This is a genomic window from Buttiauxella sp. AC142 (assembly GCF_979253435.1).
Genome location: NZ_CEEDCH010000001.1, coordinates 4,197,237 through 4,254,907 on the forward strand (window position 1 = coordinate 4,197,237; position 57,671 = coordinate 4,254,907).

Here is a 57,671-nt window from a genome sequence, read left to right on the forward strand (position 1 = left end):
CGCCACGCCGCGAGAATTGCTTCCACGCCATGCGAAGTGCGGCCATTTTCAGCACGGTAACGGTGGCATAATCCACCCACTGTGCGTCGCGGACTTCGCTCAGCATTTGTTGCGTGACCGGCATTTTCCACCAGTCTTGCGCTTCATCACTAAGTAAGAAGTCATCAACCGCGTTCACGTCGATATAAATCACGTTCAACCAACGGCGTGACGACGGGCTATACGGACTGGCACTTTCCGGGTTCGCCGGATACAGCGCGTGGATTGGGTTCAGGCCGATAAACGAACCGCCCCGTTTTGCCACATCCACCAGCATGCGCTGCAAATCACCGAAATCACCGATTCCCCAGTTATGTGCCGAACGCAGTGTGTAAAGCTGTACACACGCGCCCCATAGCTTTTCATCACGCAGAAGTGCCGCGGATTCGTAACAACGTTTCGGCGCCACAATAACGCGGCATTGCCAGTGGTGTTCATTCTGGCTGACCGTGAGGTCGTGATAGCCTTCCGGCAGCGCGGCGGGCAGCGTCAGTTTTTTACCCGCCAGCGCATGCCCTTTATGTTGCTTACCGTCTTCGGTGGTTAACTGCCAGTTGTAATCGCCGTTGCCTTCCAGCATTGTCGCCATGCGGGTGCCCGAAGTGAACACCAGTACATTTGCCACTGGCGTCACCGCCACCTTTTTCACGGCGGTGGGACGGCTCATGGCTTCCAGCAAACGCTGCTTGGTATCCGCAGGAATGGCCTGCGGTTTGCCGTGGGCGTTAATGTAGTTGGGGCTAATTCCCGCCTCGAGGGCGGCGTTATCAAGACGTTTGCTGTCCATCGCGTTCCCTTAGCGTTTTGCCTGCCAGATGCGTTGCTGATAATCACGGATAGAGCGATCGGAGCTAAACATGCCGCAACGCGCCGTGTTCAGAATCGCAGCGCGAGTCCATGCTTCCTGGTCGAGATACAGTGCATCCGCCAATTTTTGCGCTTGCGCATAAGCGGTAAAATCTGCCATCACCAAATACGGGTCGCCGCCTTGTTTGCCGATGCTGTGCAGCATCTGGTCGAACGCGTGTTTATCGCCGTCGGCGTAAATACCTTTCTCAAGCTCTTTGAGCACGTCATCCAGCGCTTTATCTTTCTTGCGCCATTTCACCGGGTCGTAGCCTTTGGCTTTCAGCGCTTTTACTTCTTCCACGGTGTGGCCGAAGATAAAGATGTTTTCCTCGCCCACTTTCTCGGCGATTTCGACGTTCGCACCATCCAGCGTGCCGACCGTCAACGCGCCGTTAAGTGCCAGTTTCATGTTGCCGGTGCCGGATGCTTCTTTACCTGCGGTAGAGATTTGCTCGGAAATATCAGCCGCCGGGATCATCACTTCCGCCGCAGAAACGCAGTAGTCCGGCAGGAACACCACTTTCAACTTGTCGCCAACCACCGGATCGTTATTGATTGCGTGCGCCACTTTGTTGATCGCAAAGATAATGTTTTTCGCAAGGTAGTAGCCCGGTGCGGCTTTAGCACCGAACAGATACACGCGTGGCACGCGGTCAGCCGTCGGATTTTCGCGGATTTCTTTATACTGCGCGAGAATATGCAGCAGGTTCAGGTGCTGGCGTTTGTATTCGTGCAGGCGTTTGATTTGCACGTCGAACAGCGCATCCGGGCTGATGATAATGCCGGTGCGAGCTTTGACGAACGCCGCCAGTTTCACTTTGTTCTGGTATTTGATGTCGCGGTATTCTTTGCGGAATTTTGCGTCGTCGGCATATTTTTCCAGCCCTTCGAGCACATCCAGATCGTTAGCCCACTCTTTCTTCAATTTCTTATCAAGCAGAGCAGCCAATGTCGGGTTGCATTGTTTAATCCAGCGGCGCGGCGTGATGCCGTTGGTAACGTTATGGAATTTGTTCGGCCACAGTTGGTGATATTCCGGGAACAAATCTTTCACCACTAAATCGGAGTGCAGCGCTGCCACACCGTTTACCGCGAAGCCACTCACCACGCACATGTTCGCCATGCGAACTTGTTTGTCGTGAACCACCGCCAGTTTTGCCCACACGGCTTCATCGCCCGGCCAGGTTTTGTCCACCAGCTTTTTAAAGCGAGCGTTGATCTCATTGATAATCTGCATGTGTCGCGGCAACAGCGCCTTCACCAGCTTCTCGTCCCAGCACTCCAGCGCTTCAGGCATCAACGTGTGGTTGGTGTAGGCGAAGGTTTTGCTGGTGATGGCCCATGCATCGTCCCAGCTCATCTGGTGCTCGTCGATCAGCACGCGCAGCAGTTCTGGAATGGCAATAGTCGGGTGCGTGTCGTTAAGCTGAATAACTTCGTAATCGGCCAGCTCAGAAATCTTACGACCCGCCAGATGGTGGCGGCGTAAAATATCGCCCACCGAGCATGCACACTGGAAGTACTGCTGCATCAAACGCAACTTCTTACCGTTCAGATGGTTATCGTTCGGGTAGAGCACTTTCGTCAGTTTTTCGGCGTCGATACCCTGTTGTTCTGCTTTCAGGAAATCGCCGTCGTTGAATTTAGTTAAATCAAACGGATGTGCGTGCTTTGCCTGCCACAAACGCAGCGGTTGCGCCACGCCGTTACGGTAGCCAAGCACCGGTAAATCCCAGGCTTCACCGTGGAAAATAAACGCCGGTTCCCAGCGCACGGTTTTGCCGTCTTTAATCACTTTACCACCGACGCCAACCTGCACGTCGAGTGCCGAGTTATGCTGGAACCACGGATAGCTTCCGCGCTTCCAGTCATCAGGCGCTTCCATTTGATGACCATCCTGGAAGGACTGGCGGAACAGGCCGTACTGGTAATTCAGGCCGTAACCAATCGCCGATTGCCCAACCGTAGCCATGGAATCCAGGAAGCACGCCGCAAGACGCCCTAACCCGCCGTTCCCCAATGCCGGGTCAGTTTCTTCTTCCAGCAGGTCAGTAAGATTGATATCAAACGCTTTGAGTTCGTCAGCCACGTCCTGATACCAGCCGAGGTTCAGCAAGTTATTGCCCGTCAGGCGGCCAATCAGGAATTCCATTGAGATGTAGTTTACGTGGCGCTGTTTCTTCTCTGGTTTCGCAACAGGCTGAGCAGCCAGCAGTTCTGCCAGCGCACCGCTGACGGCGTGCCACCATTGTTGCTGAGTCATTTCGGAGGCGGAATGCAGCCCATAACGCTGCCACTGACGTGTCAGTGCAGCCTGAAATTGTGCTTTATTGAAGGTCGTCTGTGACATAGTGACTCGGGTCCTGTGAGGTTCTAATTTCATTACCCGCTAGTGTGCCGGGTGCCCTGGGCTAATTCCTCCTCCTGAGGGGGATTACGGAGGGAGGAGTAGCGGGGAGTAGCTGAAAATGTGATCGCCGCCACTTAAAGTTAGGTGCTCTTGCCAGGAATGCCCACCAGTCCTGACTTCTCCATGTCCGACAGTAACTATTACAGATGGATTCAACTAATGAATAGATTTGTGAGCAGGAGCAACTTACAACGTCTGAAACCCTGAACAATCTTGCAATCACCCTCAATCTGAACGACTTTGTAGTAAGTATTAATTACGAAGCGTAAAAAAAATCACATTCGTACATATCTCATACACAGTGAAGTGATTGACCATGCTGATCCCCTCCAAATTAAGTCGTCCAGTTCGTCTGGAAAATACAGTGGTCCGCGACCGTCTGTTGTTGAAATTATCAACAGCCAATAACTATCGACTGGCACTGATAACCAGCCCGGCGGGCTATGGAAAAACAACGCTAGTTTCGCAGTGGGCGGCAGGGAAGAATGAACTCGGTTGGTACTCCCTTGATGAAGGCGATAACCAACAAGAACGTTTTGCCAGCTATTTGATAGCGGCAATTCAGCAAGCAACGGCTGGTCACTGTGTTACCAGCGAAGTGATGGTACAAAAACGCCAGTATTCGAGCCTGACGGCGTTATTCGCCCAGCTATTTATTGAAATGGTGGAATGGCATCGTCCGCTATTTTTAGTCATTGATGATTACCATCTAATAACTAACCCTGTCATTCATGAAGCGATGCGCTTTTTCATCCGCCACCAGCCAGAAAACCTGACTCTGGTGGTGCTGTCACGCAATTTGCCGCAGTTGGGTATCGCTAACTTACGCGTGCGCGATCAGTTGCTGGAAATCGGTAGCCAACAGCTTGCGTTTACTCACCACGAAGCGAAGCTGTTTTTCGACCATCGTCTGAACTCCCCCCTCGAACACGTCGACAGCAACAGTCTGTGTGACGACGTCGCAGGATGGGCGACTGCGCTGCAACTCATCGCGCTTTCCGCCAGGCAGAACAGTAACTCTTCGGCACATCATTCCGCGCGCCGTCTTTCGGGTATTAACGCCAGCCACTTGTCTGACTATCTGGCCGATGAAGTGCTGGATAATGTCGATGCGCAAACCCGTAATTTCCTGCTGCGCAGCTCGATTCTGCGTTCCATGAACGATGCGCTGATTGTGCGCGTCACCGGCGAAGAAAATGGCCAGATGCGACTGGAAGAAACCGAGCGCCAGGGTTTGTTTATTCAGCGTATGGACGACAGCGGTGAGTGGTTCCGTTTCCACCCGCTGTTTGGCAATTTCTTGCGCCAGCGTTGCCAGTGGGAACTGGCGACTGAATTGCCGGATATCCATCGCGCCGCAGCCGAAAGCTGGATGGCGCAAGGCTTCCCGAGCGAAGCTATTCACCACGCGCTGGCCGCAGGCGATGCAACTTTGCTGCGCGATATCCTCCTCAATCATGCCTGGGCGTTGTTTAACCACAGCGAACTCACGCTGCTGGAAGAATCGTTAAAAGCGCTGCCGTGGGAAAGTTTGCTGGAAAATCCAAAACTTGTCCTCCTGCAAGCATGGTTGATGCAAAGCCAGCACCGCTACAGCGAAGTGAACACGCTGCTGGCCCGTGCCGAGCAAGAAATGAATGTCGTGATGGACGACACCATGCACGGTGAATTCAATGCGTTACGCGCTCAGGTTGCCATTAACGATGGTAATCCTGATGAAGCCGAACGCCTGGCGATGATTGCCCTCGACACGCTGCCGCTTGCCAGTTTTTATAGCCGCATTGTTGCCACCTCCGTCCACGGCGAAGTGCTGCATTGCAAAGGTGAGCTGACCAAATCGTTGTCCGTGATGCAGCAAACGGAACAAATGGCCCGCCGTCATGACATGTGGCACTACGCGTTATGGGGTTTATGCCAGCAAAGTGAAATTCTGCTGGCACAGGGGTTCCTGCAATCGGCCTGGGAATCCCAGGAAAAAGCCTTTGCGCTTATCGAAGAGCAACACCTTGAGCAACTTCCGCTGCATGAGTTTTTACTGCGTATTCGTGCGCAGCTACTGTGGGCGTGGTCGCGGCTGGATGAAGCCGAAGCGACAACGCGCAGGGGTCTGGAAGTGCTTTCCGGCTACCAGCCGCAACAGCAATTACAGTGCCTGGCGCTATTAGTGCAATGTTCGCTGGCGCGAGGCGATTTAGATAACGCACGTAATCACCTGAACCGACTAGAAAACTTACTCGGTAACGGTGCATTCCATAGCGACTGGGTTTCTAACGCTGACAAAGTCCGGGTGATTTACTGGCAAATGACGGGAGATAAAAAATCTGCTGCCAACTGGCTGCGTCTGACGCCGAAGCCAGAATTTGCCAACAACCATTTCCTGCAAAGCCAGTGGCGTAATATTGCCCGCGCACAAATTTTGCTGAGTGATTTCGAACCGGCTGAAATGGTGCTCGAAGAGTTAAACGAAAACGCCCGCAGCCTGCGTTTAATGAGCGACCTCAACCGCAACTTGCTACTGCTGAACCAGCTTTACTGGCAAGCCGGGCGTAAAAGCGATGCCCAGCGCGTGCTGCTGGAAGCGTTGGCGCTGGCGAACCGCACCGGGTTTATCAGTCACTTTGTGATTGAAGGGGAAGCGATGGCGCAGCAGTTGCGCCAGTTAATTCAGCTCAACACTCTACCTGAATTAGATCAGCATCGCGCGCAGCGTATTTTGCGTGAGATTAACCAGCACCATCGCCATAAGTTCGCCCACTTCGACGAAAACTTTGTTAACCGTTTATTGAATCACCCTGAAGTGCCGGAATTAATCCGCACCAGCCCTTTGACTCAGCGCGAATGGCAAGTTTTAGGCCTGATTTATTCAGGTTACAGCAATGAGCAAATCGCGGGTGAACTGGATGTCGCAGCCACCACGATTAAAACGCATATTCGTAATTTGTATCAGAAGTTGGGCGTCGCGCACCGCCAGGATGCGGTGCAGCATGCGCAGAAATTACTGAAGATGATGGGCTACGGGGTTTAAATTACCCTCACCCTAGCCCTCTCCCTGAAGGAGAGGGTATAGAACGGTTTTCTCCCTCTCCTGGGGAGAGGGTCGGGGTGAGGGCTACCGACTCACGACGCTAATGACAAATGCGCCTTACCGTTACGCTTTCCCAGCCATTGCGCGACTCGCTCCTGCTGCTCTTTCGTAAGCCACATCCCTAATTTGGTACGACGCCAGATGGCATCATCAACGCTACGCACCCACTCGTGTTCCACCAGGTAACGCAATTCTGCTTCAAAAAACTCGTGTCCGAAATCTTCGCCTAAATCGCCAATGCTGGTCTTTCCTGCCAGAATCAAATCGCTATTGCTACCGTAAGTGCGTGAGAAACGGCGGGCCAGGCTTTCGGTCAGGAAGGTATAACGGCGGCGCAGCTGTGCCGCGTAATCATCGCGATCGCCCTGAATATCACCACCGGGTAAGGTGCTGCCTTTTGTCCAGGCTGGCCCCATTTTTGGGTAATAACCTTTCAGTTTTTCCAGCGCATGTTCAGCCAGTTTACGGTAGGTTGTCAGCTTGCCGCCAAATACCGACAACAGCGGCGCTTTGCCCTGCTCGTCATGGATATCGAGCGTGTAATCACGCGTAATTGCCTGCGGTGAATCAGATTCATCATCGCAAAGTGGGCGCACGCCGGAGTATGTCCAGACGATATCTTCGCGGCTCAGCGTCTTTTTAAAATGCGCGTTATAGGCATTCAGCAGGTAGTTGATTTCGTTATCATCAATGTGAACATCTTTCGGATCGCCCTTATATTCCACATCGGTAGTGCCAATAATAGAGAACTCATCCATCCACGGAATGACGAACACAATTCGCTTATCTTCGTTTTGCAGAATGTATGCCTGCTTCTGGTTGTGCACGCGCGGCACCACGATATGGCTGCCTTTGATCAGGCGGATGCCATATGGCGAAGGCAATTGCAGGCCATCGTCAAAGAAGTTTTTCACCCACGGGCCGGTAGCATTCACCAGGCCACGAGCACGCCAGGTAAAGGTTTCACCGGTATCAATATCCTGCGCTTCCACAACCCACAGGCCGTTTTCGCGACGCGCACGAGTGGCGCGGGTACGCGTTTTCACCTCGCCGCCTTCGCGCGTCACCATCTGCGCGTTCGCCAGAACCAGGCGAGCATCGTCTACCCAGCAGTCAGAATATTCGAAACCGCGCACGATATTCGGTTTTAGCACTGAATCTGCGCCAAAACGCAAACCGGTAGACGCCGGTAAACTGGTGCGTTTACCCAAATGATCGTACATAAACAAACCGATACGAATCATCCACGCCGGGCGTAAATGCGGGCGGTGCGGCAAACGAAAGCGCATCGGGAAGGCAATGTGCGGAGCCATGTTCAGCAGCACTTCGCGCTCGGCAAGTGCTTCACTCACCAGGCGGAACTCGTAATGCTCAAGGTAGCGTAGGCCGCCGTGGATAAGCTTCGAGCTTTGCGACGAGGTGGCGCTGGCTAAGTCCTGAGCTTCAAGCATCAACACGGATAAACCACGGCCTGCAGCGTCAGCGGCGATACCTGCCCCGTTAATTCCTCCGCCAATCACAATCAGATCTTTAGTTTCCATGTTGCCCTCACACGCTTTCGTTAAAGTTCAAATATGTTCGTTATCGCTCATACTAGCAAGACTACGCGCGGTTTGTAACGAAAAAAAAACATTACTGCGTGATATGGATAACATAATGGCGTTAATATCAGCGGCCAGAGGGCAGATTCCCTTAATATGGCGTAAGCCAATTTAATAAAATTACGAGCAAATCCATGGAAACGTTTGAGTGTATTGGTGTGGAAGAAGCGCACCAGAAGTTGCAGCACAACCTGGCTGTATTAGTTGATATCCGCGATCCGCAGAGCTTTGCGATGGGCCACACGCCGGGCGCGTTTCATCTGACTAACGATCGTTTGGTTGCCTTTATGCAGCAAACCGATTTTGAAACGCCAGTGATGGTGATGTGCTATCACGGCAATAGCAGCAAAGGTGCGGCGCAATATCTGCTGCAACAAGGTTACGATCAGGTGTATAGCGTCGACGGTGGTTTTGACGCATGGCATCGCCATTTCCCGGCAGAAGTCGAACACGGCGCGTCTTAAGTCGTCAGGAAATGGTGGCGTTGCAGGTATAATCATTTTTTTTATACGGATTTAGTTGAAACCTTATGATCATGATTACCTCGTTTGCCAACCCGCGAGTCGCGCAGGCATTTGTCGACTATATGGCGACGCAGGGGATTATCCTCACGATTCAACGGCATGAGCAAAGTGATATCTGGCTGGCGAACGACAGCCAGGAATCCCATGTCCGTGCCGAGCTTGAACAGTTCCTCGCGAATCCCGGTGATGCACGTTATCTGGCGGCAAGCTGGAACACGGGCCACACCGGCAGCGGCTTGCAGTACCAGCGCTACCCTTTCCTCGCCACCATTACTCAGAAAGCCGGGCCATTCACTATGGTGATTATGGCTGCCTGCGTGCTGGTTTACCTGATGATGCAGGTGATGGGCGATCGTGCCGTCATGACCTGGTTAGCCTGGCCGTATAAAGAGAGTTTGCACTACGAGCTGTGGCGCTACTTCAGCCACGCGTTGATGCACTTTTCTATTATGCATATCGCGTTTAACTTGCTGTGGTGGTGGTATCTCGGCGGCCCGGTAGAAAAGCGCCTCGGCAGCGGTAAACTCATTACGTTGACGCTCGTTTCAGCGCTTCTGAGCGGTTTCGTGCAGGCGAAATTCGGCGGCCCGCTGTTTGGTGGCTTATCCGGTGTGGTATACGCATTAATGGGTTATGTCTGGCTGCGTGGCGAACGTGACCCCGACAGCGGCATCTACATGCAGCGCGGCCTGTTAGCCTTTGCGGTATTGTGGATTGTGATAGGATTTTTCGATGTTTTAGGAATGTCTATCGCCAACGCTGCACACATCACCGGCCTGGTTGTTGGCCTGGCGATGGCGCTGGTTGATACAATGCATGCGCGAAAACGAACATAGCATTTCAGGAGAATAAAACAGCGTGAAGCAAACACAACGTCATGATGCGATTGTCGAACTGGTTAAAAAACAGGGTTATGTCAGCACAGAAGAGCTGGTTGAGCAGTTTGCGGTTAGCCCGCAAACCATTCGCCGCGATCTCAACGATCTGGCTGACCAGAACCTGATCATGCGTCACCACGGAGGCGCGGCACTGCCTTCAAGTTCTGTGAACACACCGTGGCATGACCGCAAAGCGACTCAAACGGCGGAAAAAGAGCGCATCGCGCAAAAAGTTGCCAGCCAAATCCCAAATGGCGCGACGCTGTTTATTGATATCGGCACCACACCAGAAGCGGTCGCTCATGCGTTGCTAAACCACAGCAATTTGCGCGTCGTGACCAACAACCTGAACGTGGCGAATACACTCAAAGTTAAAGAAGATTTCCGCATTATTCTGGCAGGCGGCGAGTTACGCAGCCGCGACGGCGGAATTATCGGCGAAGCGACGCTCGATTTTATCTCTCAGTTCAGGTTGGATTTCGGCATTCTGGGGATCAGCGGCATCGACGGCGACGGCTCGCTGCTGGAATTTGATTACCACGAAGTTCGCACCAAACGCGCGATTATTGAAAACTCGCGCTGCGTCATGCTGGTGGTGGATCACTCTAAATTTGGCCGTAATGCAATGGTGAATCTTGGCAGTATTAGCCTTGTCGACCAGGTTTATACCGATATGATGCCGCCCGCAGGCGTGATGCAGGTGATTGCCGAGAATAACGTGCAACTGGAGTTGTGCTGATATTTGCTTGAAAACAACCCTGACCCCGGCCCTCTCCCTGAGGGAGAGGGGGAATACAGGGCTAGTCCCCTCGCCCCTTTGGGGAGAGGGTTAGGGTGAGGGGAGTAATTACAATCTCACCGGCTTAATATGCCAAATCTCATCGGCGTATTCCTGAATCGTCCTGTCAGACGAGAAATAACCCATGTTGGCGATATTGTGCATAGTGCGAATCGTCCACTCTTCCGGTTGGCGATACAACTCATCTACCCTGTCCTGGCAATCCACATAGCTGCGGTAATCTGCCAGCACCTGATAGTGGTCACCAAAGTTAATCAGTGAATCCAGTAGGTCACGGTAGCGCGTCGGCTCATCCGGGCTGAATGCCCCGGTACCGATTTGCGTCAGCACCTGATGCAGCTCTTCATCTTGCTCGTAATATTCACGCGGCTTATAGCCTTTACGCCGCAGCGTTTCGACCTCTTCCGCCGTATTCCCGAAGATAAAGATATTATCCGCGCCAACGTGCTCCAGCATTTCGACGTTTGCACCATCGAGCGTGCCGATAGTCAGCGCACCGTTCAAACCAAACTTCATGTTACTAGTGCCGGAAGCCTCCGTTCCCGCCAGCGAAATCTGCTCGGAGAGATCCGCCGCCGGAATAATGATCTGCGCCAGGCTAACGCTGTAGTTCGGGATGAATACGACTTTTAAACGATCTTTCACTACCGGATCGTTATTGATCACCGTCGCCACATCATTGATGAGATGAATGATGTGCTTCGCCATGTAATACGCTGACGCCGCTTTACCGGCGAAGATATTCACGCGCGGCACCCAATCTGCTGTCGGATCGGCCTTGATGCGGTTGTAGCGCGTAATCACGTGCAGCACGTTCATCAGCTGGCGTTTGTACTCGTGAATACGTTTGATTTGCACATCAAATAACGCGTTCGGGTTCACCACCACATTGAGCTGCTGGCCGATGTAACTTGCCAGGCGCTTCTTGTTGGCCAGCTTCGCCTTGCGAACATCCTGATGCACCGTCGGGTAATCAATATGCTGCTTCAGATCGTTCAGTTGGCTGAGATCGGTACGCCAGGTGCGGCCGATATTTTCATCCAGCACTTCTGAAAGCGGCGGGTTCGCCAGTGCCAGCCAGCGGCGCGGCGTAACACCATTGGTTTTATTGCAAAAACGCATCGGGAAGATCGCAGCGAAATCAGCAAACAGCGACTGCACCATCAGGTTGGAGTGCAGCTCAGAAACGCCGTTCACTTTATGGCTGGCGACCACCGCAAGCCACGCCATACGGACTTTACGCCCGTTCGATTCATCAATAATCGAGGTGCGCCCCAGCAGGCCGGTATCGTTCGGATACTGCTCCTGCAAGGTTTTCAGGAAGTAGTCGTTAATCTCAAAGATTATCTGCAAGTGGCGCGGCAGAATTTTACCTAACATGTCTACCGGCCAGGTTTCCAGCGCCTCGCTCATCAGCGTGTGGTTGGTGTACGAGAACACCTGGCAGGTGACTTCAAACGCATCTTCCCAGGTGAATTTATGCTCGTCGATGAGCAAACGCATCAGTTCAGGGATCGCCAACACCGGGTGCGTGTCGTTAAGGTGAATGGCGATTTTATCCGCCAGATTGTCGTAGGTTTTATGCAACTGGTAATGGCGGCTGAGAATATCCTGCACGGTGGAGGAGACGAGGAAATATTCCTGACGCAAACGCAGTTCCCGGCCTGAATAGGTTGAGTCATCCGGGTAAAGTACGCGGGAGACGTTTTCCGAATGGTTCTTATCTTCTACCGCAGCGAAATAATCGCCCTGGTTAAATTTACCCAGGTTGATTTCGCTACTCGCCTGCGCATTCCACAGGCGCAGCGTGTTAGTCGCATCAGTGTCGTAGCCAGGGATTATCTGGTCATACGCCACCGCCAAAATCTCTTCGGTTTCTACCCAGCGGAATTTCTTCGCTTCCATTTGCACACGCCCGCCAAAACGCACTTTGTAGCGCGTATTGTGGCGTTTAAATTCCCAAGGATTACCGTATTCGAGCCAATAATCCGGGGACTCTTTCTGGCGGCCATCAACGATATTTTGTTTAAACATGCCGTAGTCGTAGCGAATACCGTAACCGCGGCCAGGCAAACCAAGCGTTGCCATTGAATCGAGGAAACAGGCGGCGAGACGACCTAACCCGCCATTGCCGAGGCCGGGGTCGTTCTCTTCGTCAATCAACTCTTCGAGATCAAGCCCCATCTCTTCCAGCGCATTTTTGACATCTTCATAAATGCCTAATGAAAGCAGTGCGTTAGAAAGAGTGCGGCCAATCAAAAACTCCATCGACAGATAGTAAACCTGGCGAACTTCCTGGGAAAGCTGAGCACGGTTTGAACGCAGCCAGCGTTCTACCAACCGGTCACGAACGGCAAATAATGTGGCGTTGAGCCACTCATGCTTGTTCGCAATGGCAGGGTCTTTCCCAACCGTAAACATCAGTTTATAAGCTATTGAGTGCTTTAACGCCTCAATACTGAGCGTCGGTGAAGCATAGGAAAAGGGTGCGTTCATATCAGTGATTCCTGGTGGATGTCTACAGCAAACGTTGGTACAAGTCGCGGTAGGAATGCGCCGCTACCTGCCAGCTAAAATCCATGCCCATAGCCTGACGCTGAACAAACCGCCACAGCGAAGGGCGAGACCACAACACGAAGGCACGCCGAATCGCTCTTAGCAGCGACCAGGCATTACTGTCTTCAAACACGAATCCACTGGCGATACCGTCAGCCAGGTTTTCTAGCGAGCTGTCAGATACGGTGTCTGCAAGCCCACCCGTACGCCGCACCAGCGGCAAAGTGCCGTACTTCAAACCATACAATTGCGTTAAACCACAAGGCTCAAAACGGCTCGGCACCAGAATCACATCTGCGCCCCCCATAATGCGGTGCGAGAACGCTTCGTGATAACCGATTTGAACCCCAACTTGCCCAGGGTGCTCAGCTGCCGCCGCCAGGAAACCTTCCTGCATGACGGTATCACCCGCGCCCAGCAATGCCAGTTGCCCGCCTTGCTCGAGCAATCCCGGCAACGCTTCAAGCACCAAATCCAAACCTTTCTGGCTGGTCAAACGGCTCACTACCGCAAACAGCGGCGCTTTGTCGTTAACCTTCAGTCCCATCGCCACCTGCAACTGACGCTTGTTCTCGGCTTTTTCTTCCAGCGTGTCGCGGGTGTAACGCGAAGCCAGAAGCAAGTCATGTGCCGGGTCCCAAATTTTTTCGTCCACGCCGTTAAGAATGCCGGACAGCCGTCCCTCGCGGTGGCGCTGGCGCAACAGCCCTTCCATGCCGTAGGCAAATTGTGGCTCGGTTATCTCACGGGCATACGTCGGGCTGACCGCCGTAATATGATCAGCATAGTAAAGGCCAGCTTTCAAGTACGAAATTTGACCGTTAAACTCCAGGCCGTTCATGTTGTAGAACGACCATGGCAGGTCAATTTCATTCATATGATGGGCGTAAAACAGCCCCTGGTAAGCCAGGTTGTGAACGGTAAATACCGACTTTGCCGGGCGACCACGAGCCTCGAGATACGCTGGTACCAGGCCCGCATGCCAGTCATGTGCATGCACAATATCCGGGTGCCAGAAGGGATCCAGACCACATGCCATCTCAGCGCCGACCCATCCGAGCAATGCAAAACGGTGCACGTTATCGGTGTAAGCGAACTGGTTAGTATCGTGATACGGGCTGCCTGGGCGTTCGTATAAATGTGGAGCGTCAATCAGGTAAATCCCCACGCCGTTGAAGTGGCCATATAACAAAGTCATATGACCCGCGAAGGTGTCACGATGTGCGACAACCTGCGCATCAACAATGCCACGACGGATATCCGGGAATGCAGGCAGCAGGACTCTCGTCTCAACACCTCCTGCAATTTGTGCCGCCGGTAGAGCGCCAAGCACATCTGCCAGACCACCCGTTTTTAGCAGTGGAAACATTTCAGAACATACATGTAAGACCTGCATTATCGCTCCCGTATGGAAAGTCGTGGCGTAAAAAATCAAACGCCAAACGATAAAATTACAACGCGCAGCCCCTGCTGCGCGTAGGTCAATCCTAACCTGGCAATTTGGCCAGCATTTCCCGTGTCACCAGCACAATACCTTCTTCGGAACGGTAGAAACGGCGTGCATCTTCCTCAGCGTTTTCCCCCACTACCATGCCTTCAGGAATGACGCAGGCGCGGTCGATAATGCAACGGCGTAAACGGCAGGAGCGCCCGACAATGACATCCGGCAGCAATACTGAAGAATCAATGTTGCAAAACGAATTAACGCGCACTCTCGGGAACAACACCGACTGAACCACCACCGAACCGGAAATAATGCAGCCGCCAGAAACCAACGAGTTCAGCGTCATGCCGTGACTGCCCGAACGGTCTTGCACAAATTTCGCCGGAGGCAACGGTTCCATATGAGTACGGATCGGCCATTCCTGGTCGTACATATCCAGTTCCGGCGTTACCGAAGCGAGGTCGAGGTTGGCTTTCCAGTAGGCTTCCAGCGTCCCGACATCGCGCCAGTATGGCTCGGCATCAGGGTCAGACTGCACGCAAGAAAGCGGGAATGGATGGGCGAAGGCCGAGCCGGATTTCATGACGTACGGAATAATATCTTTCCCGAAGTCATGGCTTGAGTTTTCGTCTTTGTCGTCGGCTTCCAGCAGTTCGTAGAGATAATCTGCATCGAAAACGTAGATCCCCATGCTGGCGAGCGCTTTGCTGTCGTCGCCTGGCATCGACGGCGGGTTGGCCGGTTTTTCCACGAACTCGATAATTTTCTCTTCGCTATCCACCGCCATCACGCCAAAGGCCGAAGCTTCGTGCAGCGGCACTGGCATACATGCCACCGTACAACGCGCCCCTTTCTCCACGTGGTCAATCAACATGCGTGAATAATCTTGCTTGTAGATGTGATCGCCCGCGAGGATAACCACATACTCCGCCTTGTAGCGGCGAATAATGTCGAGGTTTTGCGTCACCGCATCCGCCGTACCGCGATACCAGTTTTCACCGTGTACCCGCTGCTGCGCCGGGAGCAAATCGACAAATTCGTTCATCTCCTCGCTGAAAAACGACCAGCCGCGCTGAATATGCTGCACCAGCGTATGTGACTGATATTGGGTGATAACGCCGATGCGGCGAATACCCGAGTTAATGCAATTCGACAGCGCGAAATCAATGATTCGGAACTTGCCACCAAAGTGAACGGCAGGCTTGGCGCGTGTAGAGGTTAAATCTTTCAATCGGGTACCGCGCCCACCAGCCAGAATCAGGGCGACAGATTTATTTGGCAGTTGTCTTGCCAACATCAGAGGATCGTTCTTATCAAGCCTAACCATGACTGACTCCTTTTTTATGACTTCTGGAATACGCAGACTCCGTGCGCCGGACCATGCCATACAGCCATCACCACCGGGTTGTCTTCGCCGGCAAACGGAGGAATGGCGCGCCATTCCCCTTCGGGTAATACGATGTCGGCCACTTCTTCGGTAGCGTTAATCGTAATAAGCCAACGTTCTGAAAGCTGGATTTGCAGGCGATGAACGCCGTTTTCCCACTCGTCAGCACTCAGAGGCTGAGCCTCTTTATTCCACCAGCGAACATTGCCATCACCGTCCTCCCACCAGACATTCTGGGTTAGCGCCGGAATCGTCTTGCGTAGATGAATCAATGCCGCGGTAAATGTGGTTAAGCCATCGTTACAATGCTCCCAGTCAAGCCATGTCAGTTGGTTATCCTGGCAATAAGCGTTGTTATTACCGTGCTGGCTGTGACCATGTTCGTCACCGGCCAAAAGCATCGGCGTACCCTGGGAAAGCAGTAACAATGTCAGCAAGGCGTGAACACTGTCGCGCCGCCGTTCTTTGATATATAACGAGGCTTCCAGCCCTTCGAAGCCGTAATTGTTACTGTAGTTATTGTTGGTGCCATCACGGTTATCTTCGCCGTTTGCTTCATTGTGTTTTTGATTGAAGCTGACACAGTCACGCAGCGTGAAACCATCATGCGCCGTGATTAAATTGATGCTGGTTGAAGGTTTACGCTCGCCTCGACGATACACATCGCTCGAACCGGCAAAGCGGCACGCGAATCCTCCTAACGATAGATCTTGTCGCAGCCAGAAACGCCGCATGCCATCACGAAAATGGTCATTCCATTCCGCAAATAACGGCGGATAATTGCCGACCTGATAACCGCCCGGGCCAATATCCCAGGGTTCAGCAATCAGTTTTATTTGCGACAACACCGGATCGTTTTTGATGGCTTCAAATAGCGGTGCATCCTGGCGAAACTCCGGCGTGCGCCCCATGATCGACGCCAAATCAAAACGGAAGCCGTCAACATGCAGGCTATCAACCCAGTAGCGCAGGCAATCCACAACCTGGGCGACCACGCCTGGCGTACTCAAATTCAACGTATTACCGCAACCCGTCCAGTTCTGGTAATCGCCATTCTCCATTAACCAATAATAGCTACGGTTATCGATTCCGCTTAGTGAGAGGGTCGGGCCATCGCGATCCAGTTCCGCGCTGTGGTTGAGCACAATGTCGAGAATCACCTCGATACCCGCGCTGTGTAACGCTTTAATCGCGCCACGTAACTCATTGGCGGCACTGAGCGGATCGTGATTCACCGCGTAATAACCTTCGACGGCATAGATAGAGCGTGGGTTGTAGCCCCAGTAGTTGCTCAGTCCGAGGTGTGAAACGCGCGGCTCGCTAACAAAATGCGCCACCGGCAACAGCTCCAGCGCCGTAATCCCCAGTCGTTTGAAGTAGTTAATCATCACCGGATGGCCAAGTGCAGCGTAAGTTCCGCGCAGTTCTTCGGGAATACCTGGGTGAAGCAGCGTCAGGCCGCGCACGTGAGCTTCGTAAATAACGGTATCGCCCCACGCAGTGCGCGGATGTTCATCGTCTTCCCAGTCAAACTTATCCTGCACCACCACGCATTTCGCCATATGCGGGGCGCTGTCTTCCAGATTCGGTTCGTCATAACCGCCATGCAAATGGGGATGATGCTCAACCCCACCCACCACCACGCGGGCGCAAGGGTCGAGTAACAATTTTGCCGGGTTAAAACGATGGCCGTTATGCGGTTCCCACGGCCCATGCACGCGGTAGCCGTACTTCAAACCGGGTTTGGCATTAGGCAAATAACCGTGCCAGATATCTCCGGTTCGCACCGGCAAATCGTAACGTTGCTCGTGACCGTGTTCGTCGAACACGCATAGTTCGACTTTATGAGCATTTGCGGAAAACAGGGTGAAGTTCACCCCTTTTCCATCATAAAACGAGCCGTAAGGCGCGGAGTTTCCGGCAGTGAGTTGTGTCATTCAGCCTCCCTTACCAACCAAATAGTGGAAAGTGGCGGCAGGGTCAGACTCAGGGAGTGCTCGCGACCGTGGCTTGGGATCTCATCGCTGTGCACCGCGCCACTGTTCCCGGCGTTACTGCCGTGATAGTGCATCGAGTCCGTGTTCAGCTCTTCGCGCCAGCGGCCTGGCTGGTTAATGCCAAAGCGATAGTTGTAACGCGGCACCGGGGTAAAGTTACTGGCAACAATAATTTCATTGCCCTTCGAGTCGCGGCGCACAAAGATAAACACCGAATTCACGTTGTCTTCGACCACCAGCCATTCGAAACCGTAGCTGTCGAAATCCAGCTCATGCATTGCAGCGTGATGGCGATAAGTGTGGTTTAAATCGCGGACCAGGCGTTTCACGCCGTGGTGCCAGTTATCGCCGCCTTCCAGTAAATGCCAGTCGAGACTGCTGTCGTGGTTCCACTCGCGGCCCTGGGCGAATTCATTGCCCATGAACAACAATTTCTTGCCGGGGAATGCCCACATCCAGCCGTAGTAAGCTCGCAGGTTGGCAAACTTCTGCCACGCGTCCCCCGGCATACGGTCAAGAATAGATTTTTTGCCGTGGACCACTTCGTCATGCGACAACGGCAGCACGAAGTTTTCGGTGCTGTTGTACAGCATGCCGAAGGTCATTTTGTTGTGATGATACTGGCGATGCACCGGGTCGAGTTTCATATAGTCGAGGGTGTCGTGCATCCAGCCGAGGTTCCATTTAAACCAGAAACCTAAGCCGCCCATTGAAGCCGGGCGCGACACGCCTGCAAAGTCGGTGGACTCTTCCGCCATCGTCACCGCACCCGGCGTTTGCTCGCCGATAATACGGTTGGTATTACGCAGGAATTCGATAGCTTCGAGGTTTTCGCGCCCGCCTTTATCGTTCGGTATCCACTCTCCAGGCTGGCGGCTGTAGTCGCGATAAATCATTGATGCCACCGCATCAACGCGCAGACCGTCAATACCGAAGCGCTCAATCCAGTACAGCCCGTTACCGACCAGATAGTTGCTGACTTCACGCCGTCCATAGTTATAAATCAGCGTGTTCCAGTCCTGGTGATAACCCTCACGCGGGTCGCCGTGTTCATAAAGCGAGGTGCCATCGAATTTCGCAAGGCCAGCGTCGTCCGTCGGGAAATGCCCGGGAACCCAGTCCAGCAGCACATTCAGGCCCGCAGCATGTGCGGCATTAATGAAATAGCGGAAGTCGTCGCGCGTACCGAAGCGGCGCGTCGGCGCATACATCCCTTGTGGCTGGTAGCCCCAACTGCCGTCGAACGGATGTTCGTTAATCGGCAGCAGTTCGAGGTGCGTAAAGCCCATCTCTTTCACGTACGGCACCAGTTGGTCTGCCAGTTCGCGATAGCTGAGCCAGAAATTATTGTCGGTATGACGACGCCAGGAACCGAGATGCACTTCGTAAATTGAGATCGGCTGGTCAAAGCCGTTGGCGCGTTGACGCGCTGGGCTCAGCGTGGTTTTTTCTGGCAGGCCACAAATCAGCGACGCCGTTTCCGGGCGCATTTGCGACTCAAACGCATACGGGTCAGCCTTCAGGCGCAGATGCCCTTCGGTGTCGATAAGCTCGAATTTATATAACTGCCCAGGGTGAGCACCTGGAATAAAGAGTTCCCAGATCCCGCTTTCACGGCGCAAACGCATCGGGTGGCGACGGCCATCCCAATAGTTGAATTGCCCGACAACCGAGACGCGGCGGGCGTTAGGTGCCCAAACGGAGAAGCGCGTTCCGGTCACGCCGTCCATGGTGTCGGCGTGTGCGCCGAGCGTTTCGTAAGGGCGTAAATGGGTACCTTCGGACAACAGCCAGCTATCCATTTCCTGAATTAGCGGCCCAAAGCGATAGGGATCATCAATCAGATTTTCATGGCCATGCCAGACGACAGCCAGTTGGTAACGAAAAGGATTTTTACGTCGGGGAATAACCCCGCAAAAGAAACCGCGAGAATCAATACACTCTAATTTACCGACCTTCCCACCGGTTTTAGGGTCGATAATCCAGACTTCTGTGGCGTTGGGTAACAGGGCGCGTACTTCCAGCCCGGCTTCTGTTTTATGCATTCCCAGCAGAGAAAACGGATCGGCAAAATGACCCGCAATTAGCGCATTTATCACGTCTTTTTCTGGATGAACAGACATGGCATTCGTCCTGTTTTTTGTCATTCATTGACCCTAACGGACGGCAATAACATTGTTTTCCTGCAAGCCGTTCCGCCCAACTAATTTTCATGGCGGTTTATCGCCCTGAATAAAGCATAGCCAACGCTCTGTTTTGCTCCCGAAAATTAATGAACTAAAGTCATACGCTTCATGTATACCCAAATAATTCACGTTATGGGAAGGCGGTAAACTCAGGAATCCCCAGGAGCTTACTTAAGTAAGTGGCTGGGGTGACGGAGTGCAACCAACACATCCATAACGTGAAGTATGAAGGGTATATGACGTGATAAAAAAAGGGGCTGCAATGCCCCTTTGGTGAGTAAGTGTAATTATGCGAGCAAGCGCAACATTCTACGTAACGGTTCCGCCGCACCCCACAAAAGCTGGTCGCCAACGGTGAAGGCAGAAAGATACTCCGGCCCCATGTTCAGCTTACGCAAACGCCCGACAGGTGTGGTCAATGTGCCGGTGACTGCCGCAGGCGTCAGTTCACGCAGTGTGATATCGCGGTCGTTTGGCACCACTTTCACCCAATCGTTATGGGCGGCCAGCATCGCTTCGATAGTTGGCAGAGAGACATCTTTTTTCATTTTGAGGGTGAACGCCTGGCTGTGGCAACGCAGTGCGCCAACACGGACACACAAGCCATCAACAGGAATGACGGTGCCGGTATTCAGAATCTTGTTGGTTTCAGCCTGGCCTTTCCACTCTTCGCGCGTCTGGCCGTTATCAAGCTGCTTGTCGATCCATGGGATCAGGCTGCCAGCCAATGGCACGCCAAAGTTATCCGTTGGCAGGCTGCCGCTACGGGCCAGATCCGTCACTTTACGTTCGATGTTCAGGATGGCAGAAGCCGGGTCCGCCAGCTCGCTGGCAACATGGCTATGCAGTTGGCCCATTTGAGTCAGCAGTTCACGCATATGACGCGCACCGCCGCCAGATGCCGCCTGGTAAGTCGCAACGGAAACCCAGTCAACCAGGTCGTTCGCGAACAGGCCGCCGAGAGACATCAGCATCAGGCTGACGGTGCAGTTACCGCCCACAAAGGTTTTCACGCCATTGTTCAGACCTTCCTGAATAACGTGCTGGTTTACCGGGTCGAGGATGATAATCGCATCATCTTTCATACGCAGAGAAGAAGCCGCATCAATCCAGTAACCTTGCCAGCCGCTTTCACGAAGCTTTGGATAGATTTCGTTGGTATAATCGCCGCCCTGGCAGGTAATGATGATGTCCAGTGCCTTCAGCGCTTCCAGGTCATACGCGTCCTGCAACGTGCCGTTGTTCTGGCCGGCAAAAGACGGAGCCGCGAGGCCGAGCTGAGAAGTGGAGAAGAAAACCGGACGAATGGCGTCAAAATCGCGTTCTTCAACCATGCGTTGCATGAGAACGGAACCGACCATACCGCGCCAACCGATAAAACCAACATTTTTCATAGCGACTAATCCTGCAGAGGTGTTTGCGTTGTGCACATTAATTGAGATTACTGCCCACATTACAAAATGCTGCCAAAGTCGCAAGTGAAATTAATCAATGATATGCGCGCTATTAGAAATACAACTTATCAATGAACACGTTATTTATTAGAGAACACTATTCATGACCGAAATCATTTCTGCGGCAGTACTGTTAATCCTGATTATGGACCCGTTGGGAAACCTGCCGATTTTTATGTCAGTGCTCAAGCATACCGAGCCGAAGCGCCGCCGGGCCATCATGATCCGCGAGCTGCTTATTGCGCTGATCATCATGCTGATTTTCTTGTTTGCCGGGGAAAAAATTCTCGCGTTTCTTAACCTGCGCACAGAAAGCGTGTCGATTTCCGGCGGGATAATTTTGTTCCTGATTGCGATTAAAATGATCTTCCCAAGCCACGAAGGGAACGCCTCTGGCCTGCCTGCGGGCGAAGAACCCTTTATTGTGCCGCTGGCTATTCCGCTGGTTGCCGGGCCGACGCTGCTGGCAACGTTAATGCTGTTATCGCACCAGTATCCGAATCAAATGAGTCATTTAGTGATAGCGCTATTACTGGCCTGGGGCGGCACCGTGGCAATTTTGCTGCAATCGTCGCTGTTCTTGCGCCTGCTGGGCGAGAAAGGCGTGAACGCACTGGAACGCCTGATGGGACTGGTGCTGGTCATGCTGGCGACGCAGATGTTCCTGGATGGGCTGCGGGTGTGGATGAAGGGTTAAATAAAAAAACGGTGGATGTCGCTAACGCTAATCCACCCTACAACTGCTCTTCGTAGGTCGGATTAGCATTAGCGACATCCGACACATTCACTAAAGCTCGATAACCAAACCTGACTCAGCCGAATCCGGCGTAACAACCACACCCTGCTCGCCCGCAGCACTCTTACCTTGTTTCACGCCTTTCACGTTACCGATATTGCGCAGACACAGCGTCCAGTCTTTTGCCTGACCCTCGCACTGCACCGCCAGCGTATTGCCTTCACGACGCACTTTCAGCGTGAAGATAACCGAACCGTCTGCTGCCGGGACTTCGCAAAGCGCCTCGCGCCCATCGTCGAGATTAAACAGCTGGAAGGCGGTGCCTTCATGCCACGCGTAATCCGGTTTCTGGTCGTTATTGCCCAGCGCTAACAGCGTATTGTCACGCACGTACACCGGCAGGCTCTGGAAATCATGCTTCTCTTTATGCCAGCGGCTACCTTGCGCTTGCTGGTTGCTGAGTAGATGCGTCCAGCGCCCTTCTGGCAGATAGAACTGCACGTCGCCCGCCTCCGAGAACACCGGCGCAACCATCACGGAATCGCCCAGCATGTACTGGCGGTCGAGATAATCGCAGCCCGGATCGTCCGGGAACTCCAGCATCATGGCGCGCATCATCGGCGTACCGAACTCTGCGGCCTGCGCCGCCTGACGGTACAGATACGGCATCATGCGTGATTTCAGCTGCGTGAAGTGGCGCACCACGTCGCAGGCTTCATCGTCATACGCCCATGGCACACGATAGGATTTGCTACCGTGCAGGCGGCTGTGGCTGGAAAGCAGCCCGAACGCGCACCAGCGTTTATACACATGCGCCGGAGCGGTATTTTCGAAGCCGCCAATATCGTGGCTCCAGAACCCAAAGCCGGACATGCCGAGTGACAGGCCGCCGCGCAGGCTTTCTGCCATTGATTCGTAGTTGGCGTAGCAGTCGCCACCCCAGTGAACCGGGAATTGTTGTGCGCCAACGGAGGCTGAACGGGCAAACAGCACCGCTTCTTCGTCGCCCAGCTCTTGCTTGAGCACGTTCCACACCAGCTCGTTATAGATGAACGCGTAATGGTTGTGCATTTTCTGCGGGTCGGAACCATCGTGCCACACCACATCCGTTGGAATGCGCTCGCCAAAGTCAGTTTTGAAGCAATCCACACCCATGCGCACCAGGCGTTTCAGATGCCCTGCATACCATTCGCACGCCGCCGGATTAGTAAAATCGACAATCGCCTGGCCTGGCTGCCATTTATCCCACTGCCACACCGCGCCGTTCGGGCGTTTGAGCAGATAACCTTTTTCCATTCCTTCGCGGAACAGCGGGGATTTCTGGCCGATATACGGGTTAATCCACACGCAGATTTTCAGGCCACGCGCTTTCAAGCGTTTCAACATGCCTTCCGGATCGGGGAACGTCACCGGGTCCCACTCAAAATCGCACCACTGGAAGGCTTTCATCCAGAAGCAGTCGAAATGGAACACGTGCAGCGGCAAATTGCGTTCGGCCATGCCGTCGATAAAGCTGTTAACCGTCGCTTCGTCGTAGTTGGTGGTAAAGGAAGTGGTGAGCCACAGGCCAAACGACCACGCTGGCGGCAACGCCGGGCGGCCAGTGAAGCGGGTGTAACGGCCGAGAACCGCTTTCGGCGTTGGGCCGTCAATCACGAAATATTCGAGATATTCGCCTTCGACACTGAACTGCACTTTGGAGACTTTCTCGGAACCGACTTCAAAGGAGACACATTCCGGGTGGTTCACCAGCACGCCATAACCGCGATTGGTGAGATAGAACGGAATATTTTTGTAGGATTGCTCGGTGCTGGTGCCGCCATCGCGGTTCCAGGTCTCCACCGTCTGACCATTTTTCACCAGTGCGGTAAAACGCTCGCCCAGGCCGTAAACCGTTTCACCGACGCCCAAATCCAGGCGCTCGAACATGTGCGTATTACCGCTGTTCGCATCCTGCACATAACCGTTGTTTTTCACTGCACTGCCGGTGATACGCACGCCATCGCGCAGGAAATCCAGCGCCCATTCAGTGCCTTTGGTTACGCGCACCGCCAGGTTGCCGCTTTTCAGCTCGGCAAATTCAGCGGTGTTTTGCATGGTCACTTTCACATCGTGCAATACGTTGAGCGGATAATGCGGGCCGTTATTCACCGCGCCCTGGAAATGCTCGATGCGCACACCAACAATCCCTTCCTGCGGGGAGAAAAAGCGCAGCGTAAACAGTGGAGTATCAAGCTGATTCCCCCGCTCCCGCACATCCTTCATGCCCGCGTACACCACCATTTCGTTGCCCTGTTGTTCAACTTCAAACACTTGCACCGGGTGGATAAGCGCTAAACCGGGCTGAATCAGCCAGTTGCCGTCACTAATTTTCATTATGCCGTCCTTTTGAATACTGAATTTTTGGAAACGGTGTGCCAGTGGGTCTGGTGATCACCTTTAAAAGCGAGTGTAAAAAATTCGATAGTTCAGGTTTTAAAGCATCGGGAGGCGGGCCGGAATTCCAATTTCTGGTTATCAGATTACGTTTCTTGATAAGTGTGAGCAGAGTCGCTCAATAGAGGGGTTCAAAAGTGCTAAACGCGTGGATTTCGTACGGTTTAATTGATCCGGCTAATAGTTTTCAGGAAATCATTGTGGAAAGGGCAAAGCATTGTTTGGTAAGCGGGAGAAACCAGGTATACTGCGCACCGCCTCCATGTAGCAATCGAGGCTAGGAAGATCGTCGTCTCCGGTGAGGCGGCTGGACTTCAAATCCAGTTGGTGCCGCCAGCGGTGCCGGGCAGGTTCAACTCCTGTGATCTTCCGCCATTTTTTGATTCAATCATGTAGATATGCGGAATTACACATTTTACGATCCTGATCCATTAATCACTTCCACTCCTAGCATAATTATCTATACTAGCGTGAGTTTATAAATCTCGCTAATTATATGCACTTTTAGTCATTTAATAATATTTTGCGCTGGAGATCTTTATGGAAACTAGTACAAATTTATTTGGAATGTTGTTTAATAGTAATACTCTTGTTGTTTTAGCAACATTGTTTGCACCATTGCTAGCAATTCAAGCTACACGTTATTTAGATAGAAAAAGAGAAGTGGGTCAAAATCAACAATTTTTATTTAGAACTCTTATGGCAACCAGAGCGACGTCAACTGATATTAGACATGTAGAAGCATTGAATTCTATTGATGTTATATTTTCAAATCAAAAAAATAAAGATGAAAAAAATATACGCCTTGCGTGGAAAGAATATTTAGACTTTTTAGCAACCAGAAAATACACAGCTGAAAATGCTGATAACTGGGAATCAGAAAGAAAGAATCACCAGATTGAATTGCTTAGTAGGATGGCAAAATATTTAGGTTATGATTTCGATAAAACACACATTAAGAATCAAGTATATTATCCGGAGCGTTTCAACACGGATGAGAATTATGCAACCATAGGGAAAGAGTCATTATTAAAGGTATTGCAAGGGAAATCTCCCATTTCAATTAATATTACTGGAATGGATCTTCCCACACAAAAAGAGAAGACAGAGAAATCAGATATTGTCGAAAAAATATTCAATTCACAGTGAGTAATTATACATACCTAATTTTTCGCCGTCATATTTAAAATCTGATGGCGAAAAAATATAGAAACATAAATTCTATATTTCTTTGTGATCCAGCCTCTCCAATTCTTTCCTACCCAACTCCTTCAACCAATTCCCCAAACTCATACCAGCATCTTTCGCTGCAACTTCAAATTGGGATTTCAGTTCCGGTGTGATGCGGATCTGAAATGTCGGAGATAGTCCTTTTCCCTTAGGGCTTTTATCACGTTTGATAGTTGACATGTACGTACGCGTTCCTCATTATGTTCTAGTCGCGTACGTACATTATAACGGTACGAGATAAAGAGCAACGCCCCGGAGTGCGTCAACACTACCGAGGCGTTTAACCACTATCGTTAAGGACATAACGCAATGGCTAACACCAATAGTACCACAACCGCTTGCACTGAAAGCGTGTGCCTGCCGTCAGTTAATGAAACCGCTATTACCGCACTGCTAAAAACCCCACTTGGTGCGCATCTGGATTTATTTCAGATCCTCGATAACTGCCAGCACCATGTCGATGCGCTGATTGAAAACGACGACAACACCGAATGTATGGCGCTCTGCGGGCGCTTACTTGCCGCTCTCGAAGTATTGAAAGGTGTGCTTAAAGCGCCGTTACCGGCTCATTTAATCGAGCGCCTGACGGTGGATGTGGCAGAACCCGATAATTACCGCGCTCCGCTTTCTACTGATTCCGAAACTCTGCGCGAGTATTGTTCCGCACTCACCATCTTATTGCTGCAACATCAGCAATCGCCCGAGCAGAAAGAACACATCACAGGGCTATTATTCGAGTTGGTTAACGTTCTGGTCGAGGATTTAAAAGCACCACGCTTTGTTAGCACAGATGGCGGGCTTGTGATGATTAGCGGCGAGGCAGTGCCTGGGATTCACTAGTTTTTGTAGGGTGGATAAGCTTGCGCCATCCACCATTTTTGGTGGATGGCACTCTTGTTAAAGTTCTCATATATTATCTCGAACGCATGTCGTTAATGACGTACAAAACCAGCCATTCGAGCAGCGCTACCAGCAAAACAGCGAGGATGACGGAAAGAGTGAAATATATGACTATCCCGTTTGTTTCCAGCCGTTGGCTATAATCCGGTAATCGCCCCATTCCCAGCGACGTAAGCAGATTGGTATATGGCCCAGTTAGCGCATAAGAAAGTGAACGAAACACACCGCCGATCACCAGCAACCAGCCAAAAAATAAAAACAAGCCAGTCCTTAATATCCATCTAAGACTCTTCAATATCGCATGCCCTATCCAACACATTACAGTCACCAACAATTAGTGCACCGGCTGCATCATAAAGCCATAAATATGCGAGAACAGCCATATTCTATTTCTCCATTATTAGCTGATGTGTTATTAACGTGAAAATCAAATATCACGTTAAAGTTACAGAAACAAAAGACATATTTTCATGATCTATTTCGCAGTTAAAATAATAAAAGTGTCAGACATGAAGATAATTGTGATGAGTTATATCAAAAATATATATCCCAGAATATTATATTCATTATTTCGATGTATAATTCCCTCAATTTTCGTAGCTCGGGTAAGCGCAGCGTCACCCTTGATCCCCCTGCTGCACAACCTGTACGGTCTTCTTTGTCGATGAAGCATGTGACATACTGTGCCGATATTGTTCCCGCCACAAAAATTTATCTGGCGTAAACAAACGAAAACAAGGGGTTACGTGACGCGTAGCCCTTTTTTAATGCCTGACGAAACAGGTAGCAGCAATTTAAGAGGTTTGTATGAACTGGGATGTGTTGAAGTGGTTGATTGGCATCTACTTTGGCTGTTTTTTTGGGCTTCTCAAAGTCGCCTACTCAGACCCAAAGTTTTATCTTGAGTACATAGATAAAAAACTCACCTGGTTCTGTTACACGTGTCTGGTCGGCTTCAGCGCCTTCTGGTACGGGCTTTATGCGTGCAGAAATTACACCGTAGAAAACATTGATCTGATATCGGAACAACTGTCCCATCTGGACAAAGAATATAGCTATGTCACGTCCTATCTTCTTGTTTTGATTATTGCGTCCTGTTTGTCTTTTGGCGCCAGCATTTTGTTTATTGATATCGCGCGCAGAAAGCAGGCGCATCTGAGCTCTTAAGCCTGAACAAATTGAAAACCCGTATGGTTTAGCCATGCGGGTTTTTGTTTTGTGGCAACGCTGAACCCTCCCCCTAAAACCCTTCGTAATACACCTTAACAATCTGTCTTGAGCGCAGCAGGTAGAATCCCCTTCTTATTTAAAAGGGATGTTTCAGCATGAAAAAATTGATGGCAGTTCTGCTGTTAAGCGGTGTAGCGCTTTCGGTCACGGCGTGTTCGAGCGATTACGTTATGTCGACCAAAGCAGGCGATATGATTGTGACGCAGGGGAAACCGCAAGTTGATTCAGATACTGGCCTGATTAGTTACACCGACCAGCAAGGCAACGAGCGCCAGATTAATAACGACCAAATCGTGCAGATGATTAAGAAAGACTGATTTTCTGCGCCAATATCAGCCAGCTTAGGTTGGCTGGTATTTTCATCCCCCCGCTTATTCCCTGGGTTAAATCACTGTCTGTGCTGCACAAATACGTGCCGGAGAGGGTGTACTTTCATTCTAGCCGCAAAAAAATTTCATTTTCCTGGCAATATTTCTACTTCTCATTCGTCTACCTCATCAGAAGCAATAATTAACTAATCTGATGAGGAGTAAAAATGATGAGAGATTTTGATATGCGTGGATATGGCCGGGAGCACGGTCGCGGATTCGGCGGCCACCCGATGGCTAAACCACTGCTGATTGGCATTGTGTTTATTGCCGTGTTAAGCCTGCTGGTGATGTCGCTGTGGAATGCATTGTTGCCTGCGATTATCGGCGTGAAAAGCATTGGCTTCTGGCAGGCGCTTGGGTTGCTGGTGCTGTGTCGGATTCTGTTCGGCGGTTTGGGTCTACGTCCTGGGATGTTCGGTATGGGCCGCGATCGCCGCCGTATGCATGAACGCTGGATGCAAATGACACCAGAGCAGCGCGAACAGTTTGTACAGCAGCGCCGCGGTGGATTCTGGCGTCATGGTCGCGGGCATTGCCATCATCGCGATGAGCGGCATGGTGAAAATGAGCATTGCCGTCAGAAGCCGGAAGATAACGCCCAGAAACCGACGCAAGCTGAGTGACGATAATGAAAGCCGGGACGGCAGGACATTCTCGAGTCATGTTGGCGCTCAATGCGTGTCGCTCGAAGCTGAAAGCGTTTATCGTTGGCCGCACGCCAATACGTGATGACGCAGACGATATCCTGCAAGAAGTGACATGGCAGTTGATGAAGGTGGAGCAACCGGTGGAGAACGTCGCCGCCTGGTTGTTTCGCGCCGCACGTAATGAAATGACCGACAGAGCACGTAAAAAGCGCGAGCTTCCGCTTTCTGACTACTATTCTGACGACGATGATGGTTTTCTTCCTGAAGACGAACTGGCGGAAACGTTGTTTGGCGTGCCACAGTCACCGGAAGACGAATATCTGAGTCAGCTGCTCTGGGATGAGCTGGAAGATGCGATGTCGGAGCTTTCTGTGGCGCAGCGTGAGGCGTTCGAAAAAACCGAACTCCACGGCTACAGCTTTAAAGAGTTAGCGGAAGAAACAGGCACTAGCGTCCAGGCCCTGTTATCCCGCAAACACAAGGCCGTGCTTTATCTACGAACCCGTCTTCGCAATCTTTATGATGAGCTAACCGAAGACTGAGTTAATTGCGCTTATTGACCGACCCGCCACGCAACATCACGCATGGCATCGCGGGCTGCCTGGCTGATACCACCAAGCTGGAAAAAGCCCTGGATCACCCCGAGATAGCGTTGGCAGGTGGACTCAACGCCTTGATCCATCAGGCACTCATGCAGAACCTCGCCTTCATTACGCAGTGGGTCATATTCAGCGGTAATGATATGTACTGGCGGCAGGCCTGCAAAATCCTCACGAAATAACGGGCTGGCCTCTTCATTCATTGAGTCAAGATCGGGCATATAGGCTTCGTAACCTGAAAGCAGCGTATCGCGGGTAATGATGTAGTCGTAGCCATTTTCCTGATAGCTGACAGATTCCGCCGTCGCGTCCAGCATCGGGTAAATCAGCATGAGGCGCGCAGGCAACCAGTTTCCGGCACTTTTCAGCCGCAGTGCGGTGACCAGGGCAATATGCCCACCGGCGCTGTCGCCCGCGAGCGTAATTCGTTCACGATTCACTTCCAGTTGTTCAGCCGCTTGCCAGATAGCGTCCGCTGCACGCTCAGCATCATCATGTGCAGCCGGATAAGTGTGCTCTGGTGCCACGCGATACTGAACGGCAATCACCCGGCAACCACTGTGATAGCAAAGCTGGCGTAACTGATTGTCATGGGTTTCAAACCCACCGCTAACAAAGCAACCGCCGTGGTAGTAGATCACGGCGGGGAGTGATCCGGTTGAATTTAGTGGGGAAAATATACGTAACGTGCATCCATTAAGACTGATGTCTTTCACGTCGACTCGGGTTTCGGTTTCGCCCGCTAAAACAGTGCTGGCGATATACCCAGCCCGGCGTTCGGCAAAAGTTTGTTGGCGTGAAGAAGGGCGGCCAGAGTTAATAAATTCATCAACCAGCCCGGCAATTGCGGGTTCGAGGGACATACTGTGATCCTGCGTGATGACCAGGGCGGATAAGCCAAAGCTCTCCGCCCTGGGAACTTGTTACTCCCCTTCCCCCGGGAACAGGAAAGGATTGATACTGCTGCGGGCAAAACCTTCTTGCTCCATGCGTGCATCCAGCACCAGCGTGGCTAAATCGTCGGCAACGGCTTCCACTTTGGCATCTTTTTCCTGATAGAGAATCTTCAGGTAGGTGCCGCAGTCGCCACAGCTTTCCGCTTTAATCGCTGACTGTTCGCTTTCCAGCGACCAGTAGTTCAAATCGCGGGTTTGCTCGCAGTTGCTACATTTCACACGCACCACGTGCCACTCGGTTTCACACAAGTTGCAGTGCAAGTAACGCAAGCCACTGGTGCCGCCAATCTGCACGATGCTGGAAACCGGCATCGAACCGCAAACCGGGCAGAACTGGCGTTGCTCGCCGTATTCCGCTTTCGCACGCCCTGGAATCAGGCTCGCCATTTGCGCCCAGTAAAGCGACAACGCAGCCCAGATGAACGGGGCTTTGTCGCTGGAAACCAGCGCAAAATCAGCGTTAAACAACGCAGTAGCCATCTCTTCCAGCTCTTGCGTTGAAGCCTTTTCCAGATTTTCGATAACCGCCAGCGCCTGGCCGCTCATCTCTGGTTTTAGCTCAGCAATCAATGAGTTGAGCAAACGCTGCCAGTGCGGGTCACGCGGCAGAACATGGATATCCAGCGGCGGCTTGCCCGTTTCAGAAGATTTCTGAATCAGCGCCGTTAAATCCATTTCCAGCGGGTGGTCGTACAGCACCACTTCCTGCGCGTGGGCAATAAGCGCCGCAAAGCGCAGGAAATCACCCAGCGGGTTGTCGGTCGCCAGTTCGCGCAGGCGTTCTGCACGGCGGTTGTAGAGATTTTTCAGCCGGGGGAACAGTAACGGCGGGATAGTCTCCGCCGTACGTTTCGCGCTCTTATCCAGCTGGTCTTGCGGGATTATGCGAATGCTCATTCCTGTCGTTTTTCCTGTTTCTGGCGAACTTCACGATACCATTTCGGATGGTGTTTCTTCGCCCAGGACGTTGTGACCCAGCCTTCCACCATCGCGGTAATCGTGCCTTTCACCCAAAGGGCGGCGTAGATGTGGACCATAATAACCACAATCAGTGCCACTGCGGCAAATGAATGCACCATCAGGGCTACGCGAATCACCGGGATTGAGAAAGCAGGAGCGAAGTAAGGACGCCAGATAATCACGCCGCTCACCAGCAGTAGCACCAGGAAAATAATCGCCGCCCAGAACACGCATTTCTGGCCGAAGTTATAACGCCCGGTGTCACCCACTTCCTCGTTGACGACGATCTTACGAATATTCTTCGCCCAAAAGATATCATCCCGATTGATTAGATTGTGGTGCCAGTAACGGAAAAACATGATGATAAACGAGGCAAACATCACCACACCGACGAACGGATGGAGGATGCGCGCCAGCTGCGGCGTACCCAGAATGTGCATCAGCCAGTTAAAGGATGGGAAGAAGAACCCCAGCCCGCTCACCGCCGCCAGTATGAAGCAGAAGGCGGTTACCCAGTGGTTGATGCGCTCTGGTGCGCTGTAACGTTGAATGGTCACTTGTTTTTTCATGGTTTGCGCACCTCGTCATCGTCATGGTGCAAGTTTTCGTCTTCATCATCGGCACGGTTCGGGCCGACTCCCACATAGTGGAACACGCTGGCGGCGAAGGTCGCAGCAAAGCCAATAGCGGCGAGCGGCTTCCAGACACCTTTCCAGAATTTCACGGTTGGGCTGATGGACGGATTCTCCGGCAGGCCGTGATACAGCGTCGGCTTGTCCGCATGATGCAGCACGTACATAACGTGAGTGCCGCCAACGCCTTCCGGGTCGTACAATCCGGCGTTGTCATAACCGCGTGTTTTCAACTCTGCCACGCGCTCGCCCGCCAGGTTTTTCATCGACTCTTTCGAGCCAAAATGAATCGCACCGGTTGGGCAGGTTTTCACGCAGGCAGGCTCCTGGCCGACGGTCACACGGTCTACGCACAGGGTGCATTTGTAGACACGGTTGTCCTCCGGGTTCAGGCGCGGCACATCAAACGGGCAACCGGCGATGCAGTAACCGCAGCCGATGCACTGTTCAGACTGGAAATCGACAATACCATTGGCGTACTGAATGATTGCGCCTTCAGCCGGGCAGGCTTTCAGGCAGCCTGGGTCCGCGCAGTGCATACAACCATCTTTGCGGATCAACCATTCCAGTTTGTCGTTTTGCTCCACTTCCGAGAAGCGCATGACCGTCCATGATTTGGCGGTTAAATCAGCCGGATTATCATAAACACCGACGTTGCTGCCGATTTCATCACGCAGATCGTTCCACTCCGAACAGGCCACCTGGCAGGCTTTGCAGCCGATACAGGTGGTGACGTCGATAAGTTTCGCAACCTCTTGCTGACTTCCCCGCGCTTGTGGCGCGGGCGTGAGGCCGTTGGTGGCGGAACGACGGATAATGTCCTGAGATTGATAAGCCATAATTCGTCTCCGTTACACCTTTTCCACATTGACCAGGAACGCCTTAAATTCAGGCGTTTGCGTGTTGGCATCACCGACAAATGGCGTCAGGGTGTTGGCGATAAAGCCTTTCTTCGCCACACCTTCATAACCCCAGTGAATCGGAATACCGATGGTGTCCACTTTCTGGCCGTTCACATCGAGCTGGCGAATACGCTTGGTCACCACCGCTTTGGCTTTGATAAAGCCACGGTTGGAGGAGACTTTCACCGTGTCGCCGTGAGCAATGCCGAGTGAATTCGCGAGCTTTTCGCCAATCTCGATAAACTGCTCTGGCTGCGCGATGGCGTTAAGTACCGCGTGTTTAGTCCAGTAGTGGAAATGCTCGGTCAAACGATAAGTGGTGCCGACATACGGGAATTTGTCATGCTTGCCCATCGCTTCCAGGTCACCTTTGAACACGCGCGCCGCCGGGTTAGAAACCACGTTCGGGTGCAGCGGGTTGGTGCCAAGCGGCGTTTCAAACGGCTCGTAATGTTCCGGGAACGGCCCTTCTGCCATCTTGTCGATAGCAAACAAGCGCCCTAAACCTTCCGGCTGCATGATGAACGGCCCAACGTCAGTGCCAGGTGCGGCAGTGCTGTAGTCGGCAATATCCGCGCCGCTCCACTTCGCGCCATCCCAGGAGATCAGGCGGCGTTTTTCATCCCACGGTTTACCCGCTGGATCAGCAGAAGCACGGTTATACAGAATGCGGCGGTTGAGCGGCCACGCCCAGGCCCAGCCTACTGTGTTACCCAGACCAGACGGATCAGCGTTATCGCGGCGTGCCATCTGGTTGCCGTCTGGCGTCCAGGAACCAGCGAAAATCCAGCAGCCACTGGAAGTAGTGCCGTCATCGCGCAGTTGTGCGAACGAGCTAAGCTGCTGACCTTTTTTCACCAGAACCGTACCGGTTACCGGATCGACCACGTCCTGCAACGCTTTACCGTTGCTTTCCATCGCCACTTCTTCCGGAGCCGGGTTGTCTGGCGTCTGGTAATTCCAGGTCATGTTCAGCACTTGCTCAGGCAGCGCACCGCCTTCGCTTTGGTACATATGGCGCATACGGCTAAAGATACCCGCAAGGATTTCGCCGTCATTCAGCGCTTCCCCTGGGGCGTCCGCACCTTTCCAGTGCCACTGCAACCAGCGGCCGGAGTTAACGATAGAACCGTTTTCTTCAGCAAAGCAGGTGGATGGCAGGCGGAACACTTCGGTCTGGATTTTCGACGGGTCGACATCGTTAATCTCGCCGTGGTTTTGCCAGAAGTTCGAGGTTTCGGTGTTCAGCGGGTCGATGGTCACGAGGAATTTCAGCTTCGACAGTGACGCAATGACCTTGTTTTTGTTCGGGAACGAGGCGACAGGGTTAAAGCCCTGGCACAAATAACCGTTCACCTTGCCCTGGTTCATCATCTCGAAATATTGCAGGACGTCGTAGCCCTTGTCCCACTTCGGCAACCAGTCATAACCCCAGCTATTTTCCGCTGTGGCTTTGTCGCCGAAGAAGGCTTTCATCATCGAAACGAAGAATTTCGGATAGTTGCCCCAGTAGTTGACCTGGCCTTCCAGCAGCGGTTTCGGCGTGTTGGCAGCAAGGTAAGTCTGGAGGTCAGGCTGTTTTTCATTCGGCAGCGTCATGTAGCCTGGCAGGCTTTGTGACAGCAGGCCGAGGTCGGTCAGACCCTGAATGTTGGAGTGACCGCGCAGGGCGTTGACGCCGCCGCCTGCCATCCCCATGTTGCCGAGCAGCAACTGAATCATCGCCATGGTGCGAATGTTCTGCGCGCCCACGGAGTGTTGCGTCCAGCCCAGCGCGTACAAGAACGACGCGGTTTTATCTTTTACGCTGGTCGCTGCGATGTATTCACAGACCTGGATGAAGTCATCTTTCGGGGTGCCGCAAATATTGGAAACCACTTCTGGCGTATAACGGGAAACGTGCTCTTTGAGCAGGTTCCACACGCAACGTGGATGAGTCAGCGTCAGGTCGCGTTTGGCGAAGCCTTTTTCGTCCAGCTCATAATTCCAGGTGGTTTTGTCGTATTTACGATTTACCGCGTCATAGCCCGAGAACAGGCCATCATCGAAGCTGTAATCCTCACGCACAATCAGATTGGCGTTGGTGTAAGCCTCAACGTATTCACGGTTGTATTTATTGTTATTGATCAGGTACAGCAACACGCCAGACAAGAAAGCGATGTCTGAGCCGGAACGAATCGGGGTGTAGAAATCCGCCACCGAAGCGGTACGCGTGAAGCGCGGATCGATAACAATCAGCTTCGCACCGTTGTGGATTTTGGCTTCCATCGCCCAGCGGAACCCGACTGGATGCGCTTCTGCCGCGTTTCCACCCATCACAATAACGAGATCGGCGTTCTTGATATCAACCCAGTGGTTGGTCATCGCACCGCGACCAAATGTTGGAGCAAGACTTGCTACCGTTGGTCCGTGTCAGACACGCGCCTGGTTATCTACGGCTAACATGCCGAGGGCGCGGGAAAATTTCTGGGTTAAATAGCCGGTTTCATTACTGGAAGCGGATGCGCACAACATGCCGGTGGAAAGCCAACGGTTAACCGTGGTTCCCTGGTCATTCTGGGCAATAAAGTTGGCATCGCGGTCAGCTTTCATCAGTTTGGCGATACGGTCAAACGCCGTTTCCCAGCTGATTTGTTCCCATTTATCCGAGCCTGGGGCGCGGTAAGACGGGAATTTAAGACGGCTTTCGCTGTGGATGAAATCCACCAGCCCTGCGCCTTTAGGGCAAAGTGCACCACGGTTTACCGGATGGTCCGGGTCGCCTTCAATATGGAAGATAGATGCTTTGGCATTTTTCGCGCCGTCACCGAGGCTGTACATCAATAGCCCGCAACCGACGGAACAGTATGTGCAGGTATTACGCGTTTCACGGGTACGTAGTAATTTGTATTGCCGTGTTTCCGCCAGTGCAACGCCCGGGGCAAAACCCAGTGCCGCTGCTGTAGTCCCTGCCATACCGCCAGCACAGATCTTAAAGAACTGTCTTCTGCTGACCTGCATGGGTGCTCCTTGTTTCGACATTTTCACATGACTTATAGGTGTATTTTTTTTGCGGTCTGCGCCGCAAAAGTCCACAATCAAACCGAACTGGAAATATCCCCTACTCCAGAAGGGTTAGTGTTTCCAGAATACCACATTAGAATTAAGGCTGTTCCAATCAGGTTAAGACAAAGTGAACAATTCCAACCCAAATCAAAGCAAAATTGTGAACGCCGTCACTGGTGCGCGGACTATCGAGCTATGGCAACGCCAGGATTTGCTCGAGTCCAAAGACGACTGGCTGGCTGAAGAAGTGCCAGTAGCGCTGGTCTACAACGGTATTTCTCACGTGGTCATGATGGCCTCGCCCAAAGATTTGGAACTTTTTGCGCTCGGTTTCTCTTTATCTGAAGGGATTATTGAATCTCCGGCAGACATTTATGGAATTGATGTTTTATCCGTTTGTAATGGCTTAGAAGTGCAAATTGAGCTTTCCAGCCGCCGTTTTATGGGCTTGAAAGAGCGCCGACGCTCCCTTGCCGGGCGCACCGGCTGTGGCGTATGCGGTGTGGAGCAGCTCAATGATATTGGTCGCCCGATTACCCCGCTGCCATTTACGCAAACCTTCGATTTAAACCAACTTGATGCCGCCTTAAACCAGATGCGTGGATACCAGCCGGTCGGGCAACTCACGGGTTGTACTCACGCCGCACTTTGGCTTGATGCAAACGGCACCATTCTGGATGGCAGAGAAGATATTGGTCGCCACGTGGCATTAGATAAACTGCTCGGTGCACGCGCTCGCGAGGCCTGGCACAACGGCGCGGTTTTAGTCTCAAGCCGTGCCAGCTATGAAATGGTGCAAAAATCGGCCCAGTGCGGCGTCGAAATTCTGTTTGCCGTTTCTGCCGCGACAACGCTTGCCGTAGAAGTGGCAAGCCGCTGCAATTTGACGCTGGTGGGCTTTAGTAAACCAGGTCGAGCCACGGTTTATACGCACCCGCAGCGGCTGCGATAATAATCACCTGTTTCAGCATTCGTTTTTAATGGTTAGCGTGTAACGGGTTAGCCGCAAAGTAACGCCATAAACTGCGGGTAGCTCCTGATGCGTTCAATCTCATGCGCATCGTAGCGGTTTAATGCATTAGCTAAATAGCTGAAAATCTTTAGCTCCTGGCGCAATGCAGTGCTGGTGCAGGCTAACAACAGATGGGCAACAGACTCGCCGTTAATCATCACCGGGTGTTTAAGGCAAATAAAATAGCTGCGAAATTGATTGCTCGATTCACTCCAGCAATGGGGGATGGCGATATGATTGACGACCAGGTTTTCCCCTTCAGTTTCTCGTTGATAAACACTGTGCGCATCATCCTTATTTAAAAGCCCCCGCTTCACTAACCTGGCACAGATATCTTTGATAATGGTTAGCCACTGATCACCCGGAGTGTTGGCATAAACAAAACTGCACTCCTCAGGGATAAATTGCGGTAGCTTTTGTTTTATCAATGAATAATCCAGCTTCTCTTTCACGAGATTAATGCCTGCCGGATTAATAATATTCTTGATAACCAGCATTTCCGCCACGAGTGTATCCAGTGGAAAAGCGCTGTTATTGATAATCAGCGCGGGAGTCATTTCTTCGCACAATGCGTACAACTCCGCAGGGTGGAGCGCGATAACCACCCGGCAATTATGCAACTCACGTTCAATAGCCAGTTGATTGATAGTAGCGATGGCATTTTGCTCGGCGAGCAAAACAATGGTGTGCTTTTCACCCTGGTTGCGTTCCAGCGCACAGGCGAAATACAGGCCTATCAAATCGCTGTCATAAATTTCAATATTCAACCGCTGCCTGATTTGGTTAATCAGCCCGATGCTGAGATCAAACGCCACTGGCCACGCTGCCTTCAGGTTGTTCATGGACCCTTGACGGCTCTCTTGTAACCATAAAGGCCGCGCCGCACACCGCGCAATATGAGCAGTCAGGTCATCAATCAGTTGCTGATCCAGTTCCCCCAAACCGTGGCTAATCAATAACTCATTCGTCAACTCGCCTATCACTGTGGTGGTGACTTGCGAAGCACTGTCTTGCAGCGCTTTTACCAGGGAATCGGCTTCCTTCAGCGCGTCATGCGAAAGGTACAGTCCAGCGGCTTCGTAAGCAGCATGGAAAGTCTGGCTGTTGCCTGCCGGTACCGAAGGCGATTTTTGATTTCGCAGCGCGTAAACCGCCAACAACAACGTTGCGCAGTATTCAGAGTTATCGCTGATACCTTCAATATTCTGTTGCAGAACCTGAAAGACCCGGCTTTCAAGGTTGAGACTGGCACAGACTGCCGACGGTGATTTTTTGATTAAATTAGCCAAAATGATCAGCTTCTTTCGGCGCGGCTCATCAATATAGTGCCCGGAGTTTGGCCTGCTGGTGATCCTGAAGCACCGTGAGCTTCGCTGCTTGAGCCGTGCGAGTTGATCGTTAACGATTTTCTCAGGCAAATTGAGGGCTTCTGCCAGTTGCAGCCGTGTGGTGTAGAGGTTCGTGAGTAAGACAAAAAGCATTCTGTCATCGTTATCATGGCGCTGTAACTGCATGAAATAACGGTTTCTGTCGAAAATATCTAACTGGTAGCCACTACCGTTAGTGCTAATGCGTGCCGCATCGCTGAGAGTAAAATTCAGGTAGTCGATATCGCGCAGCACAGTTCGGCTGGAGACATTTCCCCCGCTCGCCAACTCCTTCATGGTCAGGTTCTGGTTTTCCAGTCTTTCGAGCAGGGACAACTGACGTTCACTAAGCATTGATGGCGTACCGGGTTGAAGAAAACATAACCACTTTTGCGATTCGCCCGGAGAATGGCAAGCATCAAAAAACGGGTTTGCGAGATACATTCCAGAACTTACGCAATCCCGTAATTATCTTTAAATATAAGTATTTACCTCATCAATAAATGAAGCGTTAATTCTATTTAGAAGATGATGAATCATGCTAAAAGCCGCTGCATAATCGTTCCCGGAAATCATCGAACTATTCGCGTGCAGATAACGTGTTGGCAGGCAAATGGACACTACCGGGCGGCCTCCTCCCATCACATTAAAACGCCCGCCGTCTGTGGCCCCCGTTTTCATGGTGCAAAACTGCACGGGCGCGCCTACGGCTTCACTACTTTGCTTCAGCGCTGCCACCAGCTTTTGGTTGGGGAAATAACGTTTATCAAACAGCATTACCGCCGGGCCGTGGCCAAGTTTGAGCGGGAATTTAATGGGGTCGATGCCGGGAATATCCCCTGCCACGGCGGTATCCAGCACAATCACAATATCCGGTTTAACGAATTCGGCAGACGTTTGAGCCCCGCGCAGACCGACTTCTTCTTCAACCGTCGCAATGCCGTAAAGCGTGATGTCAGGGTTATTAACACTCTCAAATAACTCCGCCATTAATGCGCAACCCGCACGATTATCCAGCGCTTTCGCGGTGATTTTATCTTCACCCCAGCGGGCAAAATTGGCCTCTGGACTAATGAAATCCCCAATAGCGATGCCGCGCGAACAGACTTCTTCCCGGCTGCTGGCACCGATATCAATAAACATTTCTTCATGCGCCATCGGCTGCTGTTTTTGCTTTTCACTTAAGGCATGAGGCGCTACGGAACCAATCAAACCGGGGATTTTCTCACCGCCACGGGTTCTGATTGTTACGCGGTGATTCAGCATTGACTGGTTCCACCATGACCCAATGGTATCGAACCAAATAAAGCCTTGTTCGCTGATGTGTTTCACCATAAAACCGACTTCATCCATATGGCCGACTATCGCCACTTTCGGGCCTTTATTGCCTTTGCAGGCGATAAAACTGCCCAGCCCATCGAACGTAATTTCATCCGCGAAGGGGCGTAGTTGGCGCGCCAGAATTTGGCGGACTTCATGTTCGTCACCACTGACTGCGCTGGCGTCACAAAGCTGTTTTAAGAAGTTAAATTTCATGAGCAACGTCCTGTTTTTCTGCGAGTTTACGAGCGCTATGTTTAAGCCAGGCGCCTTTGAGCACAATAATCAGCGTGATGTTCAACGCCAGTCCTGCGGCAAGCACCGCATAAAATGGAATGACAGGAGACATCAAACCAATCAGCGGGTCGAATACGCCAAGGCCCGGAGCCAGGCGTTGAATACCAAAGGCAATAACCAACATTCCAGTGATCCCACCGCTTAAAGTATTCGCGGTAATCATCGGTAACGGTGCAGCCAGCGCATACGGTATTGCAGGTTCGGTTGCCACGGTAGCCCCCACCACAATCGCGCTGCCTGCGGCGTCTTTTTCCTGCTGGGTAAACAGTTTTGGCGCAATAAAGGTGGCGATACCGGCAGCCATCGGCGGCATTAATGCCACCACGCCGACAATCGCGTACCAGTCATAAATGTGTTTTTCGAGCAGTGAAAAGCAGAAGAACCACGCAGTTTTGTTGATTGGCCCACCCATATCAAACGCCAGCATGGCCCCAACAAGGAACGCCGCGCCCAGTTTCATCGACGGTGGAATGGTATTCAGGAAATGCAGCAGCCCGTCCATGATGCTCGCCATAAACGGCCCGACGACGTAATACGTCAAAACACCAAACACGAAAAGCGTAACGAAAGGGATCAGCATCGAGCCAAGCAGAGGTTGCAGCGCCTTGCCAAGTTTGACCTTACGGAAGTAACGAACGAAATAACCAATCGCCAGGCCGAGCACGACCGCGCCCAAGAATCCCGCGCCAGATTGCGTGCCGAGTAAACCTTTGTCATTTGCGAGGTAACAGACGATAAACGCCGGAGCAAACGCGGGTTTATCGCTAATTGACCAGGCGATATATGCGCCCATTATCGGGATCATAAATTTGAAGCCAAGATAGCCGATGGACTCGATAATCCAGCTAAACGACGGCGCGCCTTTGCTCATGTCCTGATACGGCAGGCCAAATTGCACCAGCATATTGGCGATTGCCACCAGAATACCGCCGCCAATCACGAACGGGAGAGCGGCTGAAACACCTGCCATCAGGTGACTCATCACGCTGCCCTGCCTTACTTCCTGATTTCCCAGTTTCACGCCGCTATCTGCCGCGAAAAGTTTTGAATGCGTCGGTAATTGTTCAAAGATCTGATTAATGTTTTTTAGCGCTTGCGAGATAGGCAACTCATACACTTTTTTCCCGGCGAAACGGGCGCGATCTTCTTCGTTTAATCCGCGCCCAATAGCGAGAATAACGTAGTCCGCAGCGGCGATTTCGCTGTCCAACAGGCGGTTTTCGACTCCGTTTGCACCTTGTGTTTCAACTTTAATGACATGCCCAAGCGAACGGGCTTTTTGCTCCAGCGCCTCAGCCACCATGTAGGTGTGGGCAATCCCCGCCGGGCAGTTTGTTATAGCGACAAGTTTGAGAGGGGCTTCCATGGCGTGTTCCTCAGGCTCAGGAGAGAGTTTGGTTGAGCAGCGCGACGACATCCTGCGCATTGCCGGTTTTCAACTGTTGGATAAAATCCTGGTGAATAATTTTGCGGCACAATGTGGAAATCACATTCACCTGTTCTTCGCCGCCGATCTCGGGAATGCCGATGCAAATCCAGCAGTTAACCCCTTCGCCATCCATCGCTTTCCAGTCAATATCCAGGGTGCTTCTGGCGAACAAAACAAAAGGTTTTACTACCGCAACGCTTTTGCCGTGGGGAACCGCCACACCAGAACCAAAACCCGTGGAGTGGTTTTGTTCACGCAGCAATAGCGTTTGCATAAAGGCTTGTTTGTCATTGATGTAGCCAAGATCTGCCGCCATTGCAGCAAGGTTTTTCAGCACTGAATAAGCGCTGTTGCCGCCAATATTGAGGTTTACTGCATTGGCATTGAGGAAGGACATCTGTTCGCTCCATCGAAGATTCAAAGCGATAGTGTAGAAAGTTAAACGCCTGCAAATAACAGCGGATATGTCACAGACCCGGTGACATATTTGCGACTCTTAATCACGTTATTCTGTGGACGGGTACACATTGTTGCGGGAAACTAGCTTTCAGCTCCGCCACTTACTCACCAGACACGGATTTTTATGTCGCTTAAAGCCATCGCCAAACAACTCGGACTTTCTGTTACTACTGTCAGCCGCGCGCTGAACGGTTATGACGATGTATCGCAAGAGACAAAAGCACGTGTCGAAGCCGAAGCGCAGCGCCGTGGTTACCGCCCAAATACCTTTGCCCGCCGCCTGAAAATGGGGAAAATTGATGCCGTTGGGCTGGTTTTTCCTGTTCATCCCGTGCCGCTCAATAACAGCGTCTTTATGGACATGGTCGGCGAAATTAGCCGCGAACTGGCGCAACATGAAGTGGATTTACTGCTTATTGCCGATGACGATAATGCCGATCGGCACGGATTTATGCGCATGGTGCAAGGCCGCCGTGTCGATGCACTGATTGTGGCTCACACGCTCGATAACGATCCACGTTTGCAGCAGCTACAATCTGCCGGTTTTCCGTTTTTGGCACTGGGTCGCAGCCAACTGGCTCAACCCTACGCATGGTTTGATTTTGACAACCACGCTGGCACATTTAATGCGGCTAACCATCTGATTTCACTCGGACATGAGCGAATCGCGCTGCTTGGCGAAAATAACTACCAGGCATTTATCACGCAACGCCGCAACGGCTATCTTGATGCACTCGCAAACCACCAGTTATGCACGGATTATCTACGCGAAGTGCCACCAACCCGCCGCGCGGGTTACAAAGCCGTGCAAGAGTTAATGGCGTTACCTTCGCCACCCACGGCGATAATTACCGACTGCAACTCGCATGGCGACGGTGCCGCGATGGCATTGCAACATATGGGATTGCTGACGGGTGAAAACCGCGTGTCCCTCGTGGTTTACGATGGTTTGCCAACAGACAGCATTGTCGAAACTGACGTCGCCGCCGTGATTCAATCGACGCGTGAAGGTGTCGGAAAGCAAATTTCAAGCATGGTGCTGGGCCTGATTTCCGGCCAACCTATCGATTCCCTGCAAATACTTTGGCAACCGGAATTTTTTCCCGGCGTCACCACTAATCCTCCAGCCTGATTTTCACTGATTTTATAATCACGATCACATTACCGAAACGTTTTGGTTGGCATCCGAAACGTTTCGGATCAACAGTAATGACATCACTTTCCCGGAGATGCCATTCATGGAACCGATTTATCATCGCTTAACCAGCGCCCAAAGCGACATCGTTATAAGAACCCAACCTTTCGCCGAAATTGTCTACTGGGGCCAGCATCTTGCGCACTTTTCACCGCTAGATTGCGCCAGCCTGGATCGCCCCATCGCCAATGGCCGCCTTGATATTGATACGCCGATAACCTTAGGTGCAGAACTCGGGCGCGGTCTGTTTGGCTCGCCGGGGATTGAAGGCCATCGCAACGGCCTGGATGCCTCCCCTATCTTTACCACCACGCAGGTGGAACAAAACGGCCAGAATTTAACGATCACCGCTGAGGATAAGCAGGCCGGTTTGCGCCTGATTAGCGAGCTTCGTCTTGATAGCAGCGGCGTGTTGCAAATTCGCCATGGGCTGACCAACTTACGTGCGGCTCCGTGGCAAGTGGATCGCCTGGCTATCACTCTGCCCATTGCTGAACGCGCCCTGGAAGTCATGGCGTTTCATGGGCGCTGGACACGTGAATTCCAGCCACACCGCATTCGTCTCGAACACGACAGCTCCGTGCTGGAAAATCGCCGGGGGCGTACCTCGCATGAACATTTCCCGGCCATGATTGCGGGAACGGCCGCATTTAGTGAACAGCAAGGCGCTGTGTGGGGCGTGCATTTGGGCTGGAGCGGCAACCATCGTCTGCGCTGCGAAGTGAAAACGGATGGCCGTCGTTATCTGCAAGCCGAAGCGCTGTATCTGGCGGGGGAAATGGCGCTGGGTGAAGGCGAAACGCTGCACACGCCATGGCTTTATGCCAGCCATTCTGGCAATGGGCTGAACGGTATGAGCCAGCAATTTCACCAATTCCTGCGCGAACAGGTTATTCGCTTCCCGGAAAATAAGCCGCGCCCGGTGCATCTCAATACGTGGGAAGGGATCTATTTCGACCATAACCCGGAATACATCATGCAGATGGCGAGCCGCGCCGCCGAATTGGGCGTGGAGCGTTTCATCATTGATGACGGCTGGTTTAAAGGCCGCAATCATGACCGGGCAGCGCTTGGCGACTGGTATCTTGACGAGCAAAAATATCCGAATGGTTTGATGCCGGTTATCAACCATGTGAAGGCATGCGGCATGGAATTTGGTATTTGGGTCGAGCCAGAAATGATTAACCCGGATTCCGATTTATACCGCGCGCATCCTGATTGGGTACTGGCGCTGCCGGGCTACGAGCAGGCAACCGGACGTTACCAGTGGGTGCTGGACCTTAGCAATCCGCAGGTGTTCGATTATCTTTTAGAGCGCATGAACTGGCTGCTGGGCGAACATCCGATTGATTACGTGAAGTGGGATATGAACCGCGAGCTGGTTCAGGCGGGGCATAATGGCAAAGCGGCAGCGGATGCACAAACTCGTCAGTTTTACCGTCTGTTGGACGAACTTAACCGCAAATACCCGCATGTTGAGTTTGAATCCTGCGCATCAGGTGGCGGTCGAATCGACTATGAAGTGTTAAAACGCACCCACCGTTTCTGGGCCTCAGACAATAACGATGCGCTGGAGCGTAATACCATCCAGCGCGGCATGAGCTATTTCTTCCCGCCGGAAGTGATGGGTTCGCACATCGGTAATATGCGTTGCCATGCCACCTATCGTCAGCACAGCATTGAGTTTCGTGGCCTGACAGCCCTGTTCGGGCACCTGGGTATGGAGCTTGACCCGATGACGGCCGACGCTGCCGAAAGCGCAGGTTACGAGCGCTACGTGCAACTCTACAAACAGTGGCGACCGCTGCTGCATACCGGCAAACAGTGGCGCGTGGATATGCCAGATGCCACAACGCAAGTGCAAGGTGTCGTTGCGGAAGATAAGTCTCAGGCGCTGTATTTAGTCAGCCAACTGGCGATGCCGGATTATACGCTCGCCGGTAATTTGCGCGTGCCAGGCCTCGACCCGGCGGCACGTTATTGCATCACGCTGCTCGACCATCCGCAAATCAGCGTGGTGGGCAAAGGCGGTCATACCATGCGCAAGCTACCGGGCTGGATGGAAACAACGCAAACCGTTAGCGGGGAATGGCTGGCGCAGGCCGGATTAGCCCTGCCGATCCTCGACCCGGAAAGCGCCATTTTGATTGGCTTTGAACGCGTGTAATACCATGACATCGGGGCGGCACACGCTGCCCCATCAAGTTTGTCCCTTTGAGGAAAACACAATGAGCATGCCTGCCTGTACCCATAAAAATAACCCTAATTTCTGGATTTTTGGCCTGTTTTTCTTTCTCTACTTTTTCATTATGGCGACCTGTTTCCCGTTCCTGCCCATCTGGCTTTCGGACGTAATCGGCCTGAATAAAACGCATACCGGGATCGTGTTTTCCTGTATTTCTCTGTTTGCCATTCTCTGCCAGCCCGTTCTGGGGATCATTTCCGACAAACTGGGGCTTAAAAAGCATTTGCTGTGGGTCATAACCCTGATGCTGTTCTTCTTCGCCCCCTTCTTCTTGTATGTTTTTGCTCCGCTGCTAAAAACCAATATCGTGCTCGGGGCGCTTGCTGGCGGCATTTATATCGGTTTTGTATTCTCTGCCGGTTCCGGCGCGATTGAGGCGTATATCGAGCGCGTGAGCCGCAATAGCTATTTTGAATACGGTAAAGCACGGATGTTTGGCTGCCTGGGCTGGGGGTTGTGCGCTTCCACCGCAGGGGTGTTATTTAACGTTAATCCGGCGTTTGTGTTCTGGATGGGTTCAGGTGCGGCCGTGATTTTGATGGTGCTGTTGCTGGTCGCTCGCCCACAGACAAACCAGACCGCACAGGTTATGGATTCTTTGGGTGCCAATCAGCGCCAGATTTCTGCAAAAATGGTCTTTTCGTTATTTAAAATGCCCAAAATGTGGATGTTCATTCTCTATGTGGTGGGTGTGGCATGTGTTTATGACGTCTTCGATCAACAGTTTGCGACCTTCTTTAAAACCTTCTTTGATTCTCCGCAGCAAGGCACCCAAGCCTTCGGTTTTGCGACCACTGCCGGAGAAATTTGCAACGCGATTATTATGTTCTGCTCGCCGTGGATCATTAACCGCATCGGCGCCAAAAACACGCTGCTGATTGCCGGGGCGATCATGACCACGCGTATCATCGGCTCGGCTTTCGCCACCTCCGCGTTTGAAGTGATTGCACTCAAAATGTTGCATGCGCTGGAAGTGCCGTTCCTGTTGGTTGGGGCATTTAAATATATTACCGGCGTGTTCGACACCCGCCTGTCGGCCACGATTTATTTGATTGGTTTCCAGTTTGCCAAACAGTCCGCGGCGATTTTCCTCTCGGCTTTTGCCGGAAATATGTACGATAAGATTGGCTTCCAGCATACCTATCTGATTCTGGGCGGTATCGTGCTGACCATCACCGTCGTGTCAGCGTTTACCCTGTCAAATCACAGAGCCCCGCTCCCACAAGCTGCGGCAGCTCCGGCAAATTAAGGAAGAAAGAACATGTCAGTACGAAGAAAAATGGAAGTTGGCGAGCTGTATACGGACCACTGCGAAGGGTTGCCGGAAGAGCGCCGGGCAGGCAAAGAGTTGGTCTATGACTACAACATGACGCGCCCTTCGCAAGAGGCTCACCGTGCCGAACTGCTCCAGCAATTATTTGGCAGCGTGGGCGAAAATTGCTGGGTCGAGCCGCCCATCCGTGTGGCTTATGGCAGCCACACGCATATCGGCAAAAACTTTTACGCTAACTTTAATTTCATCGTGGTGGATGACGCCACGGTGACGATTGGCGATAACGTGATGGTTGCACCCAATGTGACCATTTCTACCGCCGGGCATCCGATAGACCCAGAAATCCGCATCACCGGGCAGCAGTTTTCTTTGCCCGTTACCATTGAAGATAACGTGTGGCTGGGAACGGGCGTCATCATCAACCCCGGTGTGGTGATTGGCCGCAACAGCGTGATTGGCGCGGGTAGCGTAGTGACAAAATCTATTCCGCCAAACGTGGTTGCCGCAGGCGTGCCTTGCCGGGTGCTGCGTGACATTACTGTGGAAGATAAATTGTCTTTTGCTGGTTAGAATGCCCTTTTAAATGATGAAGACGGATGGCTTATCCGTCTTCACGCTTATTTCTTTTAGACTTCTAAATTAACCCCATTCCTTTTCAGCCATATAAAAATGCGTTAGCAGTCACATTTTTGAAAGCTAATAATTCCCCATCAAAACCAAATACACGCTGATATTATTAGTTTTCACCCACCAAGATTAATCCATTGAAATATAGAATATTTTCAACAAATTTTTTGTTTCCCGCCATTAATTATCTGTGATTTATATCACAAAACACACCCATAAAAACCCTCTGTCAATGACCTTCAGGCTTAAATGAATCCTGCTTTTGTGACATCCGTTGCAAATTCAAGTCTTGTTTAAAGGGAAAAATGTCTGCAAGCAAATAAACGAGGCGAGCGTCATGAGAATCGGCATGGTAATTAGCGGCGGTGATGTCACGGGAATAAATAATTTTGTTTTTCAGATTTCCCGACTGGCACAAGCAGAAATCGTTTTGTTTAACGGTGGTATTCCAGGTTTATTGCAGAATAATCACCAGGCTATTTCCGCACGGGATCTAGTGGATTTTTCCGTTGCCGCCATTCCGATTATGTCTTCAGGCAGAACTCATCGTAAATTAATGGGTAGCGAATATGAAACCATCGCAAAACAGTTAAAAACCCTGCATATCGATGTGCTTATTATGGCAGGCGGAGACGGCTCCTTACAGTTTCTGAATAACCTTAGCGAATATGGTGTGAATTGTTTCGGTGTCGGTATGACCATCGACAACGATGTTTACGGCAGTGATTACACCATTGGTTTTTCAACCGCCTGTGAACAAGTCATTAAAGAAGTCGGCAAACTGCGTAATACAGGTCGCGCTTTGCCGGGGCGGGTTTTTATGGTTGAACTGCTCGGCGGCTACTGCGGTGAATTGACGCTGCAATCGGCGATTAAAAGCAATGCTGATTTTGCGCTCATCCCAGAATGCCAGCAGTCGTTGAGCGAACTGGCACACAAGATTAGCGCACGCCTTGAGACACAAAACAGCGTCGTAATCCTTTGCTCTGAAGGTTACACCAAAGAATATTCCCCCGGTTTCCAGGGGGCGATTGACACCATGATTAAACAACTTGAGCCAAAAATTGGCGTACGAATTCGTAAGTCGATTATTGGTTATAGCTTGCGTAACGGTGACCCTACCTGCGAGGAAATTTATCAGGGCACAATTATGGCAGGTGAAGTCGTTCGTTGTATCCAGTCCGGCATGAGAAATAAAGCCATTATTATTAATTCGAGTAATAAACCGATCCCTATAGATTTAATCAGTATGCAAAAACGCCTCGTCGACACCGAAGGGCATCATTATAAATTAGCGAAGCAGCTCAATATTATTTGAGGAGACTTTCAATGCTTAAAATTCTTTGTGTATGCGGCTGTGGTTTAGGTTCCAGTTTCGCCATTGAAATGGCTGCAACTGCGGTACTTAAAAAACTTCAAATCCCGGCAGAAATTGATCACACCACCGTATCAGAAGCGGGGGCCTTTAAATCTGACATTATTTTAACGCAAAAAACCTTCGCCGATATTTTAACGGCCGATGCCAGCGAAGAGGAAATTAAACGCGTCATTGTGCTGCACCGTCTCACGGATAAAGACGAAATCGAACAAAAGATTGTCGCCTTTTTAAAAGAACGCAATGTGAAGGTATTCGACCATGAATAGCATCATTAACTTTATTGTTAAAGACCTGCTAGGACAGGCATCAATATTGATTGCCTTTATTGCCATGCTCGGTCTTTTGCTGCAAAAAAAATCGAAGGGTAAAGTCGCGGAAGGGACGTTTAAAACGCTGCTTGGTTTTTTAATCATGATGGCGGGTATCAACATTATTGTTGATACGCTGACTTTCCTGAACGACATCTTCACCCACGGTTTCGGTATGAAAGGCTACATCACCGATGTGGCCGCTATTGCCGGCCTTGCAAACCGTGAGCTGGGTTCCGAAGTGGCACTCACGCTGATGGTGATATTTATCGTCAACATCATCATTGCCCGCATCACGCCGTTTAAGTACATCTTTCTCACCGGGCAAGCACTGCTTTGGATGGCAACGATTGGTGCAGTTATCGGCTATAAAGCCGGGCTGACCGGGCTGCCGTTGATTCTTACTGGCGGGATCTTCGGCGGAATTATGGCGGTGCTGATGCCAGCCCTCGCCCAACCTGTGGTACGCCGCATTACCGGTTCTGACGATGTCGCTCTGGGCCACTTCTGCACTATTGGTTATCTGGTGCAGGCTGCGGTGGCGAAGGTTGTCGGCAAGGGTTCTAAATCTACCGAAGACCTGGTGCTACCGGATAACTTCAAATTCTTGCAGGACACTTACCTTTCGATGGCCGTGGTGATGATCCCTATGTACCTCATCCCGGCGCTGGCGGCAGGCCCGGAATACATCGGCCAATACTCCAACGGCGTGAATTACCTGATGTTTGCGTTTATGCAGGCAATTCAGTTTGTTGCCGGGGTATTCGTGCTCTATAGCGGTGTGCGTTTGCTGCTTAACGAACTGGTGCCTGCGTTCCGTGGTATTGCGATGCGCATCGTACCGGATGCCAAACCGGCGTTGGACTGCCCGGTGCTGTTCCCTTACGCCCCCAATGCCGTAATTGTTGGTTTCCTTGCCACAACTGTCGGCTCCATCATCGGCATGATTGTCTTCCCAATGTTTGGCCTGGCGATGATTCTGCCTGGCTTGTTGACCAACTTCTTTGCTGGCGGCACCGCTGGGATTTTCGGTAACGCAATGGGCGGCAGACGCGGTGCAATCATCGGCGGCGTAGTACATGGACTGTTTATTACCTTCCTGCCAGCCATCCTGGTGCCAATGCTTGAAAGCTACGGCTTTACCGGTGTGACTTTCAGTGATTCTGATGTGATCAGTAGCGGCCTGATTTTGGGACATGTATTCCAGAATAACTGGACGTTTGTCGGCTTATTCATCCTGTTCGTAGCGCTTATCGCCTGGTTCGTGAATGGCAAATCAACCAAACCTCAAGAGGAAAAAGCACATGAGTCTGTATAACTTCCCGGATTTATTACAGGTAGCCAAAGAGCGTAAATTTAAAGCGGTAGGCTCCTTTAATTTGCATTGTCTTGAAATGCTGCCCGCTTATTTTAAAGCTGCCAAAGCAACCAATAGCCCGTTAATGATTCAAATTTCTACCGGGACGGCGGAATATTTAGGTTATCGTTTATTAGTAGATTCCATTCGTTCTTTATCCGAAAGCCAGCAAATACCCACCTGCTTGCATTTGGATCACTGCTCAGATATTGAGTCCATTAAAACAGCCATCGATGCCGGGTTTAGTTCAGTAATGTATGACGGCTCCCATCTGGACATGGCAGATAATATTGCTAATACCCGTAAGGTTATTGATATTGCTCGCCCGCGAAATATCTCTGTAGAAGCAGAATTAGGCGCGATTGGCGGCTCAGAAGATGGCAAAGCGGTTGCCATGGAAGATATTTGCTTTACCACCACCGAAGACGCCAAACGCTTTGTTGATGAAACCGGGGTGGATATGCTGGCGGTGTCCGTCGGTACGGTACACGGCCTGTATACCGGCAAAGCGAAAATTCAGCATCAACGCCTTGCGGATATCAGCGAAGTGACCAAAACCCCGCTGGTACTGCACGGTGGCACAGGTGTCAGCGATGAAGATATGCGCCGCGCCGTCGCCGGGGGCATTGATAAGGTCAACGTCGGTACTGAAATGAACGTGCAATGGGTAGGACACTGCAAAGAAACCTTCGAGAAGGGCAAAGTGAATGACAGTGTGCGCAAATTTTTAATACCGGCAAATGATGCAGTCGCTGCTGTATTAATCGAAAAGATCGCATTATTTAAATAAAGCAGGCGTTATCCTCTACTCTTCATTGTAACCCTGGTTGCGTGGCAACCGTCGGGCGGGAGCTAGCTATGTTTGGATCTTTAAAAAAACTTTTTCACAGTGATAATTCGGATACGGCGCAATATGATATTCAAGCCGTACAACTTGAAACTGAATTAACTGCTCTGGAAAACACGTTAACGGAAAACCCAAATAATGGCGAAACACAAAAAGCATTAATGTTGCGCTATAACCAGGCGTTACAAGTTTTTGCGAAGAGTAAAACACACCGTCAGCATATCGATGCTTTATTTGTCAAAATTGATGAGCTGAGAAATATTATTCGTAAGAATATTTAGGGAGAACTCATGGCCATTAAAGAGTTATTAATTGAAGCGCAGGCAATACAAGTTGGCGTGCGCGAAACGGACTGGAAAAAGGTGATTAGACTAGCGGCTCAACCGCTGGTTGATAATGGCTATATCCTGCCCTCCTACTACCAGGCAGTAATTAATAACACCCTTGAGCATGGTGCGTATTACGTTTTTGAAGAGGGCGTCGCCATGCCCCACGCTCGCCCGGAATGCGGGGTGATAAAAAATGGCTTCAGTCTGGTTTTGCTTGATGAGCCCATCGCCTTTGCCGACAGCGAAAAGGCCGATATCGTGATTATGTTTGCCGCCTGCGACAGCAACGGGCACATCGAAGAAGGTATCCGCGCGATTGTGAATTTGTTGGGCGATGATGATGTGATGGCAAAACTGCGTCGGGCAAAAGGTAAGGAAGAGGTGATCGCAATATTATGAGCCAGACCACGCGAACACAGGGCAAAACGGTGGTACTTGTGAACGGCGTACCCGCCTCAGGAAAAAGCACTATCGCCCGTTTGTTGTCCGAACATTTTGCGCTACCGATTCTGACCATTGATGGCATAAAAGAGCCTTTTATGGCTCAGTTCGATGAAATTGATCGCCCATTCAACCGCCGCCTGGGAAGTGCCGCTTATGAGGTCATTTGGTCGATAGTGGCCGATAGCCCAATGCAATGTGTCTTTATTGTCGATGCATGGTTTGGCTTCCAACCGAAAGAGGCGCTTGAACGATATCTTGAGCAGGCGGGCGTTACCCGGGTTCTGGAGGTATGGAACCAAATTCCTGGCCCCCTCGCCGCCGAACGCTATGCACTGCGGCTTGGCGTAAGACGCCACGGGCACCCAGGGGAAGAATATCTGCCGGAGTTGGTAAAACTTGCGGATAACGCAGAACCGATGTCGCTTGGGCCGGTTTACACCGTGGACCACCGCGAGCCGATAGACAGAGCCGGTCTCGTGGCATGGCTGGATAACGAAATGGGCCAATAAGGGTGAATTTTCCCGGCTATACAGACTCCACTTTTTCCCCATTCTGCCGATAACTTAAACAGGCGCCAGGGCGACTACCCGCCAGGTTATCGAGCAGAGGTTTAAATGGATAGTTTTCAAAAAGATATTGATGAAAGGGCTAACCTGGCGTTATCCAACAAATTTGAGCTGTTGTTGTTCCGCTTAGGAGAAGGCCAGCACGGCGGGAATTCTGAGCTGTATGGCATCAACGTTTTTAAGCTACGTGAAATTGTGCCGATGCCGAAAATTAACCGTGCGGCGGGAATGAAATCGCCCCTGCTGGGCATGGCGAATATTCGCGACCAGTTTATTCCGGTCATCGACCTGCCCGCCGTTACGGGTTGCACGCCACAAACTGGCTTGAATTTATTGCTGATAACCGAGTACGCCCGCAGCACACAGGCATTTGCAGTGGAGTCGGTAGAAAATATTATCCGCCTCGACTGGAGCCAGGTTCACGCCGCCGAATCCGGTGTGAGTAGCCGCAATATCACCAGTATTGCGTCCCTGAACAACGATGAATACAAAGGTGAACTGGCGCTGGTACTCGATGTTGAACAGATTCTTTACGACATTATTCCTTCCGGGCGCAAAGTCGATATGGCGGCCATCGAAGGGAACACAAACCCTTTGAAACCGGGTGCTGTCGCGATTGTTGCCGAAGATTCAAAAGTCGCCCGCCAGATGCTTGAGCAAGGCCTGAAAGGTATGGGTATTCCGGTGATGATGCATTCCACGGGTTTAGAGGCCTGGGAGAAAATAAAAGTGATCGCCGCAGAAGCCAAGGCCGCTGGCCAGCCGATCACCGACCGCATTGGTATGGTTTTAACGGATATTGAAATGCCAGAAATGGACGGATTTACCCTGACGCGAAATATCAAAACAGATATCACGTTAAAACACATTCCGGTGGTGATTCACTCGTCGCTTTCAGGCAGCGCCAACGAAGATCACGTCCGCAAAGTGGGCGCGAACGGCTATGTGGCGAAGTTCGATGTGAAAGAGCTTTCACAAGTGATTAATAAAGCGCTGGAAGGTGCGGTGGTTTAAACAGGTGAAAAGGGTGGATTGGCGCTGAGGTTTATCCACCCTACAAAACCTGTTTATTACCTGTTACTTCCCCACCCAGCTATTTTTTATTTTGAATTTGTCTGCGCGGTTGTAGCTGCACGAAAAGTTAAACGCTTTGCCATCTTCAAGTTTGGTCACACCAGAGACTTTGAGCATTGGTAAACCTTCAGAAATCGACAATAAAGCGGCGAGTTCTTCATTGAACAAATCGCCTTCAATAACCGAGTTATAAAACTTAATTTTTTTGCCGGTGTATTTTTCGATGTATTCATATAACGAGCCATGCTCTAGCACTGAGCCTGGAATGGTTTCGATAACATCACTATTTATCCATGAGTCTTCAACCAGCACCGGGACACCGTCAATTAAACGGATACGTCGAATAAAATGCACCCGCTGTTCTGGCTGCATTTCCAACTGCTGCGCGACCCACTGCGGCACTTGAATTTGTTCATGTTGAACAAGCTGGCTGGTGATTTTCGCCTGCTGACCAAATTCACGAGAAAAGCCTAAAATAGAATCCCCGGTACCGCTGTTGAGCATATAGACATTGTCTTCAATCACTTTCGTGACATACATTCCTTTGCCATGGATTCGCTCGATAAACCCTTCCTGCTCAAGGATATGCATCGCTTTTTGTAGCGTCACTCGTGTGACGCCATATTGCACGGCAAGCTCTCTTTCTGACGGGATTTTCTCGCCAAGCTGGTAGCGATGGCTGAGGATATCATCCTGAATACTCTTCTTTATTTCTATATATCGCGCAGCCATAGGGGTTATTTCCGGGTGTTATCATCCAGCCATTAGTGTACCACTTCAGCTAACAACTCTGCTTCCTGCGCTTCAATAGCCAACTGTTTTACTTCCATTATTCTGAAGAACGGATAGTAGATGATTGTCGAAATAATAATCATGCAGCCCGACCATATTGCCGCAGGAATATTCCCGCCGGTGGCAAAATACGCATTCAGAATGGGTGGCATCGTCCAGGGGATTTGGAATACCGGCCTGCCAATAATGCCGAAATCCATCAGCAGATAAGAGCAGGTACAAATCACCATGGGCGCGACAATCAGCGGGAACATCATGATTGGGTTGAGGACCATCGGCACGCCAAATATAACCGGTTCGTTAATACAGAAAATCGACGGCCCAAAAGAGACGCGGCCAATGGATTTGTAATAACGGCTTTTAGACAGCAGCATTGCCAGCACTAAACCCATGGTGGCACCCGATCCACCTGCACAGATAAAGAAGTTATAAAACCCTTCGGCGGTTATGTGTGGAACGGGCTGGCCGCTAAGATATGCCTGAGTATTTTCAGCAATAAATTTTAAAAATATCGGGCTGGTGATCCCGGAAAGTACGTTGGTGCCATGAATGCCGCAGCTCCATAACAACGAAATAAGCGCTACCAGAATTAACATACCAGGCAACGTATCTAAACCGTGAACCAGTGGGCTGAGCAGCAGAGTAAAGAACGCGTTGATATCAAAATTCAGAATCACGCGTACAAACCAGACGATCGTAAGGCATACCACTGCGGGTACCAGACTGATAAACGATTGCAACACGGCGGGAGGAACACCTTCTGGCATTCGGATATAGATTTTGTGCGTGATAAAAAAGCGTACGGTATAGACCGTAAATATCGACAAAATAATGGCTGAGAATAACCCCGCGGCCCCAAAATTATCGACGTTAATTTTATAATGGCTATCGAGTTGCGCGAGAACAAAAACCGATACCGTAATACAACAACAACTTAGACCATCAAGGTTGTATTGTTTTGCCAGGTTATAACTGATGCCAATCGCCGCGACTAAACCAATTATCCCAAAAGTTGCCTGTACCGGGACACTGAGTTTATCCGCATAGGCTCCAAGAAACTCACTCCAGCCCGGAATGGGTAAGTTAGCAATAATCAGAAACAGGCTTCCGGCAATAATAAATGGCAATGTAAAAGCGACACCGTTACGAATGGCGACCAAAATAACGTTATTGCCGAGCTTCATTAATACCGGAATAACTCTGTTTTCCAGAAAGCTTTGCATGAAATATTCCTTTAATGACTATTCATCCATGGCGAGAGTGTATTGCGGCAAGAAGTCTCGGTTAGCGGCTAAATACTCCTTGAGTATATTCTCCGCAACCGCCACGGACGGCACTAACGGGTGAGCCGCCAGTGCCAGCAAAGCCGTATGTTTATTGCCGGTCATTGCCGCTTCAATGGTCAGTTCTTCAAAGGCTTTAACACTCTGAACTAGCCCACGAATGCGGGCTGGCAAGCGCCCGTAAGCCAAAGGACGTGCGCCCTGTTTATCAATCAGCGCATTGGTTTCAATGACTGCGTCATCCGGCAAATCAGGCGTTGTCCCTCGATTGGCGGTATTAACGACATGCACCTCTTTTTTGTTGTTATAAAGCGCGCTGATAATCGAGCAGGCAGTGTCGGAATAATAAGCGCCACCACGACTGGAAAGTTCAGGGGGTTTTTCGCAAAGCTCAGGGTTGCGATAAATTTCAAACAGGGCCTTTTCAATTTGCAGCGAACGTTCGCCACGAGTACCGCCTTGATTTAATTCCTCCAGTTCATGCTCAACCATTTCCCGATTTAAGTAGAAATACTTTAAATAGGAGAGTGGATATACATTCAGCGCGCGGATAAACTCAGGCGGCAAACCCAGATCAGAGATATTTTTTAATTTATTGTCACTCGCTCCCTGCGCAAGTTTCTCAATAAAATCAGCGGTAATATCTTTGCCATGCAAAGTAATTCGGTCGGCAAAAATTAAATGGTTCAGCCCCATAATTCTGGCATCAATTGCCTCGCGGCCCACGCCGTAGGTTTTCGCGATATCCATCATCATGCTGTTTGCACCGCTACAAATCCCCAGAGATTTGATTTTGCTGTGCTTCTCAATGGCCTCAGTCACAATCCCTGCCGGATTAGTGAAGTTGATGAGCCAGGCATCCGGGCAGAGCGTCTCCATCTCTTTGCAGATTTCCAACAAAACCGGAATGGTGCGCTGCGCCTTCATAAAACCGCCAGGACCAGTGGTTTCCTGGCCCAAAACACCATAACGCAGGGGGATCTTTTCATCCTGAATACGTGCGGCAAGCTGCCCGACGCGAATTTGTGTGGTAACGAAATCGGCATCTTTTAACGCCAACTGGCGGTCGGTGGAAAGGTGCACCGTCATGGGAATACCCGATTTTTTCACCATTCGCTGGGCGAGTTGACCGACGATTTCCAGCTTTTCACGGCCTGTTTCAATATCCACCAACCAAAATTCGCTAACAGGAAGTTCAGCGTGTCTTTTAATAAATCCGTCTATGAGTTCCGGCGTATAACCAGAACCACCGCCAAGAGTAACTATCTTTAATGGCTTCATGATGCTTCCTTTTTTTAAATTAAACTGGCATATGCCAGTTTGCAAAAAAGAAAATATCACACTCGTTGAGAGCAACTTTGGATGTTTGTCACATATTTAAAAGGGTTATTGATAACCTGAAAATCGGCAAAAAAATCCCCGACCGGGGCCGGGGAATAGATTCAACTTGTTTGGAAAAAGGTCTTACTCTAAATAAAACACTTCTTTCAGCTCCACACTCACCGGGCTGTTATCGGCATTGCTCGGCATGATTTCGCTCATATGCTTCCACCAGCGCTGGCAAACTTCCGTTTGTGCGACCGCATTCCAGCGAGCTTCGGACTCTATTTCTACCGTGGCAAAAAGTAGGTTGCGTTGAACATCAAGATAAATAGCGTAGTGATGAGCACCATGCTGTTTAAGTACCGCTTCCAGCTCTGGCCAAATCGGCGTATGGCGACGTTGATATTCTTCATGGGCATCTGGATTTACCTGCATCACAAAAGCTTTGCGGATCATAGCGCCTCCATATACAGCTCACGCACTTCCTCACGTGTTGCCGGGCGTGGATTACACCCTGCGCATGGGTCAGCCAGAGCGTTATCCAGCCAGCCTTCGATATCTGCAGTTTGAATTCCAAGCTGGCTAAAGCCAGATGGAATGCCGACGCGAGTAGAAAGCGCACGAATCGCCAGAATCGCCTCAAAGCTGGCTTCTTCTTCGTTCATATCCTGAGTATTTACGCCCATCGCTGCGGCAACTTTCGCAAAACGTGCAACGGCTTTCGGGCGGTTAAAGGCTTCGATAACTGGTAGCAAGATCGCGTTGCACACGCCATGCGGCAGGTTGTGCGTCGCACCCGGTTGGTGAGCCAGCGCATGTACCAGGCCAAGGCCGGCGCTGTTAAATGCCATGCCCGCCAGGTATTGCCCGTAAGCCATCATTTCACGCGCTTC

At 51.3% G+C, this 57,671-nt stretch carries 50 protein-coding genes and 1 tRNA gene (2 of these 51 cut by a window edge); 24 read left to right on the top strand and 27 right to left on the bottom strand.

All coding sequences use genetic code 11. From position 1 onward, the window contains the following. Positions 1–826, bottom strand: partial view of a 4-alpha-glucanotransferase gene (gene malQ / locus AC0IWZ_RS19615; protein ID WP_471678661.1) — the beginning only. It extends 1,256 nt beyond the left edge of the window; the window shows 826 of its 2,082 coding nt (coding positions 1–826); it begins with the start codon at positions 824–826; its stop codon lies off the left edge, out of view. 9 nt (positions 827–835) lie between these two features. Further along, positions 836–3,238, bottom strand: a complete 2,403-nt coding sequence (gene malP, locus AC0IWZ_RS19620; protein WP_471678660.1) for a maltodextrin phosphorylase — start codon at positions 3,236–3,238, stop codon at positions 836–838. A 376-nt stretch (positions 3,239–3,614) separates the two neighbouring features. On the opposite strand from malP, the gene malT reads away from it, so the two are divergent. Further along, the gene (gene malT, locus AC0IWZ_RS19625; protein ID WP_471678659.1) at positions 3,615–6,323 is read left to right on the top strand and encodes an HTH-type transcriptional regulator MalT; all 2,709 of its coding nucleotides are present in this window, start codon (positions 3,615–3,617) and stop codon (positions 6,321–6,323) included. A 92-nt stretch (positions 6,324–6,415) separates the two neighbouring features. On the opposite strand, the gene glpD is transcribed toward malT, so the two are convergent. Next, entirely contained in the window at positions 6,416–7,924 is a 1,509-nt protein-coding gene (glpD, locus tag AC0IWZ_RS19630) for a glycerol-3-phosphate dehydrogenase (protein WP_034499192.1), read from the bottom strand. Positions 7,925–8,118: 194 nt separating this feature from the next. On the opposite strand from glpD, the gene glpE reads away from it, so the two are divergent. The 3 genes from glpE to AC0IWZ_RS19645 all read left to right on the top strand — a co-directional run bounded on the left by glpE (position 8,119) and on the right by AC0IWZ_RS19645 (position 10,125). Next, positions 8,119–8,448: a thiosulfate sulfurtransferase GlpE gene (gene glpE / locus AC0IWZ_RS19635; protein WP_034499194.1), complete on the top strand. Its 330-nt coding sequence runs from the start codon at positions 8,119–8,121 to the stop codon at positions 8,446–8,448. A gap of 65 nt (positions 8,449–8,513) precedes the next feature. Continuing rightward, positions 8,514–9,344 carry a rhomboid family intramembrane serine protease GlpG gene (glpG, locus tag AC0IWZ_RS19640; RefSeq protein ID WP_034499196.1) on the top strand — a complete coding sequence of 277 codons (831 nt, stop codon included), beginning with the start codon at positions 8,514–8,516 and terminating at the stop codon, positions 9,342–9,344. A gap of 22 nt (positions 9,345–9,366) precedes the next feature. After that, positions 9,367–10,125: a DeoR/GlpR family transcriptional regulator gene (locus AC0IWZ_RS19645; RefSeq protein WP_034499201.1), complete on the top strand. Its 759-nt coding sequence runs from the start codon at positions 9,367–9,369 to the stop codon at positions 10,123–10,125. Between the two features lie 108 nt (positions 10,126–10,233). Here the strand turns inward: AC0IWZ_RS19645 and glgP are convergent, their stop codons facing one another. The 6 genes from glgP to asd all read right to left on the bottom strand — a co-directional run bounded on the left by glgP (position 10,234) and on the right by asd (position 21,149). Further along, positions 10,234–12,681, bottom strand: a complete 2,448-nt coding sequence (gene glgP, locus AC0IWZ_RS19650) for a glycogen phosphorylase (RefSeq protein WP_034499215.1) — start codon at positions 12,679–12,681, stop codon at positions 10,234–10,236. A gap of 22 nt (positions 12,682–12,703) precedes the next feature. After that, a complete protein-coding gene (gene glgA, locus AC0IWZ_RS19655) occupies positions 12,704–14,137 on the bottom strand; it encodes a glycogen synthase GlgA (RefSeq protein ID WP_034499218.1) in 1,434 nt (477 codons plus the stop codon). A gap of 91 nt (positions 14,138–14,228) precedes the next feature. Beyond that, positions 14,229–15,512 carry a glucose-1-phosphate adenylyltransferase gene (gene glgC / locus AC0IWZ_RS19660; RefSeq protein ID WP_034499220.1) on the bottom strand — a complete coding sequence of 428 codons (1,284 nt, stop codon included), beginning with the start codon at positions 15,510–15,512 and terminating at the stop codon, positions 14,229–14,231. 14 nt (positions 15,513–15,526) lie between these two features. Continuing rightward, positions 15,527–17,509, bottom strand: a complete 1,983-nt coding sequence (gene glgX, locus AC0IWZ_RS19665) for a glycogen debranching protein GlgX (protein WP_172893018.1) — start codon at positions 17,507–17,509, stop codon at positions 15,527–15,529. Continuing rightward, on the bottom strand, positions 17,506–19,692 hold the full coding sequence (gene glgB / locus AC0IWZ_RS19670) for a 1,4-alpha-glucan branching enzyme (RefSeq protein ID WP_410373304.1): 2,187 nt from the start codon (positions 19,690–19,692) through the stop codon (positions 17,506–17,508). Before glgB ends, glgX begins: the two co-directional genes overlap by 4 nt. Positions 19,693–20,042: 350 nt before the next feature. Next, on the bottom strand, positions 20,043–21,149 hold the full coding sequence (gene asd / locus AC0IWZ_RS19675; RefSeq protein WP_471678658.1) for an aspartate-semialdehyde dehydrogenase: 1,107 nt from the start codon (positions 21,147–21,149) through the stop codon (positions 20,043–20,045). Between the two features lie 163 nt (positions 21,150–21,312). Here asd and AC0IWZ_RS19680 point away from each other — a divergent pair, with 163 nt between their 5' ends. Beyond that, entirely contained in the window at positions 21,313–21,906 is a 594-nt protein-coding gene (locus AC0IWZ_RS19680; protein ID WP_471678657.1) for a YhgN family NAAT transporter, read from the top strand. 90 nt (positions 21,907–21,996) lie between these two features. Here the strand turns inward: AC0IWZ_RS19680 and yicI are convergent, their stop codons facing one another. Continuing rightward, the gene (gene yicI, locus AC0IWZ_RS19685) at positions 21,997–24,321 is read right to left on the bottom strand and encodes an alpha-xylosidase (protein WP_471678656.1); all 2,325 of its coding nucleotides are present in this window, start codon (positions 24,319–24,321) and stop codon (positions 21,997–21,999) included. A gap of 340 nt (positions 24,322–24,661) precedes the next feature. On the opposite strand from yicI, the gene AC0IWZ_RS19690 reads away from it, so the two are divergent. Continuing rightward, positions 24,662–24,756 (top strand) — tRNA-Sec (locus AC0IWZ_RS19690). Between the two features lie 165 nt (positions 24,757–24,921). After that, positions 24,922–25,530 carry a DUF6680 family protein gene (locus tag AC0IWZ_RS19695; protein ID WP_471678655.1) on the top strand — a complete coding sequence of 203 codons (609 nt, stop codon included), beginning with the start codon at positions 24,922–24,924 and terminating at the stop codon, positions 25,528–25,530. 72 nt (positions 25,531–25,602) lie between these two features. On the opposite strand, the gene AC0IWZ_RS19700 is transcribed toward AC0IWZ_RS19695, so the two are convergent. Next, positions 25,603–25,791, bottom strand: a complete 189-nt coding sequence (locus AC0IWZ_RS19700; RefSeq protein ID WP_034499239.1) for a toxin-antitoxin system HicB family antitoxin — start codon at positions 25,789–25,791, stop codon at positions 25,603–25,605. Between the two features lie 129 nt (positions 25,792–25,920). Between AC0IWZ_RS19700 and AC0IWZ_RS19705 the strand changes: the two genes are divergently transcribed. Beyond that, positions 25,921–26,451, top strand: a complete 531-nt coding sequence (locus tag AC0IWZ_RS19705; protein WP_471678654.1) for a hypothetical protein — start codon at positions 25,921–25,923, stop codon at positions 26,449–26,451. 73 nt (positions 26,452–26,524) lie between these two features. On the opposite strand, the gene AC0IWZ_RS19710 is transcribed toward AC0IWZ_RS19705, so the two are convergent. Next, on the bottom strand, positions 26,525–26,773 hold the full coding sequence (locus AC0IWZ_RS19710; protein ID WP_471678653.1) for a hypothetical protein: 249 nt from the start codon (positions 26,771–26,773) through the stop codon (positions 26,525–26,527). Between the two features lie 620 nt (positions 26,774–27,393). Continuing rightward, entirely contained in the window at positions 27,394–27,714 is a 321-nt protein-coding gene (locus AC0IWZ_RS19715; protein WP_471678652.1) for a hypothetical protein, read from the bottom strand. A 122-nt stretch (positions 27,715–27,836) separates the two neighbouring features. Here AC0IWZ_RS19715 and AC0IWZ_RS19720 point away from each other — a divergent pair, with 122 nt between their 5' ends. From AC0IWZ_RS19720 to AC0IWZ_RS19730, 3 genes are all read left to right on the top strand, one after another. After that, complete coding sequence (locus AC0IWZ_RS19720) at positions 27,837–28,058, top strand: YgdI/YgdR family lipoprotein (protein WP_034499252.1); 222 nt, start codon at positions 27,837–27,839, stop codon at positions 28,056–28,058. Positions 28,059–28,279: 221 nt separating this feature from the next. After that, positions 28,280–28,735: a hypothetical protein gene (locus AC0IWZ_RS19725; protein ID WP_471679113.1), complete on the top strand. Its 456-nt coding sequence runs from the start codon at positions 28,280–28,282 to the stop codon at positions 28,733–28,735. A gap of 5 nt (positions 28,736–28,740) precedes the next feature. After that, positions 28,741–29,301, top strand: coding sequence for an RNA polymerase sigma factor (locus AC0IWZ_RS19730; protein ID WP_471679112.1), 561 nt, complete (start codon positions 28,741–28,743; stop codon positions 29,299–29,301). Positions 29,302–29,312: 11 nt separating this feature from the next. On the opposite strand, the gene AC0IWZ_RS19735 is transcribed toward AC0IWZ_RS19730, so the two are convergent. Genes AC0IWZ_RS19735 through fdnG form a run of 5 tightly spaced genes read right to left on the bottom strand, consistent with a single transcriptional unit; the run spans position 29,313 to position 35,808 of the window. Further along, positions 29,313–30,221, bottom strand: a complete 909-nt coding sequence (locus AC0IWZ_RS19735; RefSeq protein ID WP_471678651.1) for an alpha/beta hydrolase — start codon at positions 30,219–30,221, stop codon at positions 29,313–29,315. A gap of 60 nt (positions 30,222–30,281) precedes the next feature. Further along, positions 30,282–31,211 carry a formate dehydrogenase accessory protein FdhE gene (gene fdhE, locus AC0IWZ_RS19740; RefSeq protein ID WP_172893004.1) on the bottom strand — a complete coding sequence of 310 codons (930 nt, stop codon included), beginning with the start codon at positions 31,209–31,211 and terminating at the stop codon, positions 30,282–30,284. Further along, complete coding sequence (gene fdoI / locus AC0IWZ_RS19745) at positions 31,208–31,843, bottom strand: formate dehydrogenase cytochrome b556 subunit (RefSeq protein WP_034499260.1); 636 nt, start codon at positions 31,841–31,843, stop codon at positions 31,208–31,210. The genes fdhE and fdoI overlap by 4 nt, the downstream gene beginning before the upstream one ends. After that, positions 31,840–32,745 carry a formate dehydrogenase subunit beta gene (gene fdxH / locus AC0IWZ_RS19750; protein ID WP_034499262.1) on the bottom strand — a complete coding sequence of 302 codons (906 nt, stop codon included), beginning with the start codon at positions 32,743–32,745 and terminating at the stop codon, positions 31,840–31,842. The genes fdoI and fdxH overlap by 4 nt, the downstream gene beginning before the upstream one ends. A 12-nt stretch (positions 32,746–32,757) precedes the next feature. Next, on the bottom strand, positions 32,758–35,808 hold the full coding sequence (fdnG, locus tag AC0IWZ_RS19755; RefSeq protein WP_471678650.1) for a formate dehydrogenase-N subunit alpha: 3,051 nt from the start codon (positions 35,806–35,808) through the stop codon (positions 32,758–32,760). 172 nt (positions 35,809–35,980) lie between these two features. On the opposite strand from fdnG, the gene fdhD reads away from it, so the two are divergent. Next, positions 35,981–36,805: a formate dehydrogenase accessory sulfurtransferase FdhD gene (gene fdhD / locus AC0IWZ_RS19760; RefSeq protein WP_471678649.1), complete on the top strand. Its 825-nt coding sequence runs from the start codon at positions 35,981–35,983 to the stop codon at positions 36,803–36,805. Positions 36,806–36,852: 47 nt separating this feature from the next. On the opposite strand, the gene AC0IWZ_RS19765 is transcribed toward fdhD, so the two are convergent. The 4 genes from AC0IWZ_RS19765 to AC0IWZ_RS19780 all read right to left on the bottom strand — a co-directional run bounded on the left by AC0IWZ_RS19765 (position 36,853) and on the right by AC0IWZ_RS19780 (position 41,675). After that, a complete protein-coding gene (locus AC0IWZ_RS19765) occupies positions 36,853–38,586 on the bottom strand; it encodes a putative frv operon regulatory protein (protein WP_471678648.1) in 1,734 nt (577 codons plus the stop codon). 120 nt (positions 38,587–38,706) lie between these two features. Beyond that, the gene (locus tag AC0IWZ_RS19770; RefSeq protein ID WP_034499274.1) at positions 38,707–39,768 is read right to left on the bottom strand and encodes an aminopeptidase; all 1,062 of its coding nucleotides are present in this window, start codon (positions 39,766–39,768) and stop codon (positions 38,707–38,709) included. Beyond that, positions 39,758–41,215, bottom strand: a complete 1,458-nt coding sequence (locus AC0IWZ_RS19775; RefSeq protein ID WP_471678647.1) for a PTS fructose-like transporter subunit IIBC — start codon at positions 41,213–41,215, stop codon at positions 39,758–39,760. The genes AC0IWZ_RS19770 and AC0IWZ_RS19775 overlap by 11 nt, the downstream gene beginning before the upstream one ends. Positions 41,216–41,231: 16 nt before the next feature. After that, positions 41,232–41,675, bottom strand: a complete 444-nt coding sequence (locus AC0IWZ_RS19780; protein WP_034499277.1) for a PTS fructose transporter subunit IIA — start codon at positions 41,673–41,675, stop codon at positions 41,232–41,234. Between the two features lie 186 nt (positions 41,676–41,861). Between AC0IWZ_RS19780 and AC0IWZ_RS19785 the strand changes: the two genes are divergently transcribed. The 12 genes from AC0IWZ_RS19785 (at position 41,862) to AC0IWZ_RS19840 (ending at position 53,320) form a co-directional block, all read left to right on the top strand. Next, complete coding sequence (locus tag AC0IWZ_RS19785; protein ID WP_034499279.1) at positions 41,862–42,869, top strand: substrate-binding domain-containing protein; 1,008 nt, start codon at positions 41,862–41,864, stop codon at positions 42,867–42,869. 106 nt (positions 42,870–42,975) lie between these two features. After that, a complete protein-coding gene (locus AC0IWZ_RS19790) occupies positions 42,976–45,099 on the top strand; it encodes an alpha-galactosidase (protein ID WP_471678646.1) in 2,124 nt (707 codons plus the stop codon). A gap of 61 nt (positions 45,100–45,160) precedes the next feature. Continuing rightward, positions 45,161–46,426 (top strand): oligosaccharide MFS transporter, encoded by a 1,266-nt coding sequence (locus tag AC0IWZ_RS19795; protein WP_471678645.1) that lies wholly within the window; start codon positions 45,161–45,163, stop codon positions 46,424–46,426. A gap of 12 nt (positions 46,427–46,438) precedes the next feature. Next, positions 46,439–47,020, top strand: coding sequence for a maltose acetyltransferase domain-containing protein (locus AC0IWZ_RS19800; protein ID WP_410373286.1), 582 nt, complete (start codon positions 46,439–46,441; stop codon positions 47,018–47,020). A 394-nt stretch (positions 47,021–47,414) separates the two neighbouring features. Next, positions 47,415–48,395, top strand: a complete 981-nt coding sequence (locus AC0IWZ_RS19805; protein ID WP_034499293.1) for a 6-phosphofructokinase — start codon at positions 47,415–47,417, stop codon at positions 48,393–48,395. 11 nt (positions 48,396–48,406) lie between these two features. Further along, positions 48,407–48,721 (top strand): PTS sugar transporter subunit IIB, encoded by a 315-nt coding sequence (locus tag AC0IWZ_RS19810; protein ID WP_034499295.1) that lies wholly within the window; start codon positions 48,407–48,409, stop codon positions 48,719–48,721. Next, on the top strand, positions 48,714–50,081 hold the full coding sequence (locus tag AC0IWZ_RS19815) for a PTS sugar transporter subunit IIC (protein ID WP_034499297.1): 1,368 nt from the start codon (positions 48,714–48,716) through the stop codon (positions 50,079–50,081). The genes AC0IWZ_RS19810 and AC0IWZ_RS19815 overlap by 8 nt, the downstream gene beginning before the upstream one ends. Beyond that, positions 50,068–50,910: a class II fructose-bisphosphate aldolase gene (locus tag AC0IWZ_RS19820; RefSeq protein ID WP_034499299.1), complete on the top strand. Its 843-nt coding sequence runs from the start codon at positions 50,068–50,070 to the stop codon at positions 50,908–50,910. The genes AC0IWZ_RS19815 and AC0IWZ_RS19820 overlap by 14 nt, the downstream gene beginning before the upstream one ends. A gap of 68 nt (positions 50,911–50,978) precedes the next feature. Beyond that, positions 50,979–51,248: a hypothetical protein gene (locus AC0IWZ_RS19825; protein WP_034499301.1), complete on the top strand. Its 270-nt coding sequence runs from the start codon at positions 50,979–50,981 to the stop codon at positions 51,246–51,248. Positions 51,249–51,257: 9 nt separating this feature from the next. Further along, entirely contained in the window at positions 51,258–51,695 is a 438-nt protein-coding gene (locus AC0IWZ_RS19830; protein WP_034499304.1) for a PTS sugar transporter subunit IIA, read from the top strand. Further along, positions 51,692–52,249 carry a P-loop nucleotide/nucleoside kinase family protein gene (locus tag AC0IWZ_RS19835; RefSeq protein ID WP_471678644.1) on the top strand — a complete coding sequence of 186 codons (558 nt, stop codon included), beginning with the start codon at positions 51,692–51,694 and terminating at the stop codon, positions 52,247–52,249. Before AC0IWZ_RS19830 ends, AC0IWZ_RS19835 begins: the two co-directional genes overlap by 4 nt. A 105-nt stretch (positions 52,250–52,354) precedes the next feature. Then, positions 52,355–53,320 carry a chemotaxis protein gene (locus AC0IWZ_RS19840; protein ID WP_410373284.1) on the top strand — a complete coding sequence of 322 codons (966 nt, stop codon included), beginning with the start codon at positions 52,355–52,357 and terminating at the stop codon, positions 53,318–53,320. Between the two features lie 63 nt (positions 53,321–53,383). On the opposite strand, the gene AC0IWZ_RS19845 is transcribed toward AC0IWZ_RS19840, so the two are convergent. The 5 genes from AC0IWZ_RS19845 to fucO form a co-directional block, all read right to left on the bottom strand. After that, complete coding sequence (locus tag AC0IWZ_RS19845) at positions 53,384–54,112, bottom strand: GntR family transcriptional regulator (protein WP_034499309.1); 729 nt, start codon at positions 54,110–54,112, stop codon at positions 53,384–53,386. Positions 54,113–54,144: 32 nt separating this feature from the next. Then, entirely contained in the window at positions 54,145–55,395 is a 1,251-nt protein-coding gene (locus AC0IWZ_RS19850) for a PTS sugar transporter subunit IIC (RefSeq protein WP_471678643.1), read from the bottom strand. Positions 55,396–55,413: 18 nt separating this feature from the next. Continuing rightward, entirely contained in the window at positions 55,414–56,736 is a 1,323-nt protein-coding gene (locus tag AC0IWZ_RS19855; RefSeq protein WP_471678642.1) for a 6-phospho-beta-glucosidase, read from the bottom strand. A gap of 183 nt (positions 56,737–56,919) precedes the next feature. Continuing rightward, entirely contained in the window at positions 56,920–57,234 is a 315-nt protein-coding gene (rhaM, locus tag AC0IWZ_RS19860) for an L-rhamnose mutarotase (protein WP_471678641.1), read from the bottom strand. Then, positions 57,231–57,671, bottom strand: the end of a protein-coding gene (fucO, locus tag AC0IWZ_RS19865; protein WP_471678640.1) for a lactaldehyde reductase. 708 nt of this gene lie beyond the right edge of the window; only the last 441 of its 1,149 coding nucleotides appear in the window; its start codon lies beyond the right edge, outside the window — the gene reads right to left on this strand; its stop codon occupies positions 57,231–57,233. The genes rhaM and fucO overlap by 4 nt, the downstream gene beginning before the upstream one ends.

Excerpts from the sequence above, each read along its gene's own strand:
- AC0IWZ_RS19810 (WP_034499295.1), top strand. The coding sequence starts at position 48,407 with ATGCTTAAAATTCTTTGTGTATGCGGCTGTGGTTTAGGTTCCAGTTTC.
- AC0IWZ_RS19835 (WP_471678644.1), top strand. The coding sequence starts at position 51,692 with ATGAGCCAGACCACGCGAACACAGGGCAAAACGGTGGTACTTGTGAAC.
- glgB (WP_410373304.1), bottom strand. The coding sequence starts at position 19,692 with ATGTCTGTTCATCCAGAAAAAGACGTGATAAATGCGCTAATTGCGGGT.
- AC0IWZ_RS19785 (WP_034499279.1), top strand. The coding sequence starts at position 41,862 with ATGTCGCTTAAAGCCATCGCCAAACAACTCGGACTTTCTGTTACTACT.
- yicI (WP_471678656.1), bottom strand. The coding sequence starts at position 24,321 with ATGAAAATTAGTGACGGCAACTGGCTGATTCAGCCCGGTTTAGCGCTT.
- AC0IWZ_RS19720 (WP_034499252.1), top strand. The coding sequence starts at position 27,837 with ATGAAAAAATTGATGGCAGTTCTGCTGTTAAGCGGTGTAGCGCTTTCG.
- AC0IWZ_RS19790 (WP_471678646.1), top strand. The coding sequence starts at position 42,976 with ATGGAACCGATTTATCATCGCTTAACCAGCGCCCAAAGCGACATCGTT.
- AC0IWZ_RS19700 (WP_034499239.1), bottom strand. The coding sequence starts at position 25,791 with ATGTCAACTATCAAACGTGATAAAAGCCCTAAGGGAAAAGGACTATCT.
- AC0IWZ_RS19820 (WP_034499299.1), top strand. The coding sequence starts at position 50,068 with ATGAGTCTGTATAACTTCCCGGATTTATTACAGGTAGCCAAAGAGCGT.
- glgP (WP_034499215.1), bottom strand. The coding sequence starts at position 12,681 with ATGAACGCACCCTTTTCCTATGCTTCACCGACGCTCAGTATTGAGGCG.
- fdhE (WP_172893004.1), bottom strand. The coding sequence starts at position 31,211 with ATGAGCATTCGCATAATCCCGCAAGACCAGCTGGATAAGAGCGCGAAA.
- glpG (WP_034499196.1), top strand. The coding sequence starts at position 8,514 with ATGATCATGATTACCTCGTTTGCCAACCCGCGAGTCGCGCAGGCATTT.
- AC0IWZ_RS19730 (WP_471679112.1), top strand. The coding sequence starts at position 28,741 with ATGAAAGCCGGGACGGCAGGACATTCTCGAGTCATGTTGGCGCTCAAT.
- AC0IWZ_RS19735 (WP_471678651.1), bottom strand. The coding sequence starts at position 30,221 with ATGTCCCTCGAACCCGCAATTGCCGGGCTGGTTGATGAATTTATTAAC.
- AC0IWZ_RS19775 (WP_471678647.1), bottom strand. The coding sequence starts at position 41,215 with ATGGAAGCCCCTCTCAAACTTGTCGCTATAACAAACTGCCCGGCGGGG.
- glpE (WP_034499194.1), top strand. The coding sequence starts at position 8,119 with ATGGAAACGTTTGAGTGTATTGGTGTGGAAGAAGCGCACCAGAAGTTG.
- AC0IWZ_RS19855 (WP_471678642.1), bottom strand. The coding sequence starts at position 56,736 with ATGAAGCCATTAAAGATAGTTACTCTTGGCGGTGGTTCTGGTTATACG.
- AC0IWZ_RS19770 (WP_034499274.1), bottom strand. The coding sequence starts at position 39,768 with ATGAAATTTAACTTCTTAAAACAGCTTTGTGACGCCAGCGCAGTCAGT.
- fdxH (WP_034499262.1), bottom strand. The coding sequence starts at position 32,745 with ATGGCTTATCAATCTCAGGACATTATCCGTCGTTCCGCCACCAACGGC.
- rhaM (WP_471678641.1), bottom strand. The coding sequence starts at position 57,234 with ATGATCCGCAAAGCTTTTGTGATGCAGGTAAATCCAGATGCCCATGAA.
- AC0IWZ_RS19815 (WP_034499297.1), top strand. The coding sequence starts at position 48,714 with ATGAATAGCATCATTAACTTTATTGTTAAAGACCTGCTAGGACAGGCA.
- AC0IWZ_RS19680 (WP_471678657.1), top strand. The coding sequence starts at position 21,313 with ATGACCGAAATCATTTCTGCGGCAGTACTGTTAATCCTGATTATGGAC.
- AC0IWZ_RS19850 (WP_471678643.1), bottom strand. The coding sequence starts at position 55,395 with ATGCAAAGCTTTCTGGAAAACAGAGTTATTCCGGTATTAATGAAGCTC.
- asd (WP_471678658.1), bottom strand. The coding sequence starts at position 21,149 with ATGAAAAATGTTGGTTTTATCGGTTGGCGCGGTATGGTCGGTTCCGTT.
- malP (WP_471678660.1), bottom strand. The coding sequence starts at position 3,238 with ATGTCACAGACGACCTTCAATAAAGCACAATTTCAGGCTGCACTGACA.
- AC0IWZ_RS19695 (WP_471678655.1), top strand. The coding sequence starts at position 24,922 with ATGGAAACTAGTACAAATTTATTTGGAATGTTGTTTAATAGTAATACT.
- glpD (WP_034499192.1), bottom strand. The coding sequence starts at position 7,924 with ATGGAAACTAAAGATCTGATTGTGATTGGCGGAGGAATTAACGGGGCA.
- AC0IWZ_RS19725 (WP_471679113.1), top strand. The coding sequence starts at position 28,280 with ATGAGAGATTTTGATATGCGTGGATATGGCCGGGAGCACGGTCGCGGA.
- AC0IWZ_RS19715 (WP_471678652.1), bottom strand. The coding sequence starts at position 27,714 with ATGGCTAAACCATACGGGTTTTCAATTTGTTCAGGCTTAAGAGCTCAG.
- AC0IWZ_RS19840 (WP_410373284.1), top strand. The coding sequence starts at position 52,355 with ATGGATAGTTTTCAAAAAGATATTGATGAAAGGGCTAACCTGGCGTTA.
- AC0IWZ_RS19845 (WP_034499309.1), bottom strand. The coding sequence starts at position 54,112 with ATGGCTGCGCGATATATAGAAATAAAGAAGAGTATTCAGGATGATATC.
- fdoI (WP_034499260.1), bottom strand. The coding sequence starts at position 31,843 with ATGAAAAAACAAGTGACCATTCAACGTTACAGCGCACCAGAGCGCATC.
- AC0IWZ_RS19825 (WP_034499301.1), top strand. The coding sequence starts at position 50,979 with ATGTTTGGATCTTTAAAAAAACTTTTTCACAGTGATAATTCGGATACG.
- glgC (WP_034499220.1), bottom strand. The coding sequence starts at position 15,512 with ATGGTTAGGCTTGATAAGAACGATCCTCTGATGTTGGCAAGACAACTG.
- AC0IWZ_RS19800 (WP_410373286.1), top strand. The coding sequence starts at position 46,439 with ATGTCAGTACGAAGAAAAATGGAAGTTGGCGAGCTGTATACGGACCAC.
- AC0IWZ_RS19795 (WP_471678645.1), top strand. The coding sequence starts at position 45,161 with ATGAGCATGCCTGCCTGTACCCATAAAAATAACCCTAATTTCTGGATT.
- AC0IWZ_RS19805 (WP_034499293.1), top strand. The coding sequence starts at position 47,415 with ATGAGAATCGGCATGGTAATTAGCGGCGGTGATGTCACGGGAATAAAT.
- AC0IWZ_RS19780 (WP_034499277.1), bottom strand. The coding sequence starts at position 41,675 with ATGTCCTTCCTCAATGCCAATGCAGTAAACCTCAATATTGGCGGCAAC.
- malT (WP_471678659.1), top strand. The coding sequence starts at position 3,615 with ATGCTGATCCCCTCCAAATTAAGTCGTCCAGTTCGTCTGGAAAATACA.
- AC0IWZ_RS19705 (WP_471678654.1), top strand. The coding sequence starts at position 25,921 with ATGGCTAACACCAATAGTACCACAACCGCTTGCACTGAAAGCGTGTGC.
- glgX (WP_172893018.1), bottom strand. The coding sequence starts at position 17,509 with ATGACACAACTCACTGCCGGAAACTCCGCGCCTTACGGCTCGTTTTAT.
- AC0IWZ_RS19830 (WP_034499304.1), top strand. The coding sequence starts at position 51,258 with ATGGCCATTAAAGAGTTATTAATTGAAGCGCAGGCAATACAAGTTGGC.
- AC0IWZ_RS19765 (WP_471678648.1), bottom strand. The coding sequence starts at position 38,586 with ATGCTTAGTGAACGTCAGTTGTCCCTGCTCGAAAGACTGGAAAACCAG.
- glgA (WP_034499218.1), bottom strand. The coding sequence starts at position 14,137 with ATGCAGGTCTTACATGTATGTTCTGAAATGTTTCCACTGCTAAAAACG.